Origin of the sequence: Streptomyces sp. NPDC003247, assembly GCF_042888135.1 — a bacterium.
Lineage (GTDB): Bacteria > Actinomycetota > Actinomycetes > Streptomycetales > Streptomycetaceae > Streptomyces.
On sequence record NZ_JBIAPF010000007.1, the window covers coordinates 113,218 to 170,888 of the forward strand.

Sequence of the window (57,671 nt, forward strand, 5' to 3'; positions counted from 1 at the left end):
AATCGGCCTCTACGGTACTAGGCAGTCGGGCCGCAGGGCAAAGACTTCGCGGGGCGGAACGTCGTCGTGGTCGAGGCGTTAGTCAGGGCATGTTGCCCGTCGCACTCGACACCGCGGTCCAGGTCACGCCGTTCCGTCGGCTCGGCCTCACCCTCTCCGCCGTTTCCGTCCTCCTCGGCTCCCTGGCCGTCGGCCCCGGGCCGGCCGTGGCGCACGCGTCGCGGGGGGAAGGTGATCACCTCACGGTCGTCGTGAAGGGAGCGGGACGGGGGCTGGACGGCACGTTCGAGGTGTACTGCCGTCCGGACCGCGGAAGCCACCCGGACGCGCCCGGAGCCTGCCGGGCGGTGGACCGGAACACGCGGTGGGGCAAGGACGTCTTCGCGCCGGTGCCGGACGGCAGCATGTGCACCATGCAGTACGGCGGGCCGGCCACCGCACGCGTCACCGGGCGCTGGGCCGGGCGGACCGTCGACACCACGTACGACCGCCGCGACGGGTGCGAGATCGAGCGGTGGGACCGGTTCGTGCCGCTGCTGCCGGACGTGGGGCCGGCCGTCGCACGGTGAGCACGGCTGTGACCGCGTCCGTGACCGCGGCTGTGACCGCGGCTGTGACCGCGTCCGTGCCGCGTCCGAGACCGCCTCCGCCGCTCGCACAGCTCGCTCATGGCAGAGGCACCCGTCCCGTAAACGTCGCGCGAAGGTGCCGCGCAGCCGGAGCGGGTGGTCACGGGTTCCGTGTCACCTCGTCGTGCGAGCTCCCTCTCATCCGGCGCCCCGAGCGCCGCCCCAGCCCTTAGACTCCCTCGCGTGACACGCTGCGGGACGGTTGGCAAGATGGCCCGAGCGGTCGGCAAGGTGCGGTAACAGGGAGGAAGCGACTCGTGAGCAGCAGGCCATCCCGAGGCGCTGCTCGCCTCGCAGCCATACTCGACGCGCTTCCCGACGCGTTGTTGCTGGTCAACGCCAACGGGACCGTCGTGAACGCGAACACGATCGCGTTGGAGGCGTTCGAGGCGCCCGGTACCGCGCTCGTCGGCCGGGGGCTCCTCGATCTGCTGCCGCAGTTCGACTCCAAGCTGATCCCGGGGTCCATGCGGCGGCCCGACCACATGGATCCGCGCGGCCGGACCAAGCCGACGCGGATGGTCGCGCGGCGGACGGACGGCAGCGAGTTCCCCGTCGAGGTCACCAGCGCGAACCTGGAGAACGGGCAGCAGGCCTACGACAGCTACGGCTACGCCAGCGACGAGCTGCTCATGCTCGTCGTACGCGACCTGTCGGGAACCGTCGACACCGAGGCGGAGCTGGCGCGTTCCCAGCGGCAGACCGAGATGATCCTGCGGGCCGCGTCCGAGGGCGTCGTGGGGACGGACACCGACGGGCGGATCGTGCTCGTCAATCCGGCCGCCGCGCAGATCCTGGGCTACCGGGCGAGCGATCTCGGCGGCAAGGAGCTCCACACGCTCATGCTGCACTCGCGCGCCGACGGCTCGCCCTTCCCGTACGACGAGTCGCCGCTCGCCGACACCCTGCGGTCCGGGCGCAAGCACCGGGTGCGCGGGCAGGTGGTGTGGTCGAAGTCGGGGGACAAGGTCTCCGTCGATCTGACGACCGCGCCCGTGCGGGACGGCGACCAGCTGGTCGGCGCCGTGATGACCTTCACCGACCGGCGGTCCTTCGACACCCTCGCCGAGGAGAAGGACGCCCTCGAGAAGAAGCACGCCGCCGAGCTGGAAACGCTCTCCGAGGAGCACGCCTCCGACCTCACCGCCCTGCGCCAGCAGCACGTCACCGAGCTCGAGGAGCTGCGCGAGCGGCACGCGGAGGAGCTGTCCGCCGGCGAGGAGCGCTACGCCGCCCTGGGGGAGCGGGAGAAGGACCGGTACGAGGCCCTCGCCGCCCGGCACGAGCAGTTGCTGACCCTGCTGGGGCGGTCGCTGCGCGGGCCCCTCGACGAGCTGCGCCGCGAGCTGTCCACGCTCGCCGCGGACGACGCGGGGCAGCTGTGGCCCGAGGCCAACCAGGTGCTGCACCACCTCTCGGCGGGCTACGCGCGCATCACCACCCTCATCGACAACGTCCTCGGCTACCAGCGGCTCGACGCCGGCAGTGAGGGCATCCACCGTACGAAGGTGATGCTCGACGCCGTCGTCGCCGCCGGTGTCGACGGGGCCGTCGAGCTCGTCGGGCCGGGGCGGGTGCAGTTCGCCGTGCACGCGCCGCCCATCGAGGCCGAGGTCGACGCGCGGCTCCTCGCGACCGCGCTCGCGCACCTGGTGGCCGACGTCGCGGGCGTCGACGCCACCGGCAACGCGCCCGTCTCGGCGGGCGGTTACATGGACAACACGGTCGTGGTCGCCGCCGCGCAGCGCGGTGAGGTGGTCCGGATCGAGGTACGCGGGCCGTACACCGGGGGCGACCCGGTGCACGAGCCGATCGTGCGCGGGATCGTGCGGGCGCACGGCGGTGTGCTCCAGACGCACGAGGTGCCGGGGATGAGCGGCAACGCGTACGTCCTCGAAGTGCCGTTGGGCGGGGGCGCGGGAGCGGTCGCCGCCGGACAGGCCGCCGCGGCAGGTGGCGGCGCGGTCGCCCTGCCGGCGGTGGCGGGCGAGGCACCGGTCCAGGGCCAGGTGCCGGCGGTGGCGGGCGAGGCACCGGTCCAGGGCCAGGTGCCGGCGATGACGTCCGAGAGGGCGGAAGCGGGCGCCGCGGAGGGTGCCGAGGCCGGGCACGGTTCCGGCGCGGGGCGGCGGCGGGCCCGGCGGTCGTCCGTCGACGCCTTCCTGGAGAGCGAGGTCGCGGGCCCGGGCGCCGGCGCGGCCGACGGTGCCGAGGCGGAGTCCGTCGCGCCGACCGGACGGCGTCGCCGGCGTGCCCTGGCCGCCGACGAGGTGCCGGCCATCGGTCCGGTGGACGACGTGGAGGCTCCCGGCAGCGCCGACGGAGCCACCGGTGGAGCCGGAGGAACCGGGCGACGGCGTGGACGGCCGGCCGAACCGGCCGGTCAGGGCGGTGGCGCCGGAACGGGGGTGGCCGAGGGGGCCGTCGTGACGGCCGCCGAACACGCGGCGGGCACCGCCGCGTCGGGTACGGGCCTCGGCGGCACCGTTCCGCCGCAGGGAGTGCCCCAGTCCGCCGTACGTCGAGCCGCGGACGAACCGCAGGCCCTGCCGGCCGCCCTGCCCGCGGTCGTCGGCGGCGAGGCGCAGGATCCCGCGGAGGGCGCGGAGGGCGCGGAGCCGACGGGACGCCGACGGCGCGCGCTGGCCGCGGCGACGGAACGGGCCGCCGCGCAGGAGGCGGGGCCCCGTACGGTGTTCGCCCTGCCGCCGGCCGAGGCGGACCGGACGTCCGACGGACCGGACGGTGCCGTCGAGGCGCAGGCCGGGGGGCAGGCCGTGGGGCAGGTTCCGGCCGCCGTGCCGCCCGGGATCTCTCCCGTACCTCCCGGGACCTCTCCCGTGCCCCCGGGGGTCAGCGCGGTTCCCCCTGCCGGGCAGCCGCTTCCCCTTCCCGGTCAGCCGGTGCCTCTTCCGGGTCAGCCGGTGGCGGTTGCCGGTCAATCGGTGCCGGTTCCCGGTCAGCCGGTGCCCGTGCAGGGTCAGCCGGTGCCCGTTCCTGTTCCCGTTCCCGGACAGCTGCCGGTGCCGGGGCAGGTGCCCGTTCCGTCGCAGGCCGTGGCGCCCGTTCCGGGCGTGGCCGAGGACGTGTCGAACGACCACGGCCGGCACGACGCCGTACCGCACGACCAGGACGACGACCACACGCCGCCGCAGCCGCATCCGACGAACGCTCCGACCGGCCGTCGGCGCCGGGCGGTGTCCCCGTCGGCGGAGGCGGCCCAGGTGGAGGGGCAGCCCCAGGTCCAGGACGGTGCCGGTCGAGCGGTGCCGGGGCAGCGGGCCGCGGTCGGACAGCAGCCCGGCGGGGCCGGTGAGGCGACTCGTTCGCAAGTCGGCGTGCCCGTACCCGCGCAGCCGGTTCCCGGTCAGCCGGTGCCCGGCCGGCCCTCGCCCGCGCAGCCCCTGCCGGAGCCGTCGGCCGCCGGTCAGCCGGTGCCCGGACAACCGGCCGCCCTCGCTCAGCCCGCGGGCGCTCCGCTGCCGCCGGCGTCGGGGCAGGTCGGCGTGCCCGCGCAGGACTCCGTCCAGGCCCCCGGCGCGCAGGTTCCCGCAGGCCGGGCGCCCGCTCCGGGGCAGCCCCTGCCCGCCGAAGCGGTCCCGGCCGCCGCGGCCGGGATCCCCGCTGCGCCCGCCCCGGGCACCGCGCCGTCGAGCACCAACACCCCGAGCACGGGCACCCCGCTCCCGCCCGAGGCCGTCGCACAGGCACAGGCACAGGCGCAGACACAAGCGCAAGCGCAAGCACCGGCGCAGACGCGGGCCGCGCAGCCGTTGCCCGCCGAATCCGCGGCGGCCGCGGCAGCAGCCGCAGCCGCCGCGGGCGTGGACCCCAACTCCACGCAGGGCCGGTCGATCAGCGTCCGCACGCTCGGCCAGGGCGTGCCCTTCACCCGCCAGGCCGCCCAGGTCCCGCAGGTCCCGCAGGTTCCGCAGGTCCCGCAGGTCCCGCAGGCGCAGGTGCCCCCGTCCACGGCCACCCCGGCCCCGCACTCCCCCGGCGGTTCAGGGCGGCGGCGCAAGCTGGGCACGCCGCCCGACCCGGACGCGCGACCGGAGCAGACGGCCCGCCCGCACCCGTCGGCCGAGCAGCCCGCCGTACCGCAGCCCGGTGTGCCGAAGGCGCCCGTGCCGCGGGCCGCCGGGCCCCAGGCAGCGGCGGCGCCCGTCGCTCCGCAGCCGGCCGTGCCGCAGCCGTCCCTCGCGGGGCAGCCGCTGCCCGGGCAGGCGCCGGCCGGACAGGTGCGGCCCGCGCCCGGGACCGAGGGCGTCGGCCGTTCGTACGCCATAGGAGCGCCGGACGAGAACGCCGCCGAAGGGCCCGAACCGCTCGACGGGCCGGGCGGTGCCGTCGAGGTGGCGGACCCGCCGCGGCCGCAGCCGATGGACGACGAACTGCCGCCGGAGCCGTTGGACAACCCGCGCCGGCTGCTGGTGTGGCCGGCTCCGGACGTGAGCACCCAGCAGGCGCTCAGCGACCGCGGCTACCGGCCCGTCATCGTGCACTCGCGCGAGGAGGTCGACGCGCAGATCGCCGCCTTCCCGGCCGCGCTGTTCGTGGACCCGCTGACCGGACCGATCACGCGGACCGCGTTGCAGTCGCTGCGGCAGGCCGCGGTGGCCGCCGAGGTGCCGGTGCTCGTCACGGCCGGGCTCGGACAGGCCTCGCGCGACGCGGCGTACGGCGCCGATCCCGCCGTTCTGCTGAAGGCGCTCGCCCCGCGGGACAGTGAGCAGCATCCGCCGCGGGTGCTGCTGATCGAGGAGCACGCGGAGATAGCGCTGGCGCTGACCGCGACGCTGGAGCGGCGCGGGATGCAGGTGGCGCGGGCGGCGAGCGACGCGGACGCGGTCACGCTCGCCTCGCAGCTGCGGCCGAACCTGGTGGTGATGGACCTGATGCAGGTGCACCGGGGCCGGGCCGGGATCGTCGACTGGCTGCGGGCGAACCAGCAGCTCAACCGCACCCCGCTGGTCGTCTACACGGCCGCCGTCGACCAGGCGGACCTGCCCCGGCTGGCCTCCGGCGAGACGGTGCTGTTCCTCGCGGAGCGGTCCACCAGCGCGGAGGTCCAGTCCCGGATCGTGGACCTGCTCGCGCGGATCGGCACCAACTGAGTGGTGGCCCGGCCGTCGGCCAGGATCTGGTCCGAAGAGGCGCGGCGCCGGACGGCTAGAGCGCGACCAGCCTGCGGGCCGCCTCCTTCACGGAGGCGCGCAGGCGGGCGCGGTCGTCGTCCTCGCCGCCCACCAGGATGCGGCTCATCTGCGGTACGGCGGTGGCCCAGTTCGCCAGGGCGACCAGCAGGAACATCAGGTCGCGGGCCGGGATCGCGTCGCTGATCACCCCGCGGTCCTGGCCGTCCTGGACGGCGGCGACCTTGCGGGCGTAGTGCTCCTGCCGTTCCGTCTCGTCGGGCAGGTCGGCGGTGCCGTACTCGATGCCCTCCCAGTAGAGGAGGCGCAGGAGTTCGGGGTGGGTGGCGTGGTAGTCCATCAGCCGGTCCATCCAGCCCTCGACGTCGTCCGGGTCGACGGGGACGGAGGCGGCGAGGTCCACCATGCAGCGGCCGAGGACCTGGGTGAACAGCTCCGCCTTGTTGCCGAAGTACGCGTAGATGAGCTGCTTGTTGGCCCTGGCCTCGGCGGCGATGCGGTCGATGCGGGCGCCCGCGATGCCGTACCGGGCGAACTCGGCGACGGCGGCCTCGAAGATGCGCGCCTTGGTGGCCTCGGGGTCGCGAGGGGTGGTGCCGCGGGGGCTGCTCGTTGCCATGGGGACATGGTAGCCACGCCAGGCAACCAACTGGTTGGTTGACAGGGAATGGACGGCCGTTCGAGACTGTTCCTCCCCTCGTCCAACCAACTGGTTGGTTATCAGTGCTCGGCACTCAGCGCCGACTCGAAGGAGCATCCGCCGCCATGCCGTCCGCCACCCCGCAGCAGACCCGACAGGCCCCGCAGGCCCCGGGGGTCCAGGACACCGAGCAGGGCCGCACGGCCCGGCCGGCCCCGGCGCCCGCCCGGGGCACCGGCCTCTTCTCCGGCCGCCTGTTCCTCCCCCTCATCGCCGTCTGCACCGCCGTGACGGCCGGCAACATCTACGTCGCGGCCCCGCTGCTCCCCCTCATCGCCCGGGACTTCGGCTCCACGTCGTCGGCGGTGGCCTGGATCGCCTCGGTCGCCCAGTTCGGCTACGCCGCCGGCCTGCTCTTCTTCGCCCCGCTCGGGGACCGTGTCAACCGGCGCCCGCTGGTCGCCGTGCTGTCCCTCGTCGCCGCGGCCGCGCTGGTCGCCGGCGCCCTGGCCTCGGGGACCACCGCGCTCGCCGCCGCCGTGCTCATCGCCTCCGCGGCGACCGTCGTCCCGCAGCTGCTCGTCCCGCTGGTCGCCGAACGCGCCCCCGCCCACCACCGCGCCCGCCATGTCGCCGCGGTCGTCGCCGGGCTGTTCACCGGCATCGTCGCGGCCCGCGTCCTCGGCGGACTCGCCGGGCAGGCCTTCGGCTGGCGGGCGGTGTTCGCCGGCGCGGCCGTCCTCACCACCGCGCTCGGCCTGCTGACCGCCGCCGCCCTGCCCTCCGAACGCGGCCGACGCCGCACGGGCGGCCTCTTCACCGGCCCGCGCGACATGCCGGGCCTGGTGCGCCACTCGTCCGACCTGTGGCGGGCGTGCGTGCGGCAGGCCGGCATGTACGGCGCCTGGAGCGCCCTGTGGACGTCGCTGGCGCTGCTGCTGACCGGCCGGCCCTACGGCCTGTCCACCGCGACCGCCGGCCTCTTCGGTCTCTTCGGCCTCGCCGCCAGCGTCGTCGCACCGCTCGCCGGCGGTCTGGTCGACCGCTTCGGCGCCGCCCGGGTCGTCCGCACCGCGTACCTGCTCGCCGCCGTGTCCGTGCCGCTGTTCTGGCTGGGCGGCCGGGTGATGCCGGCGCTCTTCGTGGCCGCCATCGCCATCCACGCGGCCCTCGTCGCCTCCCACGTCGCCAACCAGACCCTCGCCCTGACCACCACCTCCGAGCCGGCCACCGCCAACAGCGCCTACGTCGTCGCGGGCTTCGCCGGCGGCGCCACCGCCTCGGCCCTGGCCGGCCTCGCCTTCACCCACTGGGGCTGGAGCGGTGTGGTCACGGTGGCCGGGGTGTGGCTGGCGGTGGGGTGGGGGACCACCGCGGTACGGCGGTGACGGTACGGCCGAGCCGGTACGGCGGTGACGGTACGGCCGAGCCGGTACGGCCGTGACAACGGCTCCCTGAGAAACACAGCAGCCACTGGGCAGGCCTTCGAGGACCCGCCCAGTGGCTGTGCGCCGTTTCAGTGGCCGTGCGCGCCGTTCAATGGCCGTGCGCCGTGCAGTGGCCGCGCGCGCCGTTCAGTGGCCGCGCGCGCCGTTCGATGGCCGCCGCCCCTGGCTGCGCACCACCCCTGACCGCGCGCCGTTCACAGCCGCGTGACGTCCAGCGTCCCCTCCGCGTACTGCCGGCGCAGCACCTTCTTGTCGAACTTGCCCACGCTCGTCTTCGGGACCGCCTCGATGATCGTCCAGCGCTCCGGGAGCTGCCACTTGGCGATCTTGCCCTCCTGGGCGAGGAAGGCGCGCAGGGTCTCGAAGTCGGCGGTGGATCCCTCCTTCAGTACGACCGTGGCCAGCGGGCGTTCGCCCCACTTGTCGTCGGGGACGGCGACGACGGCCGCCTCGGTGACGTCCGGGTGGGACATCAGCGCGTTCTCCAGCTCGACGGACGAGATCCACTCGCCGCCGGACTTGATGACGTCCTTGGCGCGGTCGGTGAGGGTGAGGAAGCCGTCGGGGGAGATGGTGCCGACGTCGCCCGTCTTCAGCCAGCCGTCCTCGCTGAACTTGTCGGCGGGACGCAGGGGGTCGGCGTCGGGGCCGTTGTAGTAGGCGCCGGCGATCCAGGAACCGCGGACCTCCAGTTCGCCCGCGGACTCGCCGTCCCAGGGGAGGCGTTCGCCGCCGGGACCGGTGAGGCGGGCCTCGACGCCGGCCGGGAAGCGGCCCTGGGTGAGGCGGTAGGCGAACTCCTCGTCGGTGCCGACCGCGTGGGCCGGCGGACGGGCGATGGTGCCGAGCGGGGAGGTCTCCGTCATGCCCCACGCGTGGCAGACGCGCATGCCGAGGTCGTCGAAGGCCGTCATCAGGGAGGGCGGACAGGCCGAGCCGCCGATGGTGACCTGAGTGAGGGAGGAGACGTCGCGGGGCCTGGCGGTCAGTTCCGCGAGCAGTCCCTGCCAGATGGTGGGCACGGCGGCGGCGTGGGTCGGCTTCTCCGACTCGATCATCTCGGCGAGCGGTGCGGGCTGGAGGAAGCGGTCCGGCATCAGCATGTTCACGCCGGTCATGAAGGTGGCGTGCGGCAGGCCCCAGGCGTTGACGTGGAACTGGGGCACGACGACCAGTGTCGTGTCCTGGTCGGTCAGACCCATCGACTGGGCCATGTTGACCTGCATGGAGTGCAGGTAGATCGAACGGTGGCTGTAGACCACGCCCTTGGGGTCGCCGGTCGTGCCGGAGGTGTAGCACATCGCGGCGGCCCGGCGTTCGTCCAGCTCGGGCCAGTCGTAGGAGGTCGGCTTGCCGGCGATGAGGTCCTCGTACTCGTGCACCCGGGCGCTCGCGCCCGCGAGGAGGGAACGGTCGCCGGGGCCGGTCACGACCACGTGCTCGACCGTCTTCAGGTGCGGGAGCAGCGGGGCCAGCAGCGGCAGCAGCGACCCGTTGGCGATCACGACCTTGTCGGCCGCGTGGTGGACGATCCAGATGAGCTGCTCGGGGGGCAGGCGCAGGTTGAGGGTGTGCAGGACCGCGCCCATGGAGGGGATCGCGAAGTAGGCCTCGACGTGCTCGGCGTTGTTCCAGGCCAGGGTCGCGACCCGGTCGTCGTCGACGACCCCGAGGTCCTCGCGCAGGGCGTGCGCCAGCTGGGCCGCGCGGGCGCCGATCTCGGCGTAGGAGCGGCGCTGCGGGGCGCCCTCGCCGGTCCAGGTGGTCACCTGCGAGGTGCCGTGGATCGTGGACCCGTGGGTCAGGATCCTCGAGATCAGCAGCGGTACGTCCTGCATGGTGCTCAGCACGGCGTCCTCCCAGGTGCGGCGACATTGCCTACGCGGTGGTAACGGTTGCGCTGATTCTGCGCACATACCGCGCGGTATGTCACTAGGGGGCGCCGATCGATCAGGTCACGTTCGGGGCGCGGTGCGCTAAGCGTCCGCGCCGGGCCGTCTCACCGGACGACGTCGAGTTCGGGGTCCTCGCGGAGCTTGCCGAGGGCGCGGGACACCGCCGACTTCACCGTGCCCACCGAGACGCCGAGCACCTCCGCGGTCTGCGCCTCGCTGAGGTCCTCGTAGTACCTGAGGACCACCATGGCCCGCTGCCGGGAGGGCAGCTTCATGATCGCCCGCCACATCGCGTCGTGCAGCGCCTGCCGCTCGGCCGGATCGTCGTCCCCGGGCTGCGGCTCCGGCTCCGGCAGCTCGTCGCAGGCGAACTCGTCGACCTTGCGCTTGCGCCACTGTGAGGTACGCGTGTTCAGCAGGGCCCGGCGGACGTAGCCGTCGAGCGCCCGGTGGTCCTCGATCCGCTCCCACGCGACGTACGTCTTGGCGAGCGCGGTCTGCAACAGGTCCTCCGCGTCGCTCGGGTTCGCCGTCAGCGACCGGGCGGTGCGCAGCAGCACCGGCTGACGGGCCCTGACGTACGACGAGAAGGACGGGTACGGGGAGGGCCGCGTCATGCCCTTCGAGGCGCTGGTGCAGACGGGTGTGGTCATGCCTCCACGCTAGGAGCCGCCCCGGCCCGGCGGATCGCCCGCAGGTGCCGAAGCGGAGTCCCCCTCAGGTTGTAGGAGTGGGGCCCGCCCCACCTCCTGAGGGTGGACGAGCGGGAGAGGCGCACCGGGGTTCACCCCTGGGGGGCGCGGGCCGCCGGAAGGGGTGGAACGCGCCTGCGCGGCGGTACCGAAGTACCGCCGCGCAGGAACGCGTTCACCCCACGAAGCACACCCGACACGGAGATCGGCGGGCCGGGCACCGCCCCCTCAGGTCATGCGGGTCACAGCCACAGCGGGGCGAAGGTGAGCACCACGTTGCTGTTGCCCTGGTTGACGGACGTGAAGGCGGAGTCGTCGACCTGCGCGGTGTTGCTCTGGTTCGAGGCCCCCGACCCGACCGCGTTCTGCTGCGTGGTGGAGGAGTTGCCGTTGTTGTCGTCACCGACGCCGCTGCCCACGACGCTGGCGACACCCGCGTTCGATCCGTCGTCCGCGAAGCCGCCGTTGTCCGCCACCGCGACGCCGGTGAACAGGGCGACTGCCAGCGGAAGAGCGGAGACGGCGGCGATGACGCGGGCGGTACGGATGCTTGCCATGTTGTTCCTCCAGAAATCCGGAAACCATGGATGAGGGTTTTCCGCCAGGCAGTTGGCCGACCGTCCCGGCGCTGTGACGACGTCGCGAGACCAGAGTTGCCCACCGCATCCCGGCGAACCACCTCGGACAGCGCCATTCGCACGCAAGCGTGATGACAAGTCGATAAACCCCTTGCGCCCCTTTTCCTGCCCGGCACACCGCGACTCCGGGCAAGCCGGACACCCCACTCCCCAAGCCCCCCAAGAGATGAAGCGTTCCGCCATCTTTCCGGCCGATTCGAGCCGCCTTCGGCGCGTCGCCACCCGCCCCTCTTCCCTTTCTCGAACGTGCGTACGAACATGAATCCATGGCCACCACCGACCGGCACTCCCGGCAGGCCACCCCGCCGGCCCTCGCCCACGCCCTGGCGGCCGCCGAACGCGGCCTGGCCGTCATCCCCCTGTCCCGGACGAAACTCCCGGCCCTGCGCTCCCCCCACCGCGACGACCCGGCCGCCCCGCGCTGCCACGGCGAGTGCGGCCGCCCCGGCCATGGCGTGTACGACGCCACCGCCGACCCGGCGCGCCTGCGCGCACTGTTCGCCGCCGCCCCCTGGGCCACCGGCTACGGCATCGCCTGCGGCCTGCCCCCGCACCATCTGATCGGCGTCGACCTGGACACCAAGCCCGGCGCGGACTCCACGGCCGCCTTGCGCGAACTGGCCCTTCGCCACCTCTTCACGATCCCGCCCACGGTCGTCGTCCTCACCCCGTCCGGCGGCCGCCACCTCTGGCTCACCGGCCCACCGGACGTCGCCGTCCCCAACTCGGCCGGCCGCCTCGCCCCCGGCATCGACATCCGGGGCGCCGGCGGCTACCTCGTCGGCCCCGGCTCCCGCACCGCACACGGCGTGTACGCCACCGCCCCCGGCACCGCGCACCTCGCCCCCGCACGCTGCCCGCGCGCCCTCCTGCTCCTTCTGCTCCCTCCGCCCCGCCCGCACCCCTCCACGCCCCCGACGCCGGGCGGTGCCCACGGGCGCGGCCTGGTCCGGTTCGTCCTCGCCGCCCACGAGGGCCAGCGCAACACCCGGCTGTTCTGGGCGGCCTGCCGGGCCTACGAGGACGGCATCGGCCCGGCCCTCACCGAGCCCCTCGTCACCGCGGCCGTCCACACCGGACTGACGGAGCGCGAGGCACGCGCGACGGTGGCGTCGGCACGACGCCTGACGGGGCGAGGGCCCGAAGCCTGACGGGGCGGGGACGGGAGACCTGAGGGGGAGGAAACGGGAAGTCGCCCGCCCCCGTCCCCGCCGCCCCCGTCCCTGCCGCCGCCGTCCCTGCCGCCGCCGCCGTCCGCGTCAGCGCTCCCCCGACGCCCTCCCGTCGGCGGACCGCCACTCGCGGTCGAGGATCGCGTGCACGACGGAGTCCCGCCAGGCCCCGGCCTTCAGCACGTGCTCGCGGATCACGCCCTCCTCGACCATGCCGACGGCCGCCATCGTCCGGGCGGAGGCTTCGTTGAGGGGCGACCTCGCTCCCCAGACGCGGTGCAGGCCCAGGTCCTCGAACCCGACGCCGAGCAGCAGCCGCACGGTCTCCACGCCGTACCCCACGCCCCAGGCGTCCGGACGCAGGGCGAAGCCGATGGTGGCTCCGCCCTGCTGGTGCGGGTCGGTGGCCAGACGCCCGAACCCGATCAGCCGGTCCGTCGCCCGCTCGACCACGGCGAGCGCGTACTCGGTGCGCGGGGCTGCGGTCGCGGCGGCGACGGACCGGCTCAGGATCCGGGCGACCTGGTCACGGGTGCGCGGCTCGAACGACAGGTGCGCGGTCGCCTCGGGGCTGCCGTAAACGGCGTGCACCGCGTCGAGGTCGTCGACGGCGAGCTCACGGAGGCTCAGCCGTGCACCGGAGCGGGTGACCGGATACATGCCGGGAGCCTACCCACGGCGGGCTGGGCACGCCCCGCCCGCCGCACCGGAACCGGCATGCGCGGCCCGTTCACGGTGCTGACGGAGCCCGAGCCGGTGGCCCGCTCAACCGGCTTCCGGTGCGGTGTACGAGAAGTCGTACGCCGCCCAGTCGGCGAGCGTGCGATAACCGAGGCGCTGGTAGAGGGCGTTGCTGGTGGGGTTGGCCAGGTCCGCGAACAGGACGACGTCCCTCGCGCCCGCGGCCAGCGCGGCTCGGCTCACCTCCGCCGTCACGGCGCCGGCATAACCGCGACCGCGCAGGTGGGCCGGGGTGTAGACGATGTCCACCTGGATCTGGCCACCGATCAGCGGGTTCATGCCCGCGATGGAGACGGGCGTGCCGTCCGGGGTCTCCCAGAGCGTGTAGCGCTTGTCGGCGAAGCGTGTGCCGGCCCACGTGTCGGCGTCGATGGAGACGTCCTCCCCGACGGCCTTGGCGAACTCACCGCACCAGAACATGACGTGCTCGAGGTCCTGCTCGCCCAGGACGCGGCCCCGGCCCGCCGGCAGCGGCTCGGGTGGGGTGAGCGTGCCGAGGCGGTACAGACGGAGCCTCGTGTCGCGGAGTTCGGGCGTCGCCCCGGTGTGCCGCTGCCACGCCTCGGCGAAAGCGGCGGCGGTGCCGTGGTCCGCGCCGGCGGAGGGAAGGGCGTGTCCGAGGGCGGCCAGGCGAGCGGCGAGGGAGTCGGCCTGCTCAGGTGAGAGGGGGGAGAGGCCCACACCGCGGGGCGGAAGGTAGTGGAAGGTGGCGTGCACCTCGCCCGCTCGCTCCAGCGCGCCGAAGACGGGGGTTCCGGTGCCGAACGTCTCCGCCCCCCGCGCTCGTACTCTCTCGGCCCACGTCAGCTGCATGACGTGCGGGCCGGGCCGTGAGCGCAGGAAGTCTCCGGCTCGGGCGAGGAAGTCGTTCACGTCGTCGGTGAGGTGCCAGTCGTCCGGTCGCATGCTTCATGCTTTCGCACGCCGCAGGCCCGCGCCCCTGATTTCCCCTACGCGACGGACCCACCTCCAGGCGAAACAGGCCCCACGCGGAAGGGGCGCCCCTCCGGAGAGAGGCACCCCTTCTGACCTGCGACGCTCATGACCTGAGCGGAGGCGGTGGGATTTGAACCCACGGTGACATCGCTGCCACGACGGTTTTCAAGACCGTTCCCTTCGGCCGCTCGGGCACGCCTCCCCGCGCCGTGAGTGGTCCGCGGCGCGGGGACAAGAGTAACGGGTGGGCACGCGCGCGTGTGGTTCGGTCGTGGCCGAACCGGGGAGGTACGCGCGCGTGGGCCGGATCAGCTGTCGCCCTCGCGGGAGCCGAGGGTGAGTTCGACGGTGTGGGACTTGCCGTCGCGCTCGTAGGTGATGGTGACCTTGTCGCCGGGCTGGTGGGTCCAGATCTCGCCGATGAGGGTCGGGCCGCTGTCGATGACCGTGTCGTCGAGCTTGGTGATGACGTCGCCGGGCTGGAGGCCGGCCTTGTCGGCGGGGCCGCCCGACTCGACCGCGGCGGAGCCGCTCTGGCCCTCGTCGGTGATCTTCGCGCCGCCCGCGGTGTCCTCCAGGGAGACGGAGGCGCCGATCTTGGCGTAGACGGGCTCGCCCGTCTCGATCAGCTGCTGGGCGACGTACTTGGCCTGGTTAATCGGGATGGCGAAGCCGAGGCCGATCGAGCCGGACTGGCTGGTGCCGCCCATACCGCCGCTGCCGGTGGACTGGATCGCGGAGTTGATGCCGATGACGTTGCCCTTGGCGTCCAGCAGCGGGCCGCCGGAGTTGCCCGGGTTGATGGACGCGTCCGTCTGCAGGGCGCTCATGTAGGAGGAGGAGCTGCCGGTGCCGTCGGACGAGGCCACCGGGCGGTTCTTCGCGCTGATGATGCCCGTCGTCACCGTGTTGGACAGGCCGAAGGGCGCACCGATCGCGATGGTGGAGTCGCCGACGGCGACCTTGTCGGAGTCGCCCAGCGCCAGCGGCTTCAGGTCCGAGGGGGCGTTCTTGAGCTTGATGACCGCCACGTCGTAGCCCTGGGCGTGTCCGACGACCTCGGCGTCGTACTTCTTGCCGCTCGGGAAGGTGGCCGTGACCTTGCCGCCGTCGACCGCGTCGGCCACCACGTGGTTGTTGGTGACGATGTGGCCCTGGGTGTCGAAGACGAAGCCGGTTCCGGTGCCGCCCTCACCGCTGCTGGACTCGGCCTCGATGGTGACCGTGCTGGGCAGCGCGGTGGCGGCGACCGCGGCGACCGTGCCGGGGTCGCGCTTGACCGAGCCGCCGCTGTCGGAGGCGGAGACGGTGGTGGAGCCGGAGTCGTCGTCGTTCTTGGCGAGGGTGTAGCCGAGCCCGCCGCCCAGGCCGCCGGCGACCAGCGCGGCCACCAGGACCGCGGCGGCCAGCGCGCCGCGCCCGCGACGGGCCTTGGGGGGCGCGGGCTGCTGGTAGGCGGCACCCCAGACCGGCTCACCGGCGGCGTGGGCCGCGTGGTCGGAGGGGACGGCGTGGTCGAAGTGTGCGGTGGGGGCGGTGGGGCCGGTGAGAGCGGCGTGGTCGGGGTGACCGGGCTGCCCCGGGTGGACGGGCTGCTCGGGGTGACCGGGCTGCTCGGGGTGGCCGGGCTGTCCCGGAGTCCCGCCGAGGCCGTCGGCGTACGGGGGAGTGGCCGGCGGCTGGGGCGGCGGCCAGTGGGCCTCCGGCGCGGACGAGCCGGGCGCGGCGGCACCCTGGGGAACGGTGGGCGGAGGCCAGTCACCCTGCGGCGCGCCGGCCGCGGCCGGCGCCGCGCTCACGGGCGTCGGCGGCAGGGGGGTGGTGGGCGCGCCGGTGTCGGGCACGGGCGGCTGCGCCTGCGGCGGCTGCTGTGCCTGCGTCTGCGGTTGGGGGGCGGCCGAGGGAGAATCCACCGGCACGGGGGGTGCGGACGGGGCCGGGGGAACCGTGGTGCCCTCGTTGGTGCCCTCGTTCTCGGTGCTCACAGCTCTTCTCCTCGATCCACGGCTGTTGTCCTCGGTCGCACTCGGTCACGCTCGTTCACGCTTTTCGTCGACCCGGCGCGCTGCAGCTGTGCATGTGCTTTTGTACGTCTCAGCTTTTCCCACGGGCCGTCAGAGCACCATAAGCGGTGGCTGTGGGTTCATGGCCATTCTTTACATGGGGTAATCTTCTGCAATTCGGGCACTTCATCAGAACATCTCAGGCGGTTCTCAGAGGGTTCTCAGAAGACCGGTCCCCGATGCCCGCATTCCTTCGCCGGACGCGTACCCCGCCCCGGTGGCACCATGACGCGGTGACCCACGCACGGCAGCAGCACATGATCCAGGTCGTCGCCCACCGAGGAGCCTCCGAAGAGGCCCCCGAGCACACGCTGGCCGCCTACAGGAAGGCGATCGAGGACGGTGCGGACGCCCTCGAATGCGACGTACGGCTGACCGCGGACGGCCATCTGGTCTGTGTGCACGACCGCCGGGTCAACCGTACGTCCAACGGCCGCGGTGCCGTCTCCGCCCTGGAGCTCGCCGACCTCGCGGCCCTCGACTTCGGCTCCTGGAAAGCACGGGACGCGCGCGAGGAGCCCGACTGGGAGGTCCGGCCCGAGGACCGCGAGGAGACCTCCGTACTGACCCTGGAGCGACTGCTGGCGCTCGTCGCCGACGCGGGGCGCCGGGTCGAGCTCGCCATCGAGACCAAGCACCCGACCCGCTGGGCCGGACAGGTGGAGGAACGGCTGCTGCTCCTGCTGAAGCGGTTCGGCCTGGACGCGCCGGCCACGCCGGCCGAGTCCCCGGTACGGGTCATGAGCTTCTCGGCCCGCTCCCTGCACCGCGTGCGGAGCGCCGCGCCGACACTGCCGACGGTCTACCTGATGCAGTTCGTCTCGCCCCGGCTGCGCGACGGACGGCTGCCCGCGGGTGTGGGCATCGCCGGCCCGTCGATCCGGATCGTGCGCAGCCACCCCACCTATGTGCGACGGCTGAAGCGGGCCGGCCACCAGGTGCACGTGTGGACGGTGAACGAACCGGAGGACGTCGACCTCTGCGTCGAGCTGGGTGTCGACGCCATCATCACCAACCGCCCGCGCGCGGTGCTGCACCGGCTGAACCGGGGCTGAGACGAGCGGCCCGACGGCGGGGCAATACCTCCGAGAGAAACCACAGAAGTCACACAAGTCCCTCTCAGACCCCTTGACCACACTGGTCACCTGAAGGATCCTCCGTTATCAGCCATACCGAAAAAATCCAGCCACCGCAGACCGTGCCGTCACGGGGAGTGCTCCGGCGCGTTCGGTCCGTATTCGATCGTCGCGAGTGCCCCACAGCACATGGATTGGCCGGTTTCCGGTACAGGCCAATGGGGCATCCACACCGTGGCGTGGGGCGAAGGAGGTCTCGGGGGTGGCGTTGGTGGTGGCACAGGAGGTGCCCACGTCGTCGAGCATGGCCGTACCCCATGGCCCTGCGGGCGTGGGGAAGGCGAGACACCGCATGCGCGACCAGCTGCGCAGGGGCGGGGTGCCGGAAGCGGTCATCGACGACGCCGTACTGATCCTGTCGGAGCTTCTGAGCAACGCGTGCAAGCACGGTCGGCCCTTGGGCGACGCCCTCGCCGGGGACGGTGACGTGCGGGCCGCCTGGCGCGTGGATCCCGGCGGCCGTCTGGTCGTCGAGGTGACCGACGGCGGCGGCCCGACCCGGCCGGCCCCGGCGACCCCGTCGGTCACCGCCCACGGCGGCCGCGGACTCAACATCATCACGGCCCTGTCCGACGACTGGGGCGTCCGCGACGACGCCCGGGGCGAGGTCACCGTGTGGGTCGTCGTCCACGACGACGTGCACGACCCCGACGCCGGCGGACGACGCGACGACTTCGCCTCCCGGATCACGGCCCCCGCGGTGGTGTCGATCCCCGGCCTGGACTTCGCGGACGTGTTCGACGACCTGGACTGACGGCCTGGGCCGGCGGCCTGGGCCGGCGGCTTGGGCTAACGGCCTGGGCTGATGGCCCGGGCCGGCGGCTTGGGCCGGCGGCCCGGACTGGCGGCCTGAGCCGACACCTCGGCCCAACGGCCGCCTCAGGGCCATCCGCAGTCACCTGCGGGCACTCTCCCGGGTCCACGAGCCCGTCCGTTGTCCACAGGTTCCCGTGACGGAGCGTACGAGCGGCTAGGCTCCCGCCGTACCAGACGAGCCGTACCCGGGAGACACCCAGATGGCCAAGAAGCGACCCCAGACGAAGGCCGGCCGGCCGCAGATCACCGACGGGGAGATCCCGGTCGTCGGTGCCCGGGAGCCCTGCCCCTGCGGCAGCGGCCGCCGCTACAAGGCCTGTCACGGCCGGGCCGCCGCGCACGCCGTCACCGAGCTGGTGCAGCGTCCGTTCGAGGGCCTGCCGGGCGAGTGCGACTGGGTGGCGCTGCGCGAACTGGTGCCGGCCGCCACCGTCGAGCTGACGCTCAAGGACGGACTGCCCGAGGGCGTCCCGTCGGTCACGCTCGCCACGGTCCTGCCGATGGCCTGGCCCGCGCTGCGCCGCGACGACGGCTCCGTCCTGCTCGGTCTCCAGAACGACACGGCGTCGGGCGACCTCAGCCGCGACCTCGCCGACACGCTCCGGCGCGCCCTCGAGGCGCAGCCCGGCACGCCCGTGCAGGGCCGCCGCGCTCCGGCCGACGGCCCGCGGATGCAGGACCTGCTCGACCCCGAAGGCGCGTTCGAGCCAGTTGTGCACGCCGGCTTCGAGTTCTGGGTGCCGGATCCGGAGAACGCCACGCCGGAGGTGTCCGCCTCCCTGGAACGGGCCAACGCGGCGGCGATCCCGACCGTGAAGCTGACCGGCGTGGACGCCGCCTACTGGTGCGAGACGCCGGAGAAGAACCACCTGCGCTGGGTCATGCCGCACGCGGAGGAGCGGCTTCTGGACGCCCTCGCGCGGCTGCACGCCGCGGGCCGTTCGAGCCTCGGCGAGGGCACCCGGCTGGTGGGCTCCTTCCGGGCGCACGGCCTGACGGTGCCGGTCTGGGACCTGCCGAGCGGGGTCTCGGCCGAGGACGTGGAGAAGCCGGCCGCGGAGTTCGCCGAGCGTCTCGCCACCGCCCTGGCCTCGGACGCTCCGCTCACCGCCGACGAGCGCCGCGCGCGCGGCGGCCTGACCAACCGACAGGTGACGCTCAGCTGAACCGTGGTTCCGGACACCGGCGTGCTGACCGACCGGTCAGCACGTCACCACCGCCGGTCGGCGTGACTGCGCTCACAACTGCCCGGCGGACAGGGCGAGTCGAGGCCGGAAGCGGCCATCTTCCGGTGTCCGGAAAGGGAATGAAAACAAGAGATCGAATTTGCCTGGGGCCGATCTCTTGTTACCGTTCCAGTAGCCCGGTTGCTGGTGCATCCCCCGTCGCCAGCAACCGGGTCTTTGCATGCCCGCGCACGCCGTCACGGCAGCCGCCCGCCCTCAACTTCCCGCGCGCTCCGTCACGTTGCCGAACGAGTGGCCGGCCGCGTCGCTCGACGCGTTGCTGCCGGACCGCAACAGCAGCGGCCCGGTGCCGCCCGCTGCGGCGAACTCCGCGACCGCCGTGTATTCCGCCGGCCGGCCCCGGAGGCGCTCACGGGGCGTCTCACAGGTCCCCGGCTCGTCGTCGGCGCTCACCGCGCAACGCATCCGCACCGTGCGCCCCTGGGGTTCCATGAAGCTCAGAACGACGTCCAGGAACCGGCCGGTCGCGTTGCGGTAGTACGTGCGCGCCCACGTCTCCTCGCCCTGGACCAGCACGCAGGTCTGCGCCTCGACACCGTCGGGGGAGCTGAGTTCGGGACCGCAGCGGGCCGCGGTGGCCAGACCGTGGCCGAGCAGGAGGGGGGAGCCGGACGGCCCGGCCGGGACCGCCTTGGCGTCCGCGCGGAAGTCCGCCTCCGCGCGGCGTCCGCCCTCTGCTCCGGTTCGGTCCTCCGCCACGATTCCGCGGCCATCGTCCGCATCACGGACGTCGCCGTTCGCACGGTGGTCACCGCGCGCGCCCCGGTCGTCGTCCGTGGACGGGTCGTCATCCGTGGACGGGTCGCCGTCGGTGGGTCGGCCGCCGTCCGTACCGCCGCCGGTACCCGTACGGTTCTCGGCGTCCGTACGGTTCTCGACGCCCGTACGGCTCTCGGTCACCGCACCGCGATCGGTCACCGCGGGCAGCCGCACCGCCGGCCCCCCGCCGTCCCCCACGGATCCCGCGGACGCCATGGCCAGAGGAAGTGCGACCGCGCACACCACAGCGCCCCCGAGGGCGAGCAGACGAAGGTTCATGGAGCGGAAGATAACGAGCGAAGTCGGGCGTCCCCTCCGCGCACGCCCGACACCCTCACAACTCGGGCGCGCTCACACCCGTACGAGTGAGGACGTCGACGACCGCGTCCACCACGGCCTCCACGTCGGGCACCCAGGGCGAGGCCGAGCCGGGCAGCGGGGCCCGCTCCCAGCGGATCTCCCCCTGGCCGGTCTCGGACGGGGGCAGGGCGAGGTAGCCGCCCTCGCCGTGGAAGCGCAGGGAGCCCGGCACGAAGTCCTTGGCGTACAGCAGCTCGCCCAGCTGCTCCATCGAGTAGGGCCGGACGAGGATCGCCCAGCGGGTGGGCGAGGCGACGACCGGGCCGAGCCGCATGCCCTGCCGGTCCAGCGCCACGAGCGCGCGGGAGCCGGCGAGCGCGGGCAGGCTGACCGCGCAGGGGGCCGTGCCCCCGGTGGCCAGGACGATCGGCGCCGTCGGGCGGTTGCTCCACCACCAGCGCACCATGCGGGCGTCGGTCGTGGCCGCGAGGAGGCCGGGGTCGAAGGGATGAGCGCCGGGCACCGAGCACTCCGGGTCGGGGCAGCCGCAGCGGGAACGTCCCTGCGGGTCCGCCGTCACACCCGGGAGCACGGGCCACTGCCATTCCGTCGCGAAGGTCAGGGCCGCGTCGATCAACTCAGGCCCCCCGTCGCTGCGCTGGGACAGGAGCCTGCGTCGCCTTCCGAGGATCTCGCGCATGAGCGCTCGTTCCTTTCCGTTGCACCGCTGGCAACACCGTGGGCCACATCACACCATGGGTCGATCACTTCACTGTGCGTACCTGTTGGCGCATCACACCCCTGTCATGGACAAGGGGAACCCCTGGGGTTCGATCGTCCGCTGCTTCCGCGGCCACTCCGTCCATACTGCGCCCGTCTCGAACACGGGCATGGCGTGGGGTGGCGAAGTCTGGCGTTTTGCCGTGCGCGTGGTTCTCTCCGCCTCCGCCGCGGGAGGATGGGGCACGGTCGTCGATGGCTAAGACGCCCGGGTCGGTCACCAGGTTCCGGGTGGCTCCCGACGACCCCTGGTCCTTACCGAGTACGTACCCATCACGACCGCTGTGACGCTCCGTGGAGCAAGGCCAGTCGACCGCAATAACCGTTTACCCGAGGCATTTTTAAGCCAACTTTGCTTTTTCGCAAGGGAGCCGGACCAACGTGCGCGACAACCCCACCGGTCCCACGGACACCAGCAATCCCCGCAGGACAATGCTGGACATCCCCTCACGAGTGCGTGTACATGTGGAGACACCGCCAGCGGCGCAGAATGACATGGGGGTTTGCGATGTTTTCGCGCAATACGTACCGGTCCGAGAGCCGGACGCCATGAACGCCCCTCACCCTTCGAAAGTGGCTGGAATCGACTCAACGGTTCCCTCTCCCGCACACACTGTCGCGCCCGCGCCCGCCGCCCCGGCCGCCCCACCGGTTCCCCCCGCCGCGGGAGCGCTCCTCCAGGACCGCCTCGCCGGCTGGGTCTCGGACCTCACCACGCTCCACGAGCTCACCGAGCGCCTGGCCCGGACGGACACCCTGGCCGACGCCCTCCAGGAACTGCTGCACGCCGGAGCCGCCCTCGTGGGGGCCCGGCGCGGTCTCGTCGTCCTGGAACCCCGCGACGGCCTCGGCCCGGACACCACGATCGGCCTCGGTCTCGGGCGCGCCGATCTCGGTCACATCGAGACCGTGCCGCGCAGCGCCCTGTCCTACGGCCGGATCCTCGACGGGCTGCCCGGCGGCGAGGACGGGATCGCCCAGCCCGACCTGTTCGCCGAGGACGGCCTGCACCCCCGCCACCGCGAGGTCGCCGCCCGCCTCGGCTACGCCGCCAGCTACGCCCTGCCCCTCACCGCCGGGAGCGCGGGCGGGCTGGGCGCCGCCGTGTGGCTGTACGACGAACCCGCCGAACCGGTCGAGCGCCGGCGCCACCTGGCCCGTCTGTACGTCCGTCACGCCGCCGAGCACCTCGCCCGGATCGTCGAGGTGGAGCGCACGCGCGCGGCCATGGCGACGATGGTCGACGAGCTGCTGCCCTCGCGGCTGCCGAGGGTGGCCGGCGTCCAGCTCGCCGCCCGGCACCGCACCGGTCCGCGCGCGGGCGGCGACTGGTTCGACGCGCTGCCGCTGCCGGACGCGGCCCTCGGCCTCGCCGTCGGCTCGGTCAGCGGATCCGGGCCGAGCGCGGTCGCCGCGATGGGCCGGCTGCGCGCCTCCCTGAGGGCGTACGCCGTGATGGAGGGCGAGGACCCGGTCGCCGTCCTGTCCGACCTGGAGCTGCTGCTGCGGCTGACCGAGCCCGCCCGTTCCGCCACCGCCCTCTTCGCCTACTGCGAGCCCGAGCTGCGCAGGATCACCCTGGCCGGCGCCGGCCACTGCCCGCCGCTGCTCGTCGGCGCGCGGCGCACGGAGTTCGTCGAGACCTCCGTCTCCGCGCCGCTCGGCATGCTCGCCTGCTGGGAGGCGCCGAGCTCGGAGCTGGAGACGGAGGCCGGCGAGACCGTCCTGCTCTACACCGACGGGCTGCTGCACCGCACCGGCGACCCCGTCGACCGGGCCTTCGCCCGGCTGCACGCGGCCGCGGCCGGCGTCCCCCGGGCACTTCGGAACGACCCCGGCGCGATCGCCGACCACGTCCTGCGGACGGTGCTGCCCGACGGGCAGGACGCCACGGGCGGCGCGGAGGATGTCGTCCTGCTGGCGGCGCGCTTCGAGTAGAGGGCACCGGCCGGCGCCCCGGACAGCCGGAGCGATCGGATAACCGAGGCACCCGGACAGCCGGAGCAACCGGACCGCCGGAGCAACCGGACCACCGAGGTACCCAGACCGCCGGAGCAACCGGACCGCCGGAGTACCCAGGCAGTCGGAGTACCCAGACCGCCGAGGTACCCGGACCGCCGAGGTAACAGGTACTCGGGCCCTGGGCCCCCTTCTGTACGACCGTACGATGGAGGGGGCCCAGTGCCGTACCTAGGAGGATGAACGTGGCAGAAGAGCTCATTCCGGAGACCCCGGAAGCTGTTCTGGACGATGCCGCCGCCGACGCGGGCGAGCAGCCGATCAAGCAGCGCAAGAACGGCCTGTACCCGGGTGTGTCCGACGAGCTCGCCGAGAACATGAAGTCCGGCTGGGCCGACACGGAGCTGCGGGACCTGGAGCCGATCCCCCAGGCCGCCGAGACCGCCGCCCGTCGTGCCGCGCTCTCCGCGCGCTTCCCGGGGGAGCGCCTCGTGATCCCCGCGGGCAACCTGAAGACCCGCTCGAACGACACGGAGTACGCCTTCCGCGCCTCCGTCGAGTACGCGTACCTCACCGGCAACCAGACCGAGGACGGCGTCCTCGTCCTGGAGCCGACGGGGGAGGGCCACAGCGCGACGATCTACCTGCTGCCGCGCTCCGACCGCGAGAACGGCGAGTTCTGGCTCTCCGGCCAGGGAGAACTGTGGGTCGGCCGCCGCCACTCCCTCACCGAGGCGGAGAAGCTGTACGGCCTCCCGGCCGCGGACGTGCGCGAGCTGCCCGACAAGCTCCGCGAGGCCACCGGCCCGGTGCGGGTGGTGCGCGGCCACGACGCCGGCATCGAGGCCGCGCTGACCGACAAGGTCACCGCCGAACGCGACCAGGAGCTGCGCGTCTTCCTCTCCGAGGCCCGTCTGGTGAAGGACGACTTCGAGATCGGCGAGCTCCAGAAGGCCGTCGACTCGACGGTCCGCGGCTTCGAGGACGTGGTCAAGGTCCTCGACAAGGCGGAGGCGACCTCCGAGCGCTACATCGAGGGCACGTTCTTCCTCCGCGCGCGCGTGGAGGGCAACGACATCGGCTACGGCACCATCGCCGCGGCCGGCCCGCACGCCTGCACCCTGCACTGGGTGCGCAACGACGGGCCCGTGCGCTCGGGCGAGCTGCTGCTGCTCGACGCGGGTGTGGAGACGCACACGTACTACACGGCCGACGTCACGCGCACGCTGCCGGTCAACGGCCGGTACAGCGAGATCCAGAAGAAGATCTACGACGCCGTCTACGACGCCCAGGAGGCCGGGATCGCGGCGGTCAAGCCCGGCGCGAAGTACCGGGACTTCCACGACGCCGCCCAGCGGGTGCTGGCCGAGCGGCTCGTGGAGTGGGGGCTCGTCGAGGGCCCCGTGGAGCGGGTGCTCGAGCTCGGTCTCCAGCGGCGCTGGACGCTGCACGGCACCGGGCACATGCTCGGCCTGGACGTCCACGACTGCGCCGCCGCGCGGACCGAGTCGTACGTGGACGGCGTACTGGAGCCCGGCATGGTGCTGACGGTCGAGCCCGGACTGTACTTCCAGGCCGACGACCTGACCGTGCCCGAGGAGTACCGCGGGATCGGCGTCCGGATCGAGGACGACATCCTGGTGACGGAGGACGGGAACCGCAACCTGTCCGACGGGCTGCCGCGGCGCTCCGACGAGGTGGAGACCTGGATGGCGTCGCTCCGGGCCTGACGCCGGGACGGCGGGACGACGGCTTCGCGCCGGCCCCTGATACGGGGACGATGGCCGGGTACTGGTGAGGTGCCCGGCCATCGCCGTACCCGGACAGTGCCTTGTCCGGCCGGCACCGTGCCCGGCCGACGCCGCGTATCGGGTGGCCGTCACGGCCGGATCGTGCGCGGACGACGTACCTAGGGGGAGGAACCACGTGAACGACTTCTGGCCCGGTGTCGGAGTCGATCTGCTGTCGGAGTCCGACGACGGCGAAGGGCGGCGGGCCGGGCTGGAGCGGGCGCTGCGCGACGCCGTGCGGGACGGACGGCTGGCACCCGGGACACGGCTGCCCGCCACCCGACGGCTCGCGGCCGAGGCCGGCCTCTCGCGCAACACCGTGAAGGCCGCCTACGACCAGCTCGTCGCCGAGGGGTACCTGACGGCCCGGCAGGGCTCGGGCACCCGGGTCGCCGCGCTGCCCTCCGTCACCGCCGAGCCGCCGGACGCCCGCGCACGCGCGCGTGAACCGCGTTTCGACCTGCGGCCCGGCAGCCCGGACGTCGGGGCGTTCCCGGCGGCCGCCTGGCTGCGGGCGCTGCGCCGCGCCATCGCGACGGCGCCCTCGCCGGCCTACGACTACGGGGATCCGCGGGGGCGGGTGGAACTGCGCACGGCGCTGTCGCGGTACCTGGAGCGGGCGCGGGGCGTCATCGCGCCACCGGAGCGGATCGTGGTCACCTCCGGGTCCGTCCAGGGTCTCGCGCTGCTCACCCGGGTGCTGGAGGGCACGCGGATCGCCATGGAGGACCCGGGGCTGCCCTTCCACCGGGACGTCGTGCGGCACAACGGCGGCGAGGTGGTGCCGGTGCCGGTCGACGAGCGGGGGGTGTGCGTGCGGGAGCTGGGGGACGCCGGGGCCGTGGTGGTCACGCCGGCGCACCAGTACCCGACCGGGGTGACCCTGCACCCCGCCCGGCGACGGGCGCTGACGGACTGGGCGCGCACGCGGGGCGCACTGATCGTCGAGGACGACTACGACGGCGAGTTCCGCTACGACCGGCAGCCGGTCGGCGCGCTCCAGGGAATGGCACCGGGGGAGGTCGTCTACCTGGGCACCGCCTCCAAGACGCTCGGGCCCGCGCTGCGCCTGGGCTGGATGGTGCTGCCACCGCACCTGGTCGACGCCGTGGCCGACGCCAAGCTCCACAGCGACCACCACACCGAGTCCATCGGCCAGCTCGCGCTCACCGAACTGATCGACAGCCAGGCCTACGACCGCCATGTGCGCGCCTGCCGGCTGCGGTACCGGCGCCGCCGGGACCTGCTCCTGGACCGGCTGGGCACGCGCCGGGGCGTACGCGGGATCGCGGCCGGGCTGCACGCGCTGGTGGAGGTCCGCGACGAGGAGGAGGCGATGGCGCGGGCGGAGGCGGAGGGCCTCGCGGTCGGACGCCTCGGCGAGCACTGGCACACGCCCGTCGAGGACGCCGGGACACGCCCCCAGGGGCTGGTGGTGGGCTACGGAACGCCCCGGGAGCGCGTGTATCCCGACGCGTTGGACGTACTGGCGAAGGTGCTGGAGGGGAACGGGAACCGATCGGACCGCCGAGGCGGACACCACTGAAGCGGGCACCACTGAGGGACCACTGAGGTACCACTGAGGCGAATACCGCCGGGGCGGACAGCACCGGCGCGAGCATGCGGGCCCGGCTCGGACCCCGAGGCGTGCCGGAGAGCGCGGGCGCCCGGCCCGGACGGAGACGCGCCGCCGTGCCGCGCCGGAACGGGCGGTCCGTTCGCAGGACCCGCACGCCCCGGCGCGTACCCGCACGTCCCCGCCGGGCGGGATCAGGCGGCCCGCGCGGAGGTGTGCACCGGCAGCGCGTCCACGAACAGCGCCCCCGCCAGCAGTCCCGCGCTCCCCCGCGGGCTCCACGCGCGCGCGTGCAGGTCCGCGTCGAACGCCGACAGGGCGTCGCGGCCGGCCGCCGTCGCCGTACCGCCCGCTTCCAGGACGGCACGGGCGCCCGCCTGGACGTGCCGCAGGCCCGCCGGGCCGGCGGTGTGGAGGAGTTCGGTGTCCTGGAGGGTGGACATCACGGTGAGCAGCGCGTCGAGGCGGGCCTGGGGCTCGTCGGCGCCGGCGGTACGGGCCTTGGCCAAGGCGTCCAGGGCACGGCGGACGTGCGGGAAGCCGGCCCGGGCCTCGCCGCGGGCGCCGGCCGCGCCGTACTTCGCCGAGACCGTCGAACCCCGCGACGGGCGCCGGGGGGCGGCCCGGTCGGTGTGGGCGGCGATGCGTTTGGCGGTGGCGGCGACCTCGGCGCCCCGCGCGCGGGGATCGAGGGCGGCTGCCGCGACCAGCAGACCCAGCGTCCACAGCGCGCCCCGGTGCCCGCCGCCGGCCAGCCCCACCGAGTGCTCGGTGCACCGCCCGATCGCGCCCAGCTCGGCGCGGAGCCGGGGCGTGGGTTCGCCGGTGCGGCGGGCGGCGGCGGCCATGGCCGCGAGGCCGGGTGCGAGCGCCTTGGCCGACCAGCGCAGGGCGCGGTGGTCGACGCGGGTGACGCGGGCGGAGAGATCGCGCGGGTCGGGCAACCCGGGCTTGGGGACCAGGGCGAGCTGCCCGGTCAGCGCGGACACGGCGGCCTGTGCAAGGGCCTCGTCCTCACGGCTCGTCACGGCCGGGCCCTACGACGACGAGGACGTCGAGGCCGACGCCGAGGCCGACGGGACGTCGCTCGGCGGGGCACCGGTCGGGGCGTCGCCCGGCGGCGTGCCGCCCTCGCCGCCACCGCCGCCGCTGCCCGCGCCGGTGTTCTCGGCGTCCGGGTCGATGCCGACGGTCAGGAACCCCTTGTACCCCTTGGACGGGTCGGCCTTCTTCACGGCCTTGAGGGTGAGCAGGCCGCTGGAGGCGCCACCGTCGTCGTAGACCATGTCGTCGGCGAGCTTGGTGTACGTGCCGGAGTGCTTCGAGTACGGCTCCAGGGTGAAGATCTCCTGGGCGATGTCGTCGTCGAAGAAGAGCTGGCCGGTGTAGTTGACCTTGCCGCCCTCGTAGGTGCCGTCCTCCTTCTGGCCGCCGGTGTGCACCTTGAGGTGGATGTGGCAGGTGCGCGGCGTGTACCAGCCGGGGAAGATCGTCTCGAACTTGACGACCCCGTTGGCGTTGGCGATCTGGTAGCCGCGCAGGTAGGTGTCGTCGTCGGCGGTCGAGCCGTCCTCGCTCTCGGCGGGGGCCGAGCCGCCGGGGTTGGCGGTGGTGTAGCCGGAGTAGTAGCCCCAGGCGTCGCAGTGCCAGATCTCCACGGCCGCGCCCGGGACCGGGGTGCAGCCGTCGGTGGCGTCGACGACGGTCAGGCGCAGGGTGAGCGGGACGCCGCTCTTGCCCTCGGTGATGTCCTTGCGCACCAAGGCACCATCGAGGTAGTACGGGCCCTCCGTGACGCTCGTCATCAGCGTCATGCAGCTGCCGCCAGTCGAGGTCGCCGAGGCCGACGCGGTCGCCTCGCCCTCCACGGCCGTGCCGGCGAACGCCGACTGGTAGCCGACGACGACGAGCCCACCCGCGGCGGCGGTGCCGCCGGTCACCGCCAGGGCGCGGCGCCTGGTGATCGTCTTGTTCTCATGGTTTCCCGTCATGCGGACGAACGTAGGAACGCCACCCGTCAGGGAGGTGGGGTGAGGCTGTGAGCAGGCTGTGAGTGCTGTGGAACCTGAAGACGGCCGGCCGGCGTCGGCCACCGCGTCACACACCCCGTCACACAGCCCGTCGCACAGCCCGTCACACAGCCATCAGCGGAGCGCCCTTGCGCCACTTGAGCATCTTGTCGAAGCTCACCACGGCCCCGGTCCGCCCCGGCTTGTTGCTGATGTGGACGTGGTCGGCGAGCTCCTGGATGAGGAACAGGCCGCGGCCCGTCTCGTCGTCGGCGCCGGACACCTCGTAGGCCTGGAACGGGCGCACCTGCCGCTCCGCGGCGAAGCCCGGGCCGGAGTCGGCGACCTCGATGCGGCACTTCTCGCCGTCGAGGTAGGCGGTGACGCGGTACGCCTCCGAACAGCCGCCGTGCGTGGCGCCCCCGCCGTGCTCGACGGCGTTGGCACAGGCCTCGCTGAGGGCGACGGAGAGGTCGTAGGAGACGTCCGGGTCGACGCCCGCCGTCTCCATGGTGCCGAGCAACAGGCGCCGGGCGAGGGGCACGCTCGCGGCGTCGCGCCGCAGATGGAGTGACCACCAGATGCTCATGCTCCAGCCTCCTGGCCGCGGCTCGACATACCGATAGGTATTGCCGCCCGGGCCCTTCGGTAAGCGCGGATTCAGCGTGATGCCGCCCATATGGGGGATGCGCCACGGCGCCGAATCGGTGTATGCGGGCGTTTGCGGGGCCTGGAGTGGCGGTCTCGCCGGGCCCTCCGGTCCCACTGGTCCCACCTGTCCCGCCGAGCACCCTCTCAGGCTCCACTTGCCCCAGGGACCACCAAAAGGTGATCTTCCGGACCACCGGCATGTTGCGGACCTGCCGTGTGGGCGCCGTAAGGCCAGTGGGATGATGAGCCCGCCATGACTGACCCCCACCGGCGCCCGGCGCGCTCCGGAGGTTCTCTCCGGCTGCTGCGGGCCGCGGTGTTCGCCGCGGTCTGCGTCGTGCTGGCCGGGGCCGGGCACTCGATGGCCGCCTGCGCCGCCGTTCCGCTGTGGACGCTGGGGGCGGGGTTCGCCGGGGCCCTCGCGGTCGTCGTGCCGCTCGCCGGACGCGAGCGTTCCCTTCCCGGCGTCGCCGCGCTGCTCGCGGTGGGGCAGACCGTACTGCACACCCTGTTCGGGCTGGGTCAGCACGGCACCACGGCCGTGGCGTCGACCACGGCGGACGTCTCCGACGCCGCACTGGTCGAGCAGGCCGCACGGCTGCTGTGCGGCACCACGGCCGCGGCACTCAGCCCCTCCCAGGCACAGCGGATCCTCGTCGAGGCACGGGTCTACGGGAACGGCACCGGTACCGCCGGCACCGGGAGCGGTGACGTCGGCATGAGTGCCATGCACCATCCCGCGGACGCCCTGTCCACCGCCGGCTCGTCGGTGTCGCTGCTGCCCTCCCTGCCGATGCTGCTCGGCCACGTCCTCGCCGCGGTGGCCGCCGGATGGCTGCTGCGGCGCGGTGACACCGCCCTGCTGCGGCTGATGGACCTGTCGGCGCACGGCGTCGCCGAAGGCGCGCTCGTACGGGCCCTGCGCGGGGCGCTCGCACTGGTCCGTGCCCTGCTCGCGGGGCTGCCCGGGACGCCCGCGTGGTACCCGCGCACCCCGCGCACCGCCCTGTCCACGCCGCTCAAGCCGCCCGCCGAGGCACTCCAGCACACGGTGATCAGGCGCGGCCCGCCGGCCGCCGCGCTCCTCGTCCTCGCTGCCTGACGCGACGCGACCCGTCACTCCACGACACACCGGGAGGGGCCGCCGTCGTGCGGCACGCGCGCGTGCGCACGTTTTCCGTGCCCACGCCCCACCTCACCGCAGACCTCACTCGGAGTGGAGTGCTTCGCCGTCATGAAGATCTCTCGTCTCGCCGCCGCCGCTGCCGTCGCCGGCTCCACCGTTCTGGTGCTGTCCGCGCCCGCCTTCGCGCACGTCAGCGTGCAGCCGGAGGGAACGGCCGCCAAGGGCGGGTACGCCCTCGTGAACTTCCGCGTCCCCAACGAGCGTGACAACGCCTCGACCACCAAGCTGGAGGTCAACTTCCCGACCGACACCCCGCTGGCCTCGGTGCTGCCGCAGGCGATCCCCGGCTGGAAGATCGTCGTCACCAAGAGCAAGCTGGCCAAGCCGCTGGAGCTGCACGGACAGCAGGTGACCGAGGCCGTCTCCAAGGTCACCTGGACCGCGGAGGACAAGGGCATCCAGCCCGGCTTCATCCAGCAGTTCCCGGTCTCCGTCGGCGCGCTGCCCGAGGACACCGACGAGGTCGTCTTCAAGGCGATCCAGACGTACTCCAACAACGAGGTCGTGCGCTGGATCGAGGTGCAGGAGGAGGGCGCCGAGGAGCCTGACACCCCGGCTCCCGTGCTCACCCTGTCCGACGCGGCCGACGACGACCACGCGCACGCCTCCGCCTCCGCCTCCGCTTCTGAGGAGGACGACGACGCCGAGGCCGCCGCCGCCACGACCGAGGCCTCCGACTCCTCCGGCGACACCGACACCACCGCCCGCGTCCTGGGCGTCGTCGGCATCGTCGTCGGCGCCGCCGGTGTGGCGTACGGCGTGCTCGCCGGCCGCCGCCGGACCGGAACCGGCGACGCCTCCTGACGTCAGGCCGCCCGTGGTGCGCGCCGGGGCCATGCCCCGGCGCGCACCGGAATCACCACATCTGGGAATTTTCATCCATGCGCAAGACGACGTTCGCCGCGGCCGCGCTGCTCGCCGCCGCCTCCCTCACCCTCTCCGCCTGCGGCAGCAGCGACGACAGCGGCTCCAGCCCCGTCGCCGCCGTCGCCGAGGACGGCTCGCAGCAGGCCGCGACCGTGCTCGACCAGCCCTTCACCAAGCCGGACCTGGTACTGACCGACACCCAGGGCAAGCAGTACGACCTCCGCGAGGAGACCGCCGGCCATCCGACGCTGCTGTACTTCGGCTACACCAACTGCCCCGACGTCTGCCCGCTGACGATGAGCAACATCGCCGTGGCGAAGAAGCAGCTGTCCCAGGCCGAGCAGGACGAGCTGCGCGTCGTGTTCGTCACCACCGACCCGGACCGCGACACCTCCGCCGCGCTCGGCGCCTGGCTGAAGGGCATCGACCCGCAGGTGGTCGGACTGACCGGTGACTTCACCACCATCCAGACCGCCGCCCGCACCCTCGGCATCTCCATCGAGGCGCCGCACAAGGACAAGAACGGCAAGACGGTCTCCACCCACGGCACCCAGGTCATCGCCTTCTCCCCCAAGACGGACGCCGGCTACCTCCTCTACGGCGAGGACGCCACGGTCGACGACTACACCAAGGACCTGCCGAAGATCCTCAAGGGGCAGAACCCGTGAGGCGGTTCACCGCCTGCGCGACCGCCGTCCTGGCCGGGAGCCTGGTCCTCGCGGGCTGCGGCTCCGACGCCTCGGCGGCCGAGCTGTCCGTGAGCGGCGCCTACATGCCGCAGCCCGTCTCCGACTCCATGGCGGCCGGATTCCTGACGATCACCAACGAGGGCGGGACGACGGACGAACTGACCGCCGTCAGCAGTGACATCGCCGGCAGCGTCACCGTCCACGAGACGGTCGACGGGGCGATGGAGGAGGCCGACTCCCTCGACGTGCCCGCGCACGGCCGGCTCGTGCTCTCCAGCGGCGGGAACCACCTGATGTTCGAGAAGCTGACGCGCAAGCCGAGCCAGGGCGAGAAGGTGACCGTGGAACTGCACTTCGCCGAGTCCGGGACCGTCGAGGTCGAGATGCCGGTGGAAGCGTCCACCTACACCCCGAAGACCGGGAACTGAGGGAAGGACCACCGTGAGCCAGACCATCGCCCCCGGTGCCCGGAGGCCGAACGGCACGCCCAGGACCCGCAGGCCGGGCACCGCCGCGGCGGCCGGGGTGCGGACAGTGGTGCTGCTGTTCCTCGCCGTCGCCGGCACGCTCCTCGCCGGCGCCGGACCGGCGTCCGCGCACGCCGCGCTGACCGGCAGCGACCCCGCGCAGGGGGCGGTGGTCGACACGGCACCCGCGCAGGTGTCGCTGACCTTCTCCGAACAGGTCGCGATGAACGGCGACTCCCTGCGCGTCCTCGACCCCAAGGGCACACGCGCCGACACCGGCGAGCCCACCAACGTCAGCGGCACCACCTACGCCGTGCCCCTGCACTCGGGACTGCCCGACGGCACGTACACGGTGACCTACCAGGTGGTGTCCGCCGACAGCCACCCCGTCGCCGGCGCCTACACGTTCTCCATCGGCTCCCCCTCGAAGACCAGCGTCTCGGTCTCCGCGCAGGAGGCCGGCGGCGGAGTCGTCGGCGGGCTGTACGGGTTCGGACGGTACGTGTCCTACGCCGGCTACCTCGTCATGGTCGGCGGGGCCGTGTTCGTGCTGGCCTGCTGGCCGCGCGGCACGGGGGTGCGGGCCGTGCAGCGGCTCGTGGTCTCCGGCTGGCTCGCGCTCACCGCGGCCACCCTGTTCCTGCTGCTCCTGCGCGGCTCCTACACCGGCACCGGGAAGGTCGCCGACGTCTTCGACCTCGACCTGCTCGGGCAGGTCCTCCAGACGAAGACGGGCGCCGCGCTGGTCTCCCGGCTGCTGCTGCTCGCCGCGGCCGCGCTGTTCATCGCCGTGCTCTTCGGCGCGTACGACAAGCGGGAGGACGAGGAGAAGCGGGACCTGACCTTCGGGCTGGCCGTCGGCGGCTCGGTCGTGGCCGCCGGTCTCGCGGCGAGCTGGGCGATGGCGGAGCACGCCTCCACCGGGCTCCAGCCCGGCATCGCGATGCCCGTGGACGTCCTGCACCTGCTGGCCGTCGCCGTCTGGCTGGGCGGGCTGAGCGCGCTCCTCGTGGCGCTGTACCGCTCGGACGAACCGGTCGGGGCGCCGGCCGTCCGCCGGTTCTCACAGGTCGCCTTCGCCTCCGTCCTCGCCCTGGTCGTGACCGGCGTCTACCAGTCGTGGCGCCAGCTCGGGTCCTGGTCGGCCTTCACCGACACCCGCTACGGGCAGCTCCTGCTCGTCAAGATCGGGCTGGTGGCACTGCTGGTCGGCCTCGCCTGGATCTCACGGCGGTGGACGACGCGGATGACGGGGACGGCACCCGTGGCCGCCTCCGGGAAGACGTCCGTCGCGGCTCGGTCCGCGGCTCGGTCCGCGGCGCGGGAACCCGCCTCCGTGAAGGTGAGCACGGCCGGTGCGGGGAAGGCCGCCGACGCCGGGAGGGCCGCAGGTGCGGAGGACGTCGCCGGTACCGGGGAAGCCGGTGCGGGTGAGGCCGGCGCGGGTGAGGCCGGAGCCGGAGCCGGGAAAGCCGGTGCGGGTGAGGCCGGCGCGGGTGAGGCCGGAGCCGGAGCCGGGAAAGCCGGTGCGGGGAAAGCCGGTGCGGGGAAAGCCGGTGCCAGGGCCGGGAAAGCCGGTGCCAGGGCCGGGAAAGCCGGTACCGGAGCCCGCGACGAGGACGACGAGCGGACCGCGCAGCTCGCCCGGCAGCGGGCCGCCGTGGAGGCCACGCGGCAGAAGCGACAGCGCGACGCCGACCCGAACCGCTTCGGCCTGCGCCGCTCGGTGCTCGCCGAGGCGGGTGTCGCCGTCGTGCTGCTCGCCGTCACCACCGCGCTGACGTCCACCGAGCCCGGCCGTACGGAGCAGGAGGCCAGGGCGGCCACGGCGGCCTCGTCGTCGTCCCCGGCGGCCGGCTCCGGCGCCCTGACCCTCGACATGTCGTTCGACACCGGCGGCACCGACGGTCAGGGCGTGGTCAGCGTGAACCTCGACCCCGCGCGGACCGGCGCCAACGTCATGCACGTCTACGTCACCCGCCCCAACGGCCGCGCCTTCGACGTCCCCGAGGTGAAGATCGCCCTCACGCTCGAGGCCAAGGACATCGGGCCGCTGCCCGTCGCGCCCGACCACATCACCACCGGCCACTGGTCGGCGGACGGAGTGCAGATCCCCGTGGCCGGCGAATGGAAGATCGCCGTGACCGTACGGACCTCCGACATCGACCAGGTGACCGTCTCCAAGAACGCGCAGATCGGCTGAACCGCACCATGCCCGACCAGTCCACCAGGGCGGCCCGCACGCCCGACGCCGACACCGGAACCGACCGCAAGACCGACTCCCCCGGCGAGCCGGTCCCCGAGGCAGTCCCCTCCGGGGCCTCCGCTCCCGGGAGCCTGTCCCGGCGCAAGCTGCTCGGCACCGCCGGTGCCACCGGGCTGGTGCTCGGTGCCGCGGGCGCGGGCGCCGGGTATGCCGCCGCGCCCGCCCAGGCGACCCCGCTGTCCTCCATCGGCTCCGAGCAGGCGATGTTCCACGTGAAACATCAGCCCGGCATCACCCAGGGCCTCCAGGCACGCGGGCACCTGGTCGCCTTCGACCTCGCCGCCGGAGCGGGCCGCAAGGAAGCCGCCGCGCTGCTGCGCCGCTGGTCCGAGACGGCTCGGCGCCTGATGGCGGGCGAGGAGGCACCGCACGACGACACCGGCGTGGCCCGGGACGCCGGTCCGTCCGGGCTGACCGTCACCTTCGGCTTCGGCCACAGCTTCTTCACCCGCACCGGCCTGGAGAAGCAGCGCCCGGTCGCGCTGGACCCCCTGCCGGACTTCTCCGCCGACCAGCTCGACAAGTCCCGCAGCAACGGGGATCTGTGGGTGCAGATCGGCGCGAACGACGCCCTGGTGGCCTTCCACGCCCTGCGCGCGATCCAGAAGGAGGCGGGCAGCGCCGCCACCGTCCGCTGGCAGATGAACGGCTTCAACCGCACGCCGGGCGCCACCGCCCACCCCATGACCGCACGCAACCTCATGGGCCAGATGGACGGCACCCGCAATCCCCGCTCGACGGACGCCGACTTCGACGAGCGGATCTTCGTGCCGGCGTCCGGCTCGAACGACCCCGCCTGGATGGCCCACGGCTCCTACGTCGTCGTACGCCGCATCCGCATGCTCCTCGACGACTGGGAGAAGCTGTCGGTCAAGGCTCAGGAGCAGGTCATCGGGCGCCGCAAATCCGACGGGGCGCCGCTGACCGGAGGCACCGAGACCACCGAGATGGACCTGGAGAAGACCGACGCCGACGGCGACCTGGTCGTGCCGCTCAACGCGCACGCCCGGATCACCCGGCCCGACCAGAACGGGGGCGCGGCCATGCTGCGGCGGCCGTTCTCGTACCACGACGGCATCGACGCGGACGGGGTGCCGGACGCGGGGCTCCTCTTCGTCTGCTGGCAGGCGGACCCGTTGCGCGGCTTCGTCACGGTGCAGCGCAAGCTGGACCGCGGGGACGCCCTGTCGGCGTACATCCGCCACGAGGCGAGCGGTCTCTTCGCGGTGCCGGGCGGGGCGGCGCAGGGGGAGTACGTGGGGCAGCGGCTGCTGGAGGCCTAGAGCGAACCCGACCGCCGCCCGAGTCCCGGCCGAGAGGCGTCGCGCGACCTGCCGAGAGCCTTGTACGGCAGCTGTCGAGAGCTTTGTGTGGCCGGTGTCGAGAGCCGTTTCCGGAAGCTGTCGAGGTCGCGCGGATTCACTCGGGGGAACGCCCGGCGTGAGATGCGTGCGTGCGGTTCCACAAGCGCCATTAGGGTGAGGTCATGCCAGCGAGCTACGCGTACCTCGGCCCCGAGGGCACCTTCACGGAGGTCGCCCTGCGCACGCTGCCCGAAACGGCGACCCGACAGCTGGTCCCGTACGTCTCCGTACAGTCCGCCCTGGACGCGGTGCGCACGGGAGAGGCCGAGGCCGCGTTCGTGCCGATCGAGAACTCCGTCGAGGGCGGGATCACCACCACCCTCGACGAGCTGGTCGCCGGCGCACCGTTGATGATCTACCGCGAGGTGCTGCTGTCGATCACCTTCGCGCTGCTGGTCCGGCCCGGCACCGAGCTGTCGGACATCAAGACGGTCACCGCGCACCCGGCCGCGCAGCCACAGGTGCGCAACTGGCTGAAGGCGAACCTCCCGGACGCGGTGTGGGAGTCGGCCGCCTCGAACGCCGACGGCGCCCGTCTGGTGCGGGAGGGCCGCTACGACGCGGCCTTCGCGGGCGAGTTCGCGGCGGCCCGGTACGGCCTGGAGGCCCTGGAGACCGAGATCCACGACGCGGAGAACGCGCAGACGCGGTTCGTGCTGGTGGGCCGTCCGGCCCGGCCCGCGGCACCGACGGGGGCCGACAAGACGTCCGTCGTGCTGTGGCAGCGCGACGACCACCCCGGCACCCTGCGGGACCTGCTGGGCGAGTTCGCCACCCGTGGCATCAACCTGATGGTGCTGCAGTCCCGGCCGACCGGCGCGGGCATCGGCAACTACTGCTTCTGCATCGACGCCGCCGGCCACATCACCGACCGGCGGATGGCCGAGGCGCTCATGAGCCTGAAGCGGATCTGCCGTGATGTGCGCTTCCTCGGCTCGTACCCGCGCGCCACCGTCACCGCGGCCGATGTGGGGGCTCCGCTGCCCGGCACCTCGGACGAGGAGTTCGTGGCGGCGGCGGACTGGGTCGCGCGCTGCCTGGACGGCCGTTTCTGACCCACGGGCCGCGCCCCCTTCGGGGCCCCGCGTCCCCGCACCGCCCTCACCTCGCCCTGAGACACCGCCCTCACCTCGCCCTCGGACCGGTCCGACCGGCATATCTTCGTTGTCCACAGAAGTTATCCACAGGGCGGCTTCTCGACCTGGGGACAAGTCGACAACGAAGTGCCATTCAGTCGACAAATCGCCCTACTGGCCACAAGGGCGGCTCCGACCCTACAGATCACCCTTCGTCCATCCGTTTCCTTCGATCGACCCTTTGGGGCGACCCATTTCCACCCGAAAGTGGGTGCGGGAACGGTTTGACCAAGGAATTGCGCGGTCCGCGAACCGCCTCAGGAATGATCAATTCCGATGTCCACAGATTTTCCTCACAGCCTGTGGATAACTCTCCTCGGGTGTGGATACCTGTGGACAACGAGCTCCCAAGTCCCGTTCTCCACAAGGCGATCGGGTCGCCCCGGTGCCGGACGCCCGCTCCGTTCCAGGGAACGGAGCACTCCCCTCGACCGGCGCAAGCACACCAGGCAATCGACCCATATCGCTCTGTAAGCCGTGTTCCGCAATAGTGAGTCGTGAGCCGTCACTCCTCACCGGTAGCCTTGAGCCCGTGATTGACCTTCGCCTGCTCCGTGAGGACCCCGACCGTGTGCGCGCGTCCCAGCGCGCCCGTGGAGAGGACGTCGCGCTCGTCGACGCTCTCCTGTCTGCCGACGAGCGGCGCAGGTCGTCCGGCGTCCGCTTCGACGAGCTGCGCGCCGAACAGAAGCAGCTCGGCAAGCTCATCCCCAAGGCCTCCGCGGACGAGAAGGCCGAGCTGCTCAAGCGCGCCGAGCAGCTCAAGTCCGACGTCAAGGCGGCCGACACCGAACGTGACGCGGCCGACCAGGAGACCCAGGAACTGCTCCTGCGGCTCGGCAACCTCGTCCACCCCGACGTGCCCGTCGGCGGCGAGGAGGACTTCGTCACCCTGGAGACGCACGGCGAGATCCGCGACTTCGCCACCGAGGGCTTCGAGCCCAAGGACCACCTGGAGCTCGGCCAGCTCCTCGGCGCGATCGACGTCGAACGCGGCGCGAAGGTCTCCGGCTCCCGCTTCTACTTCCTCACCGGCGTCGGCGCCCTGCTGGAGCTCGCGCTGGTGAACGCGGCGATCGCCCAGGCGACGGCCGCCGGCTTCACCCCCATGCTCACCCCCGCGCTGGTGCGCCCCCAGTCCATGGCGGGCACCGGCTTCCTCGGCCAGGCGGCCCAGGACGTCTACCACCTCGACAAGGACGACCTCTACCTCGTCGGCACCTCCGAGGTCCCCCTCGCCGCGTACCACATGGACGAGATCATCGACGCCGAGCGCCTGCCGCTGCGCTACGCGGGCTTCTCCCCCTGCTTCCGCCGCGAGGCCGGCTCGCACGGCAAGGACACCCGGGGCATCTTCCGCGTACACCAGTTCGACAAGGTCGAGATGTTCACGTACGTCACCCCGGAGGACTCGCAGGCCGAGCACCAGCGCCTGCTGGAGTGGGAGAAGCAGTGGCTGACCTCGCTGGAGCTGCCGTTCCGCGTGATCGACGTCGCCACCGGTGACCTGGGCTCCTCGGCCGCCCGCAAGTTCGACTGCGAAGCGTGGATCCCGACCCAGGGCAAGTACCGCGAGCTGACCTCGACGTCGGACTGCACCGAGTTCCAGTCCCGCCGCCTCCAGATCCGGGTCCGCGAGGGCAAGAAGGTCCGCCCGCTGGCCACGCTCAACGGCACGCTGTGCGCCGTTCCGCGCACGATCGTGGCGATCCTGGAGAACCACCAGCAGGCGGACGGCTCCGTGCGCGTGCCCGAGGTGCTGCGCCCGTACCTGGGTGGCCGAGAGGTCCTGGAGCCGGTGGCGAAGTGAGCGAGGCCACCGCACCGGGCTTCCCCTACCGACTGATCGCGACCGACCTCGACGGGACGCTGCTGCGCTCCGACGAGTCGATCTCACGGCGCACCCGTGACGCCCTCGCCGCGGCCACCGCGGCGGGGGCCGCCCACATCGTGGTGACCGGCCGCGCCGCCCCCTGGACGCGGCACATCCTCGACAGCCTCGGCTACGACGGCCTCGCGGTCTGCGCCCAGGGCGCCCAGGTCTACGACGCCGGCGCACACCGCCTGCTGACGTCGGTGACCCTGGACCGGCAGCTGGCCGGGGTGGCCCTCGCCAAGATCGAGGCGGAGGTCGGTCCGCTGTACCTGGCGGCGAGCCGCGACGGGCTGGACGGGGAGGTGCTCGTCGGCCCCGGCTACGCGGTGACCGGCAAGCTCCCGGCGACACCGTTCACCGACGCGGCGGACCTGTGGTCCGCGCCGCTCAACAAGATCTACATACAGCACCCCCGGCTCTCCGACAACGAGCTGGCGGAGGCGGCCCTGCGGGCAGCGGGCGGATTCGTCAACGTCGCGATGGCCGGCGCGGGCATCGTGGAACTGCTCCCTCTCGGCCTGTCCAAGGCCACCGGCCTCTCCCTCGCCGCCCGGCGCCTGGGCCTGAAGGCCGCCGACACGATCGCCTTCGGCGACATGCCCAACGACATCCCGATGTTCGCCTGGGCCGCACGGGGCGTGGCCATGGCCAACGCCCACCCGCAACTCATCGCCGTGGCCGACGAGGTGACGTCCTCCAACGAGGAGGACGGCATCGCACTGGTGATCGAAAGACTGCTGGGCTGACGGCCCACGGGAACACCGGTCACAACAGACGAGGAGCGCAGGCCGACCCCGCGCCCCCGATCGCCACAGGCGATCAGGGGCGCGGGGAACTGCGCGACCAGCCACGACGCTCCCGCACCCGAAAAACTCCCCGCCCCGCCCGGCCCCGCCCTTCTCTCGGCACCGCCGACCGACATCCCGGCCCAGTCCCAGTGACAACGTCTCGCGGAGGATGCACGGATCGAACGTGCGCGGGCCTTCCGACCCGACCACGGCTTAGCAAGCCGGTGCCTTACCACTCGGCCAATCCTCCGGGTGGGCGGCCTCACGCGAGAGCGACATCGCGTGCTCGAAGCGGCCGCCCCGGGCAGTCCCCCGTGTGGGGCGGGCTCGACGGAGGGGTAACTACTCCGGAGCCCGCTGGGGGCTGCCCTGTCGGAAGCGGAACGGACTGCCGTGCAGGGACATCGTCCCGCTCCTCTCCCCGTACGAGGCGCCGGTTGCGTGCCGGCGCCCGCGGACACGACCACTGTGCCGTCCGGGCACACCGCGCGCCACTGAATAAAACGGCCGTGCGAGTCGAACGGCCGGGCAAGTGACCCACCCAGCGAGCGACACGGCTGAGTGGGAAGAACCCGTGCGAGAAGCACGGGCCGCGGGCGGCGCCGCACGGTGTCCGTCGGCGCCGCCCCCGTCGTTCACTCCTCGCCCGCCAGCGTCAGCGCCCGCAGCTTCTGGCCCGCGTACCAGGTGGCCAGCACGGTCACCGTGACCAGCAGGACCGTCGCCGTCGTCAGGCCGACGTCGGAGACGATCAGGTCCCCGCCGGCGACCTTGTCGGCGACCGCCAGCGACCACTGCTGGACACTGAGCGTGCGCGCGCCCGGCACCAGGGACCCGAACAGCGCCTCCCAGACGAGGGCGTAGACGAGGCCGAAGACCACCGCGTGCCGGGACACCGTGCCCAGCAGCAGGAACAGCGCGGCGTAGGCGATGGAGGAGACCAGCGCGGCCACCGTGTAGGCGACGGCGATCTGCTGGCCGTTGCCGTTGAGGACGAAGCCCGCGATCAGCGTCGGCAGCGCCGAGAAGACCATCGTCACCGCGATCGCCACGATCAGCTTGGTGAAGATGATCGTGGGCCGCTTCAGCGGCTTGGACAGCAGGTACACCACGGAGCCGTCGTCGATCTCCGGGCCGATCGCGCCGGTGCCCGCGATCACGCCGATGATCGGCACCATGGTGGCGAGCGCGAGCCCGCCGAGCAGGTCGGAGGCCGTCTGGTCGTCGGCTCCGGCGAGAGCGCGCACGACCACGGAGATCGCGATCAGCAGCAGCGGCAGCGCGCCGAGGATGAGGGCCCGGCGACGGCCGAGCAGGGCCCGGTAGGTGAGGCGGGCGACGGTGGGGTCGTACATCTTCGGCCTCCTACGCCGCGACCAGATACGAGAAGACGGACTCGAGGGACTCGTCGGACGGCGAGACCGTGAGCAGGCGGATGCCGTGGTCGCGCGCCACCTTCGGCAGCAGGGCCGTGAAGCGGCCGAAGTCGACGGCCTGGATGCGCAGCGCGCCCTCGGCGAGGTCGACCTCGATGCCGGACGTCGACGGGTCGGCGATCAGCGCGGCCGCGAGGGCGCGGTCGTCGCTGGAGCGCACCAGGTACCGGTGCGGGCGGTCGGTCATCAGACGGCGGATCCTGCGGAAGTCACCGCTGGCCGCATGGCGTCCGGCGACGACGACCTCGATGTGCCGGGCCAACTGCTCGACCTCTTCGAGGATGTGCGAGGAGAACAGCACGGTGCGGCCCTCGTCGCCCATGCGCCGCAGCAGGTCCATGAGGTGCATGCGCTGGCGCGGGTCCATGCCGTTGAAGGGTTCGTCGAGCAGCAGCAGCGACGGGTCGTGGACGAGGGCGCTCGCCATCTTCACGCGCTGGCGCATGCCCTTGGAGTACGTCTGGATCTTCCGGTCCTGGGCGTACTCCATCTCGACGGTGGCCAGTGCCTTCCGGGCGGCCTTGTCGCCCAGGCCGTGCAGCTCGGCGTTGGCGACCACGAACTCGCGGCCGGTGAGGAAGTCGTACATCGCCTCGCGTTCGGGGACGATGCCGATGTGCCGGTAGATCTGCTCGTTGCGCCACACCTGCTGTCCGTCGAGGGTGACGGTGCCGGTGGAGGGGGCGAGGAAGCCGCCCATCATGTTGATGAGGGTGGACTTGCCGGCGCCGTTCGGGCCGAGCAGGCCGGTGACGCCCGGACCGATGGTCATGGTGATGTCGTTGACGGCGACCACGTTGCCGAACCAGCGGGAGACGTGGTCGAGGGAGAGCGTGGTCACAGTCCCACCTTCCGGTAGCGGCGCAGCAGCAGGCCGTAGCAGGCGGCGATCAGGCCGAGGGTGACGAGGACGTAGACCACGCCCTCGCCGTTCGAGGGGCCGATCCCGCCGGGGAACGCCGAGGTCGCGCCGAGGAAGGCCGACTGCACCCCGCCGATGAGCGTGATCGGCGAGAACAGGCCGATCCAGGCGATGGCACCGGTGCTGCCCTGGACGTCGGCGATGGCCTGGAGCGTGGAGACCGCGCCGTAGGAGATGGTCAGGACGGCGATGACGGCCGCGATGCCGAAGCCGCGGCGGGGGGTGGCGGCCGCGATGACCAGGCCGATACCGGCGAGGAGCAGGGAGAGCAGGGCCACGGACACCAGTCCATGGGCGAATCCCTCGGTCTGGTCGGCGAAGTCGAGCTTGGCCAGCAGGGCGCCCACGTAGAGCACCAGCAGCGGTGCGGCGGTGAGGACGAACAGCGCCGAGGCGAGCGCGGCGAACTTGGCGCGCACGTAGTCGGCGGTCTCGATCGGACGGGAGAAGTACAGCGGCACGGTCTTGAAGCGCAGGTCGCGCGAGACGGACTGGGGTGCCTGGGAGGCGACGTACAGGCTGATCACGGCCTGCATGACGATCGCGTACCGGGTGTAGTCCAGGGGGAGTTCCTTGGACTTCGTGACGACCGCGACGGCGACCATGATGGCCGCGGGCACGCACATCACCACGAACAGCAGCATGGGCAGCACCTTGGACTTCACCGAGCGGCCGAGTCCGTAGGCGCCCCGCAGGGACTGCGAGTAGAGGGAGCGGCGGGCGTAGGCGCGGCCCAGGCGCGGGCCGTCGTACCCGCGGTAGCCGATGTCGTGGATACGGCTCTGGTCACCCGACGGGGAGGTGACGGGGTGCTGTTCAACCGCCATGGCCGACGGCCTCCTTCCGCTGCTCGTCGCTGTCCTGACCGCCGTCCTTGTCGGTGTCCTTGCCACCGTCCTTGTCGGTGTCCTTGTCGGTGTCCTTGAAGACCTCCGCGATGTGGTGCCGGCGCTGTTCCATGCGCACCAGGCCGAGGCCGAGGTCGGCGACCACGTCCCGGACCAGGTCGTACGTCTCCTCGCCCTGGGCGGTCAGCAGCAGGATGTGGCCCGAGCCCGGCAGGCCGCTGTGGCCGTCGAGGACATCGGCCCCCCGCTCGCGGAGCGCCTCGCGCACCGCGCGGGTGCCGTCGGGGTGCTCGTCGGTGTCGGTGACCTCGATCGCGAGGGTGGTCGTGGTCTGGGTGAAGTCGGTGGTGGAGCTGGAGCGCAGGAGCTTGCCGCCGTCGATGACCACGACGTGGTCGCAGGTGCGCTCCAGCTCGCCCAGCAGGTGTGAGGTGACCAGGACCGAGATGCCGAAGTCGGTGTGGATACGGCGGATGAGGCCGAGCATGTCGTCGCGGCCGACCGGGTCGAGGCCGTTGGTCGGCTCGTCGAGGAAGACCAGCTGCGGGTCGTGGACGAGGGCCTGCGCGAGCTTGACGCGCTGCTTCATGCCGGTCGAGTAGCCGCCGATGGGGCGGTAGCGCTCCTCGTACAGGCCGACGTGGCGCAGGGTGTCCGCGGTGCGCTCGCGCGCGGCCGTCGGCGGCAGGCCGGACATGCGCGCCATGTGCACGACGAACTCGGTGGCCGAGACGTCGGGTGGCAGACAGTCGTGCTCCGGCATGTAGCCGACGCGTTCACGGATGGCGGCGCCCTCGGTGGCGACGTCGAGGCCGAGCACCGCGGCGCGGCCCTCCGTGGCGGGCGAGAGACCCAGCAGGATCTTGATGAGCGTGGACTTGCCGGCTCCGTTGGCGCCGACGAGTCCGGTCACACCGGGTCCGACGTCCACGGACAGCCGGTCGAGCGCGGTCACCCGGGGGAACCGCTTGCTCAGGCTTTCGGTCGCGATCACAGTCACACCGTCGAAGGTAGTGACGTACGCCACGCGACGCGTCAGACCTCAGAGCCGTTCTCGCGTCCGACCTCAGACGTACGGGTCCGTAGGGGAACCCCTGCCTGAGGGTGAGGGGTGGTGATCGACCGCTTGGCGTCCACGCTATTGACGCTTCCTCTAACAAGTGCCAGATTCGGCGGGGTCACGTTACGGACACGTAGCGCGGCCGGCCGCGCGTGGCGAGCGGCGCGGGCGGCCCGATCGCGTCGGCGCCGTCGCCGGTCGCCGCCGGCCGGGGACGTGACGGAGGCCCGGGCGAGGGAGAGGTGGAGGCGGAGTGACGCTGCCGGAGGGTGTGCGCGAGCGCCGGGTACCGACCGGCGGGATCGAGCTGTGCGTGGCCGAACTCGGCAACCCCGAACGGCCGGTGGTCGTCCTGGTGCACGGCTATCCGGACAGCAAGGAGGTGTGGTCGCAGGTCGCGTCCCGGCTGGCCGACCGCTTCCACGTGGTCCTCTACGACGTCCGCGGCCACGGCCGTTCCACCGCGCCCGCGCCGCTGCGGGGCGGTTTTACCCTGGAGAAGCTGACCGACGACTTCCTGGCGGTCGTCGACGCGGTCAGCCCCGGCAGGCCGGTCCATCTGGTGGGCCACGACTGGGGTTCCGTCCAGGGCTGGGAGTTCGTCACGGCCGAGCGGACCCGGGGCAGGGTCGCCTCCTTCACGTCCATGTCCGGCCCGTCCCTGGACCACTTCGGCCACTGGATCGGACGGCGCCTGCACCGGCCCACTCCGCGCCGGGTCGGCCAACTCCTCGGCCAGGGCGCCAAGTCCTGGTACGTGTACCTGCTGCACACGCCCGTCCTGCCCGAACTCGCCTGGCGCGGACCCCTCGGCAGGCTCTGGCCGGGCGTCCTGCGACGGCTGGAGAAGGTCCCGGGCGGCGACTACCCGACGTCCTCGCTGCCCGACGACGCCGCCCACGGCGCCTGGTTGTACCGCGACAACGTACGGCCCCGGCTGCTCCGTCCCCGGCCGGACGCGCACGCGCACGCGCCCGTGCAGCTCATCACGCCCCTGGACGACGCGTATCTGTCGGAGCGGCTGTACGACGAACTGGAGCGGTGGGTGCCCCGGTTGACGCGGCGAACGCTGGCCGCGCGGCACTGGGTTCCTCGCACCCGGCCGGATCAGGTCTCGGCCTGGATCACGGAGTTCGTGGCCTCGGTGGAGGTGGAGGGCGACATGGGTCACACGGAGGGCGACATCGGTCACGGCGCCGCGGCCCCGGAGAACGCGAGGCGGGCCCGCCGCCCGTTCGCCGAACGCTTCGGCGGCCGGCTCGTGTTGGTCACCGGGGCGGGCAGCGGCATCGGACGGGCCACGGCCCTCGCGTTCGCCGAGGCCGGCGCCCGTGTGATCGCTGTGGATGTCGACGCGGACGGCGCGGCCCGCACCGCCGCGGCGTCCCGTCTGGCCGGCGCACCGGAGGCCTGGGCCAAGCAGGTCGACGTGGCCGACGAGCGGGCGATGGAGAAGCTGTCCCACGAAGTCCTCACCGATCACGGCGTGTTGGACGTGCTGGTGAACAACGCGGGCATCGGCCTGTCGGGCTCCTTCTTCGACACCACGCCCGAGGACTGGCGCAAGCTCCTGGACGTCAACCTCTGGGGCGTCATCCACGGCTGTCGTCTCTTCGGCCGGCAGATGACCGAACGCGGCCAGGGAGGCCACATCGTCAACATCGCGTCGGCCGCCGCCTTTCAGCCTTCACGAGTGCTGCCCGCCTACAGCACGTCCAAGGCCGCCGTCCTGATGCTGAGCGAGTGCCTCCGCGCCGAACTGGCCGGGCGGGACATCGGTGTCACCGCGGTCTGTCCCGGCCTGGTCAACACCGGCATCACGTCCACGGCGCGGTTCGTCGGCGTCGACGCCGAGGAGGAGGCGCGTCGGCGGAAGCGGTCCCGGCGCGCGTACGGACTGCGCAACTACCCGCCGGAGAAGGTCGCCCGAGCGATCCTGCGCGCGGTGCTGCGCGACGACGCGGTGGTGTCGGTGACTCCCGAGGCTCGCGGCGTCCACGCGTTGTCGCGTGTCGCGCCGGGGGTGTTGAGGCGCCTGGCGCGGATCCGGCCGCTGGGATGAGGAGTTCGGGGATGACCCGTCAACTGGCCTGAATTCGGCTCGGTTTGCCTGAACAGGACGATGCGACAGGCTAGTTGTCCACAGAGACGCCAATTCCCCTGTGGATAACCCTGGTTGCTTGTGGACCAAACCTCGGACGTAAAACAAAATGCGTGATTCACGTCTCGCCCGTCATGCTGAGCGGATGGACGAACGACGCGTGGTGAAGGTGTCGAAGTACCTCTCCAAACACCTGCGCCACCAGCCCGAGCGCATCGGCCTCCGGCTCGACGACGGCGGCTGGGTCGAGATCGAGACGCTGATCGCGGCCGCCGCGGCCCACGGCTTCCCCATCACCCGGGACGAACTGGACCACGTGGTCGCCGCCAACGACAAGAAACGCTTCGCGGTCGAGGGCAGCCGTATCCGGGCCAGCCAGGGCCACAGCATCGAGGTGGACCTCGGTCTGCCCCCGGCGACCCCGCCGCCGTACCTCTACCACGGGACCACGGACCGCTGTCTGGACGCGATCCGGGTCGAGGGGCTGCGCCCCATGAACCGGCACGACGTGCACCTCTCACCCGACCGCGAGACGGCGACCAGGGTCGGTGCCCGGCGCGGCCGGCCGGTGGTGCTCTCCGTGGACGCCGGAGCCATGCACCGCGACGGGTACGTCTTCCACGTCAGCGCCAACGGGGTGTGGCTGACGAAGGCCGTACCGCCGCGGTACCTGCGCTTTTCGGAGACGCACTGAGCGTGCGGCGTTCGGCGTGAGGCGTTCGGTGCGCGGTGTGCGGCGAACGGCGAGTCCGTCAGCCGCGCCCCCCTCACAGCCACGCCACGGTCAGGAAGGGCGCTGATCGTTTCACGTGAAACGGGGTCGGACACCTACGCTCGACGTCATGAGTCTGCGACTGAGTACCGTGATCCTCCCGCACCGCCGCTGGAACGAAGGCGGTGCCCGGTCCTGGACACGTGCCGAGCAGCTCGGCTTCCACGCCGGGTACACCTACGACCACCTGTCCTGGCGCACCTTTCGCGACGGCCCGTGGTTCGGTGCCGTCCCGACGCTGACCGCCGCCGCGTCGATCACCGACCGTCTGCGCCTCGGCACGCTGGTGACCTCGCCGAACTTCCGGCACCCGGTCACCCTCGCCAAGGAACTGATCTCCCTGGACGACATCTCCGGCGGTCGCGTCACCCTGGGCATCGGCGCGGGCGGCACCGGCTTCGACGCCACCGCCCTCGGCCAGGAGCCGTGGACCCCGCGTGAGCGCGCCGACCGTTTCGCCGAGTTCGTGCCCCTGCTCGACCGGCTGCTCACCGAGGACTCCGTGTCGTACGAGGGCGATTTCTACGCGGCTCACGAGGCGCGCACCATCCCCGGCTGCGTCCAGCGGCCCCGGCTGCCCTTCGCGATCGCCGCGACCGGCCCGCGCGGGCTGAAGCTGGCGGCCCGGCACGGACAGGCCTGGGTGACCACCGGAGATCCCCGGCTGTACGAGACCGGCACCCCGGAGCAGTCGGTGCAGGCGCTCCGCGACCAGATCGAGAAGCTGACGGACGCCTGCGTGGCCCTCGGGCGGAATGTCCAGGAGCTCGACAAGATCCTGCTCACCGGGTTCACCCCGGACCGCGGCCGCCCGCTGGAGTCCCTGGACGCCTTCGTCGACTTCGCGGGCCGGCACCAGGAACTCGGCTTCACGGAGCTCGTGCTCCACTGGCCGATCCCCGACTCCGACTTCGCGGCGGACGAGAAGGTCTTCGAGCAGATCGCCATGGAGGCGCCGGGGCAACTGCGCTGACGGCCGGCTGCACCGGCAGGGCTGACAGGGGCGGCGGGTCTGACAGGGGCGGCAGGGCCGGCAGGGCCGACAGGCGGGGCCTCATCCGTGCGGAGGCCCGCACGGGCGTGCGGAGGCATGCGGGACAATGGCCCGGTGACCTCAGCGACTCGACAGCCCGAGACCCCTGCCGCCACTCTCCCGCCCCGGCTGATCGCCACCGACCTCGACGGCACCCTGCTGCGGGACGACAAGTCGGTGTCCCCACGGACCGTCGCGGCCCTGGCAGCGGCCGAGGAAGCGGGCATCGAGGTCTTCTTCGTCACCGGCCGCCCGGCACGCTGGATGGACGTCGTCAGCGAGCACGTCCACGGGCACGGCCTCGCGATCTGCGGCAACGGCGCCGCCGTGGTCGACCTGCACGGCGGCCCCGGCGCCCACCGGTTCGTGAAGGTGCGGGAGCTGGCCCGGGAGAACGCGCTGGACGCCGTACGGCTGCTGCGTGAGGCGGCACCCGGGACGCTGTACGCCGTCGAGCAGACCTACGGCTTCTACCAGGAGCCGGAGTACCCGAAGATGCACCTGGAGGTACCGGACGCCCTCGCGCCGGCCGAGCGGCTGCTGGGACCGGACGCGCCCGGCGCCGGCGAGCCGGTGCTGAAGATCCTCGCCTTCCACCCCACGCTCGATCCCGACGCCTTCCTCACCCTCGCGCGCCTCGCCATCGGCGACCGCGCCAACGTCACCCGCTCCAGCCCCAGCGCCCTGCTGGAGATCAGCGGGCCCGAGGTCTCCAAGGCGAGCACACTCGCCCTGTGCTGCGCCGAGCGCGGTATCTCCCACGAGGAGGTCGTCGCCTTCGGGGACATGCCGAACGACGTCGAGATGCTCACCTGGGCGGGCCGGTCGTACGCCATGGGCAACGCCCATCCGGACGTCGTCGCGGCGGCCTCCGGCCAGACGGTCGCCAACAACGACGACGGGGTCGCCGTCGTCATCGAGCAGTTGGTCGCCGAACGGGCCCGGCCCTCCCGCTGAGACGCGCCGCCGGCGAGCGCCCTACTCGACGGGCGCCCCGCGTACCGCCAGCCAGGACACCGGGTCCACCGCCGACCCCGCCTGCGGGGTGACCCGCACCTCGAAATGCAGGTGCGGCCCCGTGGAGTTGCCGCTCGTGCCGGACTGGCCGACCCACTGTCCGGGGACCACCTGCTCGCCCTGGTCGACGGTGACCGCCGCGAGGTGGGCGTACTGCGTGTAGTAGCCGTCGGCGTGCTGGAGCACCACCTCGATGCCGAACGGACCCCCGCACGACACCCGCACCACAAGGCCCACGCCGACCGCCCGCACGGGCGTCCCGATCGGCACCGCGAAGTCCTGCCCGGTGTGCCGGTCGGCCCAGTGGTCCCCTCCGCTGCCGAAGCTCGCGGACAGGGTGTACGCCTCGACCGGCGTCACCCACTCCTGGGTGCGGCGCGGCGACGGCTGGTCGAGGCGTACGGCACCGCGGCAGGAGCCGGCCGCCACCGAGGCGTCCGCCCGCCCCTGCAACTCCCACCGCGCCTGTTCCAGCTTCTGCTCGACGCCCTGCTTCAGCACGGCCAGTTCCGTGTTGCGCCGGTCCAGCACCTGCCAGGCCGCGGCGGCCTTCGCCTCGTCGACGGCCAGCCGTGCCTCCGCCCTCCGGTTCCTGCCGATCACGTTGTCGACGGCCTCGGCCGTCCGGGAGAAGACACGCTGACCACGCATCCACGCGTCGGGGTCATGGGCCAGGACGATGTGCGCGGCGGCCGACAGCCCCCCGCTGCCGCGGTACTGGGCGCGCGCGATACGCCCCAGGTCCTCGCGCAGAGCGGCGATCTTCTGACGTTCGCGGTCGAGGAGGTCCTCCAGCCTCTGGGCCCGGGCCCGCTGAGCCTCCGCCTCGAGCCGTGCCGCCTCGTACCGCTGCGTGGCCACGGCCGCGTCCCGGTACAGCCGCACGACCCGCGCGCCGACGCCGGAATCCGAGTCGGATCCCTCCTCGCCGGGTGCGCCGTCGGCGGCGGCGGGCCGTGCCGCGAGCACCACGGCCGCGCACAGCAGGGCCGGGACGAGCAGAGGGCGACGGCGAGATGAGCGCATGTCAGCGATCGTGTCGTGCCGGCCCGGCGCCGGTCCTGTTCAAGTCGTACGCCTGGGGGACCGCCCGCCCCGAATGGCTCAGCTCCGTGACCCGCCCGGCTCCCCCGGGAAGTCAGCGTGCCCCCGCCCGTTCCTCCGCCGCCGCCTCACGCCCGGCCATCCTGCGCAACGGTCCCTCCTCGGCGAGCAGTTCGGTGTACCTGCCGCGCTGCACGATCCGGCCCGCGTCCAGCACGACCACCTCGTCCACCGCCTCCAGACCGGCCAGCCGATGCGTGATGAGGAGCGTCGTACGGCCCTCGGTGGCGGCCAGCAGATCCGCGGTGAGCGCGTCCGCGGTCGCCAGATCGAGGTGTTCGGCGGGCTCGTCCAGCACCAGGACGGGGAAGTCGGCGAGCAGCGCGCGGGCCAGCGCGAGCCGCTGCCGCTGCCCGCCGGACAGCCGGGCGCCGTGCTCGCCCACGAACGTGTCGAGCCCGTCGGGCAGGCCGTCGGTCCACTCCAGCAGCCGGGCCCGCGCCAGCGCGTCCCTCAGGTCGTCCTCGGTGGCGTCCTTCCTCGCCAGCAGCAGGTTCTCGCGGACGGAGCTGTCGAAGAGGTGCGCGTCCTGCGCGCACAGCCCGACCAGCCGCCGGACGTCGTCGCCGTTCAGGGCGTGCGCGTCGACCCCGCCGAGCGTGTACGACCCCGCCTCCGCGTCCAGGAACCGCAGCAGCACCTGCGCGAGGGTCGTCTTGCCGGAGCCGGAGGCCCCCACGACGGCGATCCGGCGGCCCCGCTCCAGGGTGAGGCCGACACCGGCGAGCGCGTCCCGGTCCTGCCCGGCGTGCCGGGCGACGAGATCCTTGACGACGAGCGGGAACGGCGACACGGGCGCCTTACGGGGCCGTTCCGGCTCACGCACCGGCGCGGGCGCGTCCAGGACCTCGACCACCCGCTCCGCGCTGCGGCACACCCGCTGGCGGAACTGCACGGCCAGCGGCAGCCCGAGCACCGCCTCGAAGGCGGCCAGCGGCGTGAGGACGACGACGGCCGTCGTGACGCCGCCCAGTCGCCCGTCAGCGACGGCCTGGGCGCCCACGAGGGCGGAGGCCGCGACGGTCAGCCCGGAGACGAGCGCGGTCAGCCCGTCGCCGAGCGCGGTGGCGGTGGCGGCGCGCGAGGCGATCCGGGTGAGCACGGAGTCGGCCGCCCGCACCTCGGCGGCGCGGGCGGGCAGGGCGCCGGCGACGGTCAGCTCGGCGGTCCCGGTGAGCAGGTCCGCCGTACGGGTGGCGAGCACACCCCGGGCAGGCGCCAGCCGACGCTCCGCCCGGCGCGCCACGGCGCCGGTGATCAGCGGCACGCCCACCCCGGCCGCCAGCAGCCCCGCCGCGAGCACCGCCCCCGCCTCGGGCAGCAACCACGCGGTGAACGCGACGGATCCGGCCGAGACGACGACGGCCGCGCCGGCCGGCAGCAGCCACCGCAGCCAGTAGTCCTGGAGGGCGTCCACATCGGCGACGAGCCGCGTCAGCAGATCGCCCCGGCGGGCGGTGCGCAGTCCGGCGGGCGCCAGCCGTTCCAGCCGCCGGTAGACGGCGACACGGGTCTCGGCCAGCATGCGCAGCACGGCATCGTGCGCCACGAGCCGCTCGGCGTAGCGGAACACGGCCCGTCCGATCCCGAAGGCCCTGGTCGCCGTCACGGCCACCATCAGGTACAGCACCGGCGGCTGCTGCGCGGCCCGCGAGATGAGCCACCCGGAGGTGGCCATGAGCCCGACGGCACTGCCCAGGGCCAGGCTGCCGAGCAGCAGGGCGAGGACGAGCCGGCCGCGCCGCGCCCCGGCCATGGCGCGGACCCGGCCGAGGGCACCGCCGGCGGCCTGCGGCCGCGTGCGAGGGCCGGACCGGGCGAGGGTGTGCGCTTCCGCCAACGGCGCCGGGACGCTCTCGGACGCGGATGCCTCCTCGTCATGTCCGCGCGCCTCGGCCCGCCCCGTCACCGCCACCCGTTCCGCCGCTGCCGGCCGCGGCGTCCGGTCCGCCACCGCGAGCCGCACCACCCGGTCCGCCACCGCCAGCAGCGCCGGCCGGTGCACCACCAGGAGCACCGTCCGTCCGGCCGCAAGCCGTCGTACCGCCGCCACGACCTCCGCCTCGGTCTCCCCGTCCAGGGCCGCCGTCGGCTCGTCCAGCAGCAGCACCGGCCGGTCCGCGAGGAACGCCCGGGCCAGTGCCAGCCGCTGCCGCTGCCCGGCGGACAGCCCGGCGCCGTCCTCGCCGAGCACCGTCCGGTCCCCGGCGGGCAGCGCGTCGACGAACTCCAGCGCGCCCGCGTCCTGCAACGCCCGCCGGACGGCGGCGTCATCGGCGTCGGGACGCGCCAGCCGGACGTTCTCGGCGATCGTCCCGGCGTAGAGGTGCGGACGCTGTGGCACCCAGGCGATCCGGGACCGCCACTGTTCCAGGTCCAGGTCGGTCAGATCGGCTCCGCCGACCCGGATCCGCCCCTCGGCGGGCCGTACGAAGCCCAGAAGCGCGTTCAGCAGGGTCGACTTGCCCACTCCGCTCGGGCCCACCAGCGCGACCGTCTCCCCCGGACGGGCGGTGAAGGTCACCTCGGTGACGGCGTCGGCGGACCGTCCGGGATAGCGGACCGTGACCCCCTCGAAGGCGACCTCGCCCTCCGGTACCGTCCCCGTGCCCGAGGCCGGTGCCGGTGTCTCCAGCACGGCGAAGATCTCCTCGGCCGCCGCGAGTCCTTCGGCGGCCGCGTGGTACTGGGCCCCGACCTGCCGCAGCGGCAGATACGCCTCCGGGGCGAGCACGAGAATGACCAGACCGATGTACAGGTCCATCTCGCCGTGGACGAGTCGCATGCCGATCGTCACGGCGACCAGGGCGACGGAGAGGGTGGAGAGCAGTTCGAGAGCGAACGACGAGAGGAAGGCGATCCGCAGGGTCCGCATGGTCGCCTGCCGGTACTCGCCGGTGATGCGGCGGATCGACTCCGCCTGCGCCTTGGCCCGGCCGAACACCTTCAGGGTGGGCAGCCCGGCCACGACGTCCAGGAAGTGACCCGACAGCCGGGACAGCAGCCGCCACTGACGGTCCATCCGCGACTGTGTGGCCCAGCCGATCAGCGCCATGAACAGCGGGATCAACGGCAGGGTGCCGACGATGATGGCGGCGGAGACCCAGTCCTCGGTCACGATCCGCGCCAGCACGGCCACAGGCACCACCACCGCGAGGCCCAGCTGCGGCAGATACCGCGAGAAGTAGCCGTCGAGGGCGTCCACACCCCGTGTGGCGAGGGCGACCAGCGAACCCGTGCGCTGCCCGCTCAGCCACCCCGGCCCCAGCTCCGCGGCACGCTCGAGCAGCCTCCCCCGCAGCTCCGACTTCACAGCGGCACTCGCGCGGTGCGCGGCAAGTTCGGTGAGCCAGGAGACCAGAGCGCGGCCGATCGCGACGGCCGCCAACAGCAGCAGCGGCGTGCCGAGCTCATCGACGGACAGCCCACGCTGGAACGCGCCGACGACCACCTCGGCGATGAGCATCGCCTGCGCGATGACCAACATCGCTCCGACGGCACCCAGACCGACGACCGCCACCAGAAAGAGACGGGTGGCCCGTGCGTAGCGGAGCAGACGGGGGTCGATCGGTTTCACGTGAAACACACCCTCTTCTCAAGGGGCACGTTTCACGTGAAACGTGCCCCGAATCGAACTCAGTGCGCGGCCTCGGCGAGGTGCTGGGTTCCGATCCGCTTGCGGAACACCCAGTAGGTCCACCCCTGGTAGAGCATCACGACAGGCGTGGCGACAGCCGCGCACCAGGTCATGATCTTCAGGGTGTACGGGCTCGACGAGGCGTTGGTCACCGTGAGGCTCCAGTCCTCGTTCAGCGTCGAGGGCATGACGTTCGGGAAGAGCGTCAGGAACAGCATCGTCACGGCGGCCACGATGGTGACGCCGGACAGCGCGAACGACCACCCTTCCCGTCCGGCCTGGTTCATCACGAGCGCCGCGACCAACGCGACGACCGCCACGACCAGGGCGACCAGACTCTTGCCGTCACCGTGGTCGGCCTGCGTCCAGAGCAGGAAGACCAGCGCGAGGACGGCGGTCGCCAGGCCGACCTTGAACGCCAGCTTCCGAGCCCGCTCCCGGATGTCACCGACGGTCTTGAGGGCCGTGAAGACCGCCCCGTGGAAGGTGAACAGGGTCAGGGTGACCAGACCGCCGAGCAGCGCGTACGGGTTGAGCAGGTCCCCCAGGCCGCCGACGTACTCGAAGTTCCGGTCGATCTTCACGCCCCGCACGATGTTGCCGAAGGCCACACCCCACAGGAACGCGGGCAGGAGCGACGTCCAGAAGATCGCGTGCTCCCAGTTGCGCTGCCACCGCTCCTCCGGCCGCTTCACCCGGTACTCGAAGGCGACGCCCCGCACGATCAGGCAGACGAGGACGAGCAGCAGCGGCAGGTAGAAACCGGAGAAGAGCGTGGCGTACCACTCCGGGAAGGCGGCGAAGGTCGCGCCGCCCGCCGAGAGCAGCCACACCTCGTTGCCGTCCCACACCGGACCGATGGTGTTGATCAGCACCCGCCGCTCGGGCCGGTTGCGGGCGAGCAGCTTGGTGAGGACACCGACCCCGAAGTCGAAGCCCTCCAGGAAGAAGTAGCCGATCCACAGGACGGCGATGAGGACGAACCAGACGTCGTGCAGTTCCATGACTGTGCAGCTCCCTCGGCCTAGTACGAGAAGGCCATCGGCTTGTCGGCGTCACGGGCCTCGCCGCCGATCTTCGTGGGCGGGTTGAGGTCGGCCTCGGTGAGCTCGGGCGGGCCGGCCTTGACGTACTTCACGAGCAGCCTGACCTCGATGACGGCGAGGACCGCGTACAGCACGGTGAAGGCGATCATCGAGGTGAGGATCTCGGCCTGGGAGACACCGGGGGAGACCGCGTCGCGGGTCTGCATCACGCCGTAGACGACCCAGGGCTGGCGGCCCATCTCGGTGAAGATCCAGCCCCAGGAGTTGGCGATCAGGGGGAAGGCCATCGTCCAGAGCGCCAGGAGCCAGTACAGCCGGGTGAGCCTCGTCCCGAGCGGCTTCTTCAGCAGCACCAGATGCGGCACTTCGTCGTCCGCGGTCCGCAGGGCGGCCGGCAGCATGAACTTCTTCCGGGTGAGCCACAGGCCCAGCAGTCCGAGGGCGAAGGACGCCATACCGAAGCCGATCATCCAGCGGAAGCCCCAGTAGGCGACGGGGACGATGGGCTTGTAGTCACCGGGGCCGAACTTCTCCTGCAAGGCCTTGTTGGTGTCGTTGATGCCGGGCACGTACGACTCGAAGTCGCTGTGGGCCAGGAAGGACAGCAGGCCGGGTATCTCCAGGGCGACCTTGTTGTGCCCCTTGTCGACGTCCCCGTACGCGAAGACGGAGAAGGGCGCTGGCTCCTCGCCGTCCCAGAGCGCCTCGGCCGCGGCCATCTTCATCGGCTGCTGCTCGTACATGACCTTGCCGAGGGTGTCGCCGCTGACCGCGGTGAGCATCCCGCCGACCGCCAGGGTGACCAGACCCAGCCGGAGCGACGTCCGCATCTCGGGGATGTGCTTCTTGCGCATCAGGTGGTAGGCGGCGATGCCCACCATGAAGGCGCCGCCTGTCAGGAAGGCCGCCGAGAAGCTGTGGAAGACCTGGTTGAGCGCGGTGTTCTGGGTGAGGACCCGCCAGAAGTCGGTGAGCTCGGCGCGGCCCTTCGCCTCGTTGATCCGGTAGCCCACGGGGTGCTGCATCCACGAGTTGGCCGCGAGGATGAAGTACGCCGACAGCAGCGTGCCGATCGAGACCATCCAGATGCACGCCAGGTGGATCTTCTTGGGCAGCTTGTCCCAGCCGAAGATCCACAGGCCGATGAAGGTGGACTCGAAGAAGAAGGCGATCAGGGCCTCGAAGGCCAGCGGAGCACCGAAGACGTCACCGACGAAGCGCGAGTAGTCCGACCAGTTCATGCCGAACTGGAACTCCTGCACGATGCCGGTGACCACGCCCATCGCGATGTTGATCAGGAACAGCTTGCCCCAGAACTTCGTCGCCCTGAGGTACTTCTCCTTCTCCGTGCGCACCCACGCCGTCTGCAGGCCTGCCGTCAGAGCGGCCAGCGAGATCGTCAGGGGGACGAACAGGAAGTGGTAGACGGTCGTGATGCCGAACTGCCAGCGCGCCAGAGTCTCCGGCGCCAAAGCCAGGTCCACGTCGCCGCTCCTTACCTCGCTTGTGAAAGCGTTCACATTCACAAGCAATTATGCCGCATACCCGTTCGAGGCCCGGCGGGCGGGGGTCCCTTGAGCGTGGAGACCGCCCTGACCTGCAAAAACAAGGCAGAAGCGACGGTGGACAGGCATACGGAAGGGCGCCTCGGTTCCACGTGAAACCGAGGCGCCCGCGACAGCGACCCGCGCCCTCTTGTGGGCCCCCTCCAGAGGGACCACCACCCGTGCGGAGACCGCCCTACAGCCCCTTGCGGAACCCTTCCGTCACCTTCAGGAGGATGTCGTTGGCCTCCGTCTCCCCGACGGTCACCCGCACGCCCTCGCCGGGGAACGCCCGGACCACGACACCGGCCTGCTCACACGCCGCCGCGAAGGCGACCGTCTGCTCACCGAGCCGCAGCCACACGAAGTTCGCCTGTGTCTCCGGCACTGTCCAGCCCTGCTCCCGGAGCCCCTGGACCACCCGCTGGCGCTCACAGACCAGGGAGCCGACCCGGCCGAACAGCTCGTCCTCGGCCCGCAGCGAGGCGATCGCCGCTTCCTGCGCGAGCTGGCTCACACCGAACGGCACCGCCGTCTTGCGCAGCGCCGCCGCCACCGGTTCGTGGGCGATCGCGAAACCGACGCGCAGCCCGGCGAGGCCGTAGGCCTTGGAGAAGGTGCGCAGCACGCAGACGTTCGGCCGCTGCCGGTACAGCTCCACGCCGTCCGGCACCTCGGGATCGCGGATGAACTCGCGGTAGGCCTCGTCCAGCACCACCAGCACATCACCGGGCACCCGGTCGAGGAACCGCTCCAGCTCCGCCCGCTTCACGACGGTGCCCGTGGGGTTGTTGGGATTGCAGACGAAGATCAGCCGGGTCCGCTCGGTGATCGCGTCCGCCATCGCGTCCAGGTCGTGCACATCCCCCGGCGTCAGCGGTACCCGCACCGAGGCCGCACCGCTGATCTGGGCGATGATCGGATACGCCTCGAACGACCGCCAGGCGTACATGATCTCGTCGCCCGGACCCGCGGTCGCCTGCACCAGCTGCTGGGCGACTCCGACCGAACCTGTGCCGGTCGACAGGTGGGAGACGGGCACGCCGAAACGCTCGGCCAGCTCGTTCACCAGGCCGGTGCAGGCCATGTCCGGATAGCGGTTGAAGGACGCGGCGGCTGCCGTGACCGTCTCCATCACCCCGGGCAGCGGCGGATAGGGGTTCTCGTTGGAGGACAGCTTGTAGGCCACGGGACCGCCCGCCGCGGCCGGCTTGCCCGGCTTGTAGGTGGGGATCCCCTCCAGCTCGGCGCGCAGCTTGGGGCTCGTCTCGCTCACCGCAGTCCTCCTCGTGACCACCACCGCGTTCAATACTGCTCACCTTAAGAGGATTCGGCGCGGGTGCGAACAGCTGTGGCCGAGCACCCGGGCACGGCATCCCGCCTGCCGCCCCCGGTCCCGCCCCGGTCCCGCCCCCAGTCCCGGCCCCGCCCCGTCCCGGCGCGCCGCATCAGTGGCATCACCACACCAAGGCGTACGAA

Annotated in this window: 44 protein-coding genes and 2 tRNA genes; 23 read left to right on the forward strand and 23 right to left on the reverse strand. The window is 72.6% G+C overall.

From position 1 onward, the window contains the following. Window positions 1-89 precede the first annotated feature (89 nt). Both ACFYWQ_RS24020 and ACFYWQ_RS24025 read left to right on the forward strand, forming a co-directional pair. Window positions 90-569, forward strand: coding sequence for an SSI family serine proteinase inhibitor (locus tag ACFYWQ_RS24020; protein ID WP_389518910.1), 480 nt, complete (start codon window positions 90-92; stop codon window positions 567-569). 317 nt (window positions 570-886) lie between these two features. Continuing rightward, window positions 887-5,746 (forward strand): PAS domain-containing protein, encoded by a 4,860-nt coding sequence (locus ACFYWQ_RS24025; RefSeq protein WP_389518911.1) that lies wholly within the window; start codon window positions 887-889, stop codon window positions 5,744-5,746. A 55-nt stretch (window positions 5,747-5,801) separates the two neighbouring features. Here ACFYWQ_RS24025 and ACFYWQ_RS24030 read toward each other — a convergent pair whose 3' ends face one another. Further along, the gene (locus ACFYWQ_RS24030; protein WP_389518912.1) at window positions 5,802-6,404 is read right to left on the reverse strand and encodes a TetR family transcriptional regulator; all 603 of its coding nucleotides are present in this window, start codon (window positions 6,402-6,404) and stop codon (window positions 5,802-5,804) included. A gap of 146 nt (window positions 6,405-6,550) precedes the next feature. Between ACFYWQ_RS24030 and ACFYWQ_RS24035 the strand changes: the two genes are divergently transcribed. Beyond that, on the forward strand, window positions 6,551-7,813 hold the full coding sequence (locus tag ACFYWQ_RS24035) for an MFS transporter (protein WP_389518913.1): 1,263 nt from the start codon (window positions 6,551-6,553) through the stop codon (window positions 7,811-7,813). A 254-nt stretch (window positions 7,814-8,067) separates the two neighbouring features. Here the strand turns inward: ACFYWQ_RS24035 and ACFYWQ_RS24040 are convergent, their stop codons facing one another. The 3 genes from ACFYWQ_RS24040 to ACFYWQ_RS24050 form a co-directional block, all read right to left on the reverse strand. After that, window positions 8,068-9,711, reverse strand: coding sequence for a long-chain fatty acid--CoA ligase (locus ACFYWQ_RS24040; protein WP_389519385.1), 1,644 nt, complete (start codon window positions 9,709-9,711; stop codon window positions 8,068-8,070). A 161-nt stretch (window positions 9,712-9,872) separates the two neighbouring features. Beyond that, window positions 9,873-10,421: a SigE family RNA polymerase sigma factor gene (locus ACFYWQ_RS24045; RefSeq protein ID WP_389518914.1), complete on the reverse strand. Its 549-nt coding sequence runs from the start codon at window positions 10,419-10,421 to the stop codon at window positions 9,873-9,875. A 281-nt stretch (window positions 10,422-10,702) separates the two neighbouring features. Then, window positions 10,703-11,017: a hypothetical protein gene (locus ACFYWQ_RS24050; protein ID WP_389518915.1), complete on the reverse strand. Its 315-nt coding sequence runs from the start codon at window positions 11,015-11,017 to the stop codon at window positions 10,703-10,705. A gap of 347 nt (window positions 11,018-11,364) precedes the next feature. Between ACFYWQ_RS24050 and ACFYWQ_RS24055 the strand changes: the two genes are divergently transcribed. After that, the gene (locus ACFYWQ_RS24055) at window positions 11,365-12,249 is read left to right on the forward strand and encodes a bifunctional DNA primase/polymerase (RefSeq protein ID WP_389518916.1); all 885 of its coding nucleotides are present in this window, start codon (window positions 11,365-11,367) and stop codon (window positions 12,247-12,249) included. A gap of 108 nt (window positions 12,250-12,357) precedes the next feature. On the opposite strand, the gene ACFYWQ_RS24060 is transcribed toward ACFYWQ_RS24055, so the two are convergent. The 4 genes from ACFYWQ_RS24060 to ACFYWQ_RS24075 form a co-directional block, all read right to left on the reverse strand. Further along, a complete protein-coding gene (locus ACFYWQ_RS24060) occupies window positions 12,358-12,930 on the reverse strand; it encodes a GNAT family N-acetyltransferase (protein ID WP_389518917.1) in 573 nt (190 codons plus the stop codon). Window positions 12,931-13,035: 105 nt separating this feature from the next. Beyond that, window positions 13,036-13,917 (reverse strand): GNAT family N-acetyltransferase, encoded by an 882-nt coding sequence (locus tag ACFYWQ_RS24065; RefSeq protein ID WP_389518918.1) that lies wholly within the window; start codon window positions 13,915-13,917, stop codon window positions 13,036-13,038. A 145-nt stretch (window positions 13,918-14,062) separates the two neighbouring features. Then, window positions 14,063-14,149 (reverse strand) — tRNA-Ser (locus ACFYWQ_RS24070). Between the two features lie 106 nt (window positions 14,150-14,255). Next, on the reverse strand, window positions 14,256-15,932 hold the full coding sequence (locus ACFYWQ_RS24075) for a S1C family serine protease (protein ID WP_389518919.1): 1,677 nt from the start codon (window positions 15,930-15,932) through the stop codon (window positions 14,256-14,258). Window positions 15,933-16,243: 311 nt separating this feature from the next. Between ACFYWQ_RS24075 and ACFYWQ_RS24080 the strand changes: the two genes are divergently transcribed. The 3 genes from ACFYWQ_RS24080 (at window position 16,244) to ACFYWQ_RS24090 (ending at window position 19,128) form a co-directional block, all read left to right on the forward strand. Next, entirely contained in the window at window positions 16,244-17,065 is an 822-nt protein-coding gene (locus ACFYWQ_RS24080) for a glycerophosphodiester phosphodiesterase (protein WP_389518920.1), read from the forward strand. Window positions 17,066-17,348: 283 nt separating this feature from the next. Next, window positions 17,349-17,900: an ATP-binding protein gene (locus ACFYWQ_RS24085; RefSeq protein ID WP_389518921.1), complete on the forward strand. Its 552-nt coding sequence runs from the start codon at window positions 17,349-17,351 to the stop codon at window positions 17,898-17,900. Window positions 17,901-18,162: 262 nt separating this feature from the next. Continuing rightward, window positions 18,163-19,128: a DUF5926 family protein gene (locus ACFYWQ_RS24090; RefSeq protein ID WP_389518922.1), complete on the forward strand. Its 966-nt coding sequence runs from the start codon at window positions 18,163-18,165 to the stop codon at window positions 19,126-19,128. 276 nt (window positions 19,129-19,404) lie between these two features. On the opposite strand, the gene ACFYWQ_RS24095 is transcribed toward ACFYWQ_RS24090, so the two are convergent. Both ACFYWQ_RS24095 and ACFYWQ_RS24100 read right to left on the reverse strand, forming a co-directional pair. Further along, window positions 19,405-20,247 (reverse strand): hypothetical protein, encoded by an 843-nt coding sequence (locus ACFYWQ_RS24095; protein WP_389518923.1) that lies wholly within the window; start codon window positions 20,245-20,247, stop codon window positions 19,405-19,407. A gap of 55 nt (window positions 20,248-20,302) precedes the next feature. Beyond that, complete coding sequence (locus ACFYWQ_RS24100; RefSeq protein WP_389518924.1) at window positions 20,303-20,968, reverse strand: bifunctional DNA primase/polymerase; 666 nt, start codon at window positions 20,966-20,968, stop codon at window positions 20,303-20,305. Window positions 20,969-21,480: 512 nt separating this feature from the next. On the opposite strand from ACFYWQ_RS24100, the gene ACFYWQ_RS24105 reads away from it, so the two are divergent. From ACFYWQ_RS24105 to ACFYWQ_RS24115, 3 genes are all read left to right on the forward strand, one after another. Then, complete coding sequence (locus ACFYWQ_RS24105) at window positions 21,481-22,986, forward strand: PP2C family protein-serine/threonine phosphatase (RefSeq protein ID WP_389519386.1); 1,506 nt, start codon at window positions 21,481-21,483, stop codon at window positions 22,984-22,986. A 260-nt stretch (window positions 22,987-23,246) separates the two neighbouring features. Then, window positions 23,247-24,737 (forward strand): aminopeptidase P family protein, encoded by a 1,491-nt coding sequence (locus ACFYWQ_RS24110; protein WP_389518925.1) that lies wholly within the window; start codon window positions 23,247-23,249, stop codon window positions 24,735-24,737. A gap of 196 nt (window positions 24,738-24,933) precedes the next feature. Beyond that, window positions 24,934-26,343 carry a PLP-dependent aminotransferase family protein gene (locus ACFYWQ_RS24115; protein ID WP_389518926.1) on the forward strand — a complete coding sequence of 470 codons (1,410 nt, stop codon included), beginning with the start codon at window positions 24,934-24,936 and terminating at the stop codon, window positions 26,341-26,343. A gap of 224 nt (window positions 26,344-26,567) precedes the next feature. Here the strand turns inward: ACFYWQ_RS24115 and ACFYWQ_RS24120 are convergent, their stop codons facing one another. The 3 genes from ACFYWQ_RS24120 to ACFYWQ_RS24130 form a co-directional block, all read right to left on the reverse strand. Further along, window positions 26,568-27,401 carry a triphosphoribosyl-dephospho-CoA synthase gene (locus ACFYWQ_RS24120; protein ID WP_389518927.1) on the reverse strand — a complete coding sequence of 278 codons (834 nt, stop codon included), beginning with the start codon at window positions 27,399-27,401 and terminating at the stop codon, window positions 26,568-26,570. Between the two features lie 9 nt (window positions 27,402-27,410). After that, window positions 27,411-28,364, reverse strand: coding sequence for an intradiol ring-cleavage dioxygenase (locus ACFYWQ_RS24125; protein WP_389518928.1), 954 nt, complete (start codon window positions 28,362-28,364; stop codon window positions 27,411-27,413). 142 nt (window positions 28,365-28,506) lie between these two features. Further along, entirely contained in the window at window positions 28,507-28,971 is a 465-nt protein-coding gene (locus ACFYWQ_RS24130; RefSeq protein ID WP_389518929.1) for an ATP-binding protein, read from the reverse strand. A gap of 315 nt (window positions 28,972-29,286) precedes the next feature. Between ACFYWQ_RS24130 and ACFYWQ_RS24135 the strand changes: the two genes are divergently transcribed. The 9 genes from ACFYWQ_RS24135 (at window position 29,287) to ACFYWQ_RS24175 (ending at window position 39,630) form a co-directional block, all read left to right on the forward strand. Next, window positions 29,287-30,135 (forward strand): hypothetical protein, encoded by an 849-nt coding sequence (locus ACFYWQ_RS24135; RefSeq protein ID WP_389518930.1) that lies wholly within the window; start codon window positions 29,287-29,289, stop codon window positions 30,133-30,135. 132 nt (window positions 30,136-30,267) lie between these two features. Continuing rightward, window positions 30,268-31,023, forward strand: coding sequence for a YcnI family protein (locus ACFYWQ_RS24140; RefSeq protein ID WP_389518931.1), 756 nt, complete (start codon window positions 30,268-30,270; stop codon window positions 31,021-31,023). Between the two features lie 77 nt (window positions 31,024-31,100). After that, entirely contained in the window at window positions 31,101-31,754 is a 654-nt protein-coding gene (locus ACFYWQ_RS24145; RefSeq protein WP_389518932.1) for an SCO family protein, read from the forward strand. After that, window positions 31,751-32,203, forward strand: coding sequence for a copper chaperone PCu(A)C (locus ACFYWQ_RS24150; RefSeq protein WP_389518933.1), 453 nt, complete (start codon window positions 31,751-31,753; stop codon window positions 32,201-32,203). The genes ACFYWQ_RS24145 and ACFYWQ_RS24150 overlap by 4 nt, the downstream gene beginning before the upstream one ends. A gap of 109 nt (window positions 32,204-32,312) precedes the next feature. Beyond that, window positions 32,313-34,445 (forward strand): copper resistance CopC/CopD family protein, encoded by a 2,133-nt coding sequence (locus tag ACFYWQ_RS24155; RefSeq protein ID WP_389519387.1) that lies wholly within the window; start codon window positions 32,313-32,315, stop codon window positions 34,443-34,445. Between the two features lie 8 nt (window positions 34,446-34,453). Beyond that, window positions 34,454-35,791 (forward strand): iron uptake transporter deferrochelatase/peroxidase subunit, encoded by a 1,338-nt coding sequence (gene efeB, locus ACFYWQ_RS24160; RefSeq protein ID WP_389518934.1) that lies wholly within the window; start codon window positions 34,454-34,456, stop codon window positions 35,789-35,791. A gap of 203 nt (window positions 35,792-35,994) precedes the next feature. Further along, a complete protein-coding gene (gene pheA / locus ACFYWQ_RS24165; protein ID WP_389518935.1) occupies window positions 35,995-36,927 on the forward strand; it encodes a prephenate dehydratase in 933 nt (310 codons plus the stop codon). A 613-nt stretch (window positions 36,928-37,540) separates the two neighbouring features. After that, complete coding sequence (gene serS, locus ACFYWQ_RS24170; RefSeq protein ID WP_389518936.1) at window positions 37,541-38,818, forward strand: serine--tRNA ligase; 1,278 nt, start codon at window positions 37,541-37,543, stop codon at window positions 38,816-38,818. Beyond that, on the forward strand, window positions 38,815-39,630 hold the full coding sequence (locus ACFYWQ_RS24175) for an HAD family hydrolase (RefSeq protein WP_389518937.1): 816 nt from the start codon (window positions 38,815-38,817) through the stop codon (window positions 39,628-39,630). Before serS ends, ACFYWQ_RS24175 begins: the two co-directional genes overlap by 4 nt. Before the next feature lie 205 nt (window positions 39,631-39,835). Here the strand turns inward: ACFYWQ_RS24175 and ACFYWQ_RS24180 are convergent. From ACFYWQ_RS24180 to ACFYWQ_RS24200, 5 genes are all read right to left on the reverse strand, one after another. Further along, window positions 39,836-39,922 (reverse strand) — tRNA-Ser (locus tag ACFYWQ_RS24180). Between the two features lie 385 nt (window positions 39,923-40,307). Next, window positions 40,308-41,027 carry an ABC transporter permease subunit gene (locus ACFYWQ_RS24185; RefSeq protein WP_389518938.1) on the reverse strand — a complete coding sequence of 240 codons (720 nt, stop codon included), beginning with the start codon at window positions 41,025-41,027 and terminating at the stop codon, window positions 40,308-40,310. Between the two features lie 10 nt (window positions 41,028-41,037). Next, entirely contained in the window at window positions 41,038-41,949 is a 912-nt protein-coding gene (locus ACFYWQ_RS24190; RefSeq protein ID WP_389518939.1) for an ABC transporter ATP-binding protein, read from the reverse strand. Continuing rightward, window positions 41,946-42,857, reverse strand: a complete 912-nt coding sequence (locus tag ACFYWQ_RS24195; RefSeq protein ID WP_389518940.1) for an ABC transporter permease — start codon at window positions 42,855-42,857, stop codon at window positions 41,946-41,948. The genes ACFYWQ_RS24190 and ACFYWQ_RS24195 overlap by 4 nt, the downstream gene beginning before the upstream one ends. Beyond that, window positions 42,847-43,872: an ABC transporter ATP-binding protein gene (locus tag ACFYWQ_RS24200; RefSeq protein ID WP_389519389.1), complete on the reverse strand. Its 1,026-nt coding sequence runs from the start codon at window positions 43,870-43,872 to the stop codon at window positions 42,847-42,849. The genes ACFYWQ_RS24195 and ACFYWQ_RS24200 overlap by 11 nt, the downstream gene beginning before the upstream one ends. 319 nt (window positions 43,873-44,191) lie before the next feature. On the opposite strand from ACFYWQ_RS24200, the gene ACFYWQ_RS24205 reads away from it, so the two are divergent. The 4 genes from ACFYWQ_RS24205 to ACFYWQ_RS24220 all read left to right on the forward strand — a co-directional run bounded on the left by ACFYWQ_RS24205 (window position 44,192) and on the right by ACFYWQ_RS24220 (window position 48,801). Further along, a complete protein-coding gene (locus ACFYWQ_RS24205) occupies window positions 44,192-46,000 on the forward strand; it encodes an SDR family oxidoreductase (RefSeq protein ID WP_389518941.1) in 1,809 nt (602 codons plus the stop codon). A 184-nt stretch (window positions 46,001-46,184) separates the two neighbouring features. Next, a complete protein-coding gene (locus tag ACFYWQ_RS24210; protein WP_389518942.1) occupies window positions 46,185-46,733 on the forward strand; it encodes an RNA 2'-phosphotransferase in 549 nt (182 codons plus the stop codon). Window positions 46,734-46,881: 148 nt separating this feature from the next. Beyond that, window positions 46,882-47,784, forward strand: a complete 903-nt coding sequence (locus ACFYWQ_RS24215) for an LLM class flavin-dependent oxidoreductase (protein WP_389518943.1) — start codon at window positions 46,882-46,884, stop codon at window positions 47,782-47,784. Between the two features lie 117 nt (window positions 47,785-47,901). Next, window positions 47,902-48,801 carry an HAD hydrolase family protein gene (locus ACFYWQ_RS24220; RefSeq protein ID WP_389518944.1) on the forward strand — a complete coding sequence of 300 codons (900 nt, stop codon included), beginning with the start codon at window positions 47,902-47,904 and terminating at the stop codon, window positions 48,799-48,801. A 21-nt stretch (window positions 48,802-48,822) separates the two neighbouring features. On the opposite strand, the gene ACFYWQ_RS24225 is transcribed toward ACFYWQ_RS24220, so the two are convergent. From ACFYWQ_RS24225 to hisC, 5 genes are all read right to left on the reverse strand, one after another. Next, window positions 48,823-49,887: a peptidoglycan DD-metalloendopeptidase family protein gene (locus ACFYWQ_RS24225; protein ID WP_389518945.1), complete on the reverse strand. Its 1,065-nt coding sequence runs from the start codon at window positions 49,885-49,887 to the stop codon at window positions 48,823-48,825. Window positions 49,888-49,999: 112 nt separating this feature from the next. Next, complete coding sequence (gene cydD / locus ACFYWQ_RS24230) at window positions 50,000-53,542, reverse strand: thiol reductant ABC exporter subunit CydD (protein ID WP_389518946.1); 3,543 nt, start codon at window positions 53,540-53,542, stop codon at window positions 50,000-50,002. A 59-nt stretch (window positions 53,543-53,601) separates the two neighbouring features. Further along, complete coding sequence (cydB, locus tag ACFYWQ_RS24235) at window positions 53,602-54,606, reverse strand: cytochrome d ubiquinol oxidase subunit II (RefSeq protein ID WP_389518947.1); 1,005 nt, start codon at window positions 54,604-54,606, stop codon at window positions 53,602-53,604. Between the two features lie 20 nt (window positions 54,607-54,626). Then, the gene (locus ACFYWQ_RS24240) at window positions 54,627-56,132 is read right to left on the reverse strand and encodes a cytochrome ubiquinol oxidase subunit I (protein WP_389518948.1); all 1,506 of its coding nucleotides are present in this window, start codon (window positions 56,130-56,132) and stop codon (window positions 54,627-54,629) included. Between the two features lie 256 nt (window positions 56,133-56,388). Then, window positions 56,389-57,468 (reverse strand): histidinol-phosphate transaminase, encoded by a 1,080-nt coding sequence (gene hisC / locus ACFYWQ_RS24245; RefSeq protein ID WP_389518949.1) that lies wholly within the window; start codon window positions 57,466-57,468, stop codon window positions 56,389-56,391. Window positions 57,469-57,671 lie beyond the last annotated feature (203 nt).

Bases quoted from the DNA above. Each gene is read 5' to 3' on its own strand.
- ACFYWQ_RS24020 (WP_389518910.1), top strand. From the start codon at position 90: ATGTTGCCCGTCGCACTCGACACCGCGGTCCAGGTCACGCCGTTCCGT.
- ACFYWQ_RS24030 (WP_389518912.1), bottom strand. From the start codon at position 6,404: ATGGCAACGAGCAGCCCCCGCGGCACCACCCCTCGCGACCCCGAGGCC.
- ACFYWQ_RS24035 (WP_389518913.1), top strand. From the start codon at position 6,551: ATGCCGTCCGCCACCCCGCAGCAGACCCGACAGGCCCCGCAGGCCCCG.
- ACFYWQ_RS24040 (WP_389519385.1), bottom strand. From the start codon at position 9,711: ATGCAGGACGTACCGCTGCTGATCTCGAGGATCCTGACCCACGGGTCC.
- ACFYWQ_RS24045 (WP_389518914.1), bottom strand. From the start codon at position 10,421: ATGACCACACCCGTCTGCACCAGCGCCTCGAAGGGCATGACGCGGCCC.
- ACFYWQ_RS24050 (WP_389518915.1), bottom strand. From the start codon at position 11,017: ATGGCAAGCATCCGTACCGCCCGCGTCATCGCCGCCGTCTCCGCTCTT.
- ACFYWQ_RS24055 (WP_389518916.1), top strand. From the start codon at position 11,365: ATGGCCACCACCGACCGGCACTCCCGGCAGGCCACCCCGCCGGCCCTC.
- ACFYWQ_RS24060 (WP_389518917.1), bottom strand. From the start codon at position 12,930: ATGTATCCGGTCACCCGCTCCGGTGCACGGCTGAGCCTCCGTGAGCTC.
- ACFYWQ_RS24065 (WP_389518918.1), bottom strand. From the start codon at position 13,917: ATGCGACCGGACGACTGGCACCTCACCGACGACGTGAACGACTTCCTC.
- ACFYWQ_RS24090 (WP_389518922.1), top strand. From the start codon at position 18,163: ATGGCCAAGAAGCGACCCCAGACGAAGGCCGGCCGGCCGCAGATCACC.
- ACFYWQ_RS24095 (WP_389518923.1), bottom strand. From the start codon at position 20,247: ATGAACCTTCGTCTGCTCGCCCTCGGGGGCGCTGTGGTGTGCGCGGTC.
- ACFYWQ_RS24100 (WP_389518924.1), bottom strand. From the start codon at position 20,968: ATGCGCGAGATCCTCGGAAGGCGACGCAGGCTCCTGTCCCAGCGCAGC.
- ACFYWQ_RS24105 (WP_389519386.1), top strand. From the start codon at position 21,481: ATGCTGGACATCCCCTCACGAGTGCGTGTACATGTGGAGACACCGCCA.
- ACFYWQ_RS24110 (WP_389518925.1), top strand. From the start codon at position 23,247: ATGAACGTGGCAGAAGAGCTCATTCCGGAGACCCCGGAAGCTGTTCTG.
- ACFYWQ_RS24125 (WP_389518928.1), bottom strand. From the start codon at position 28,364: ATGACGGGAAACCATGAGAACAAGACGATCACCAGGCGCCGCGCCCTG.
- ACFYWQ_RS24130 (WP_389518929.1), bottom strand. From the start codon at position 28,971: ATGAGCATCTGGTGGTCACTCCATCTGCGGCGCGACGCCGCGAGCGTG.
- ACFYWQ_RS24135 (WP_389518930.1), top strand. From the start codon at position 29,287: ATGACTGACCCCCACCGGCGCCCGGCGCGCTCCGGAGGTTCTCTCCGG.
- ACFYWQ_RS24140 (WP_389518931.1), top strand. From the start codon at position 30,268: ATGAAGATCTCTCGTCTCGCCGCCGCCGCTGCCGTCGCCGGCTCCACC.
- ACFYWQ_RS24145 (WP_389518932.1), top strand. From the start codon at position 31,101: ATGCGCAAGACGACGTTCGCCGCGGCCGCGCTGCTCGCCGCCGCCTCC.
- efeB (WP_389518934.1), top strand. From the start codon at position 34,454: ATGCCCGACCAGTCCACCAGGGCGGCCCGCACGCCCGACGCCGACACC.
- pheA (WP_389518935.1), top strand. From the start codon at position 35,995: ATGCCAGCGAGCTACGCGTACCTCGGCCCCGAGGGCACCTTCACGGAG.
- ACFYWQ_RS24185 (WP_389518938.1), bottom strand. From the start codon at position 41,027: ATGTACGACCCCACCGTCGCCCGCCTCACCTACCGGGCCCTGCTCGGC.
- ACFYWQ_RS24195 (WP_389518940.1), bottom strand. From the start codon at position 42,857: ATGGCGGTTGAACAGCACCCCGTCACCTCCCCGTCGGGTGACCAGAGC.
- ACFYWQ_RS24210 (WP_389518942.1), top strand. From the start codon at position 46,185: ATGGACGAACGACGCGTGGTGAAGGTGTCGAAGTACCTCTCCAAACAC.
- ACFYWQ_RS24215 (WP_389518943.1), top strand. From the start codon at position 46,882: ATGAGTCTGCGACTGAGTACCGTGATCCTCCCGCACCGCCGCTGGAAC.
- ACFYWQ_RS24220 (WP_389518944.1), top strand. From the start codon at position 47,902: ATGCGGGACAATGGCCCGGTGACCTCAGCGACTCGACAGCCCGAGACC.
- ACFYWQ_RS24225 (WP_389518945.1), bottom strand. From the start codon at position 49,887: ATGCGCTCATCTCGCCGTCGCCCTCTGCTCGTCCCGGCCCTGCTGTGC.
- cydB (WP_389518947.1), bottom strand. From the start codon at position 54,606: ATGGAACTGCACGACGTCTGGTTCGTCCTCATCGCCGTCCTGTGGATC.